This is a genomic window from Pseudomonas sp. NCIMB 10586, assembly GCF_023127895.1.
In the GTDB taxonomy this organism is placed as follows: Bacteria; Pseudomonadota; Gammaproteobacteria; order Pseudomonadales; family Pseudomonadaceae; genus Aquipseudomonas; species Aquipseudomonas synxantha_A.
In genome coordinates this window covers 1-57671 of record NZ_SPKQ01000001.1, presented here as the reverse complement: position 1 = coordinate 57671, position 57671 = coordinate 1, and the positions used below count along the sequence as shown (strand labels likewise).

Sequence of the window (57671 nt, the reverse complement as noted above, 5' to 3'; positions counted from 1 at the left end):
GGCGTCCAGTGCGCGGTTGAAGCCGGCGAAACTGGCCTGGCGGCTGCCGATCATGGCCTGGACTTCACCGGTTTCCGGGTTGGTCACGACCATGGCGGCTTCGACTTCATCCGAGCCTTTACGGCCGGTCAGGCGTTTGAAGGTGTCGTTGACGGACGCTTCGGCCTTCATCTGCAGGATCGGGTCGAAGCTGGTGAAAATCCGCAAGCCCTCTTCGGTCAAGTCTTCGTCGCGGTAGTCTTCACGCAACTGGCGCTTGACCAGATCGATAAAGCCGGGGAACGAGCTATCGGCCAACTTGCCGCGAGTGGTCACACCCAACGGCATTTTCTTCGCGGCGGCCACTTGTTCAGCCGTCGCGACACCCTGCTGCTCCAATACATCGAGTACCAGATTGCGACGTTCGAGCGCACGCTCCGGGTTGCGACGCGGATTGTAATAGGACGGCCCCTTGACCATGCCCACCAGCAGCGCGACCTGATGCAACTTCAACTCGGATAACGGTTGCCCAAAGAAAAACTGGCTGGCCAAACCGAAACCGTGCACCGCGCGCTGGCCATCCTGACCGACGAATACCTCGTTGAGGTACGCCTCAAGGATTTCCTGCTTGCTGTAATGCAGCTCCAGCAACATCGCCATCATGGCTTCGGTGAGTTTACGGGTGAGGCTGCGCTCGTTGGTCAGGTAGAAGTTCTTGACCAATTGTTGCGTGAGCGTACTGCCGCCCTGGGTCATCTTGCCACCGGAGGTGTTGACCCAGACAGCGCGGGCAATCGACTTCGGCGAGACGCCCCAATGGCTGTAGAAATCGCGGTCTTCGACCGCCACCAGGGTTTCCAGCAAATAAGGCGGTACCTGATCAAGCTTGATCAGGATGCGATCTTCTAGGTTTTTCGGATAAATACCGCCAATCATCAACGGTTCCAGGCGCACTACCGGCAGCTTGGAGCCATTGAGCGAGGACAGTTCAGCCACATAATCGCCGGAGAAACGCACGCGTACCGGCTGAGCTTTTTCCAGGCCTTCGTAGAACTGGAACCCACGGGTGTTCAGGTCGACGGTGTTGCCGCTGACGGCTGCGGCGCCGGGGCCATTGCTCACAGGTTCGCGGCGATAGCCCAGTGCGTCGAGCTCGGTAAGGAAGTCCTCCTTGCTCAGCTTCTGCCCGGAGAACAGTTCCAGCGGGCGTGCATACACCTTGGCCGGAATCGTCCAGCGCTTGCCAGAGAATTTTTCCTGCACCACGGCATCGAGGTACACCGCAAAGCCGGCGACCACCACAAGGCCAACCAGGCCCAGCTTGAGCGCCCAGCCCAACCAGGGGCGCAAGCTGCGGGAAGGAGGTTTTTTACGGGAACGGGGAGATCGGGTTCGAGTCATGGCGGCGGATTATACGCACTTTATTGATGATCAACATGAGCCGGACAGCGGTTTGCACGACTGGCATCAGCAGCCATAATGGCCACGATGATTTCTCCCAGACTTTGAAGGATCGCCCGTGAGCCAGTCCCTGATCGCTGCCCTGCAAAACCCGGCTTTATACCCTCATCCGGTTGAAGCATTTCAAGTCATCGAGACCCATATTTCCTGGGTGGTTCTGACAGGTCCCTATGCTTACAAATTGAAGAAACCGATGAACTTCGGATTTCTGGATTTCACCGATCTGGAAAAACGTGGCCACTTCTGCAATGAGGAGCTGCGTCTCAACCAGCGCTTGACCAAAGATTTGTATCTCGAAGTGTTGCCGATTACCGGCACGGCCGACGCGCCGCAGTTGGGCGGCGACGGCCCGGTCATCGAGTACGCACTGAAAATGCGCCAGTTCCCGCAAAGCCAGATGCTCAGCACCCTGCAAGCCAACAGCGAACTGACCAACGCCCACATCGACGAGATGGCCAGTCAGATTGCGCACTTTCACCTCACTGCCCCCAAGGTCCCGCAAGAGCACCCGGCCGGCACGCCGGATGAAGTCATGGCGCCGGTACGCCAGAACTTCGACCAGATTCGCCCGTTCCTGAGCGACAAAGCTGACCTGACTCAACTTGAGGCCCTGCAAGCCTGGGCCGAAAGCAGCTTCGAGCGCCTCAAGCCGCTGCTGGAACAACGCAAGCTCAATGGTTTCACTCGCGAATGCCACGGTGACATCCATCTGGGCAACGCCACCCTGATTGACGGCCACGTCGTGATCTTCGACTGCATCGAGTTCAACGAGCCTTTCCGCTTTACCGATGTGTACGCCGATACCGCCTTCCTCGCCATGGACCTTGAAGACCGTGGGCTCAAGTCTCTGGCGCGCCGCTTCATCAGCCAGTACCTGGAACTGACCGGCGACTATCAAGGCCTGGAAGTGCTGAATTTCTATAAAGCCTACCGTGCGCTGGTACGTGCAAAGGTTGCGCTGTTCAGCATGCCGAGCGAGGCAAGCCCGGTGCAGCGCGCCACTACCCTGCGCCAGTACCGCAACTACGCCAACCTGGCGGAAAGCTACAGCACCATTCCGTCGCGCTTTCTGGCAATCACCCATGGTGTTTCAGCGGTAGGCAAGAGCCATGTAGCCATGCGCCTGGTCGAGGCCCTGGGCGCCGTACGCCTGCGTTCGGATGTGGAGCGCAAGCGTCTGTTTGGCGAGCAGCAGGTCGAAAACGCGCCACAGGCCGGCATCTACAATCAGGACGCCAGCATTGCCACCTATACACGCTTGAACGAAATTGCCGAGACCGTACTACGCGCAGGTTACCCGGTGGTGCTGGATGCGACCTTCTTGAAACGCGCTCAACGTGATGCGGCAGCCCAGATCGCCGAAGCCACCGGCGCGCCATTCCTGATCCTCGATTGCAACGCACCTCAAGCGGTTATCAGCAGTTGGCTGGCACAACGTCAGGCGGATCAAAACGATCCGTCCGACGCAACGCTAAGCGTTATCCAAGAGCAGCAAGCCAGTCGTGAGCCGTTGACGGCGCAAGAGCTGTTGCTGAGCAAGCGCGTGGAAACCAATGAAAGCGGAACGCTGGATGCGTTGGTCGCGCATATTCGCCAGCGCCTCCCGGGCTTGTAAGCAATATTTCCTGGTCGTGTCGCCCACATGGCGCACGACCCGGCAATATAGCCACTATAATGACATCACCACCTAACAGGAGTCGCTATCGTGAGTCAGCCCAAGCTTCTTGATACCCCGCTCTATGCGCTCCTGCACAAGGATGACATCCGCGGCTTCAACCAGCAGCGCCCTCAAGACGGCACCATCGATATGCGCGGTGGCGACTTCCGAGGGCTGGACCTGCGAGATCTGAACGCCGCAGGCGTTGACTTCACCGACGCCTATTTTCGCTCTGCCGACTTGCGCGGCCTGGATTTACGCGACTGCTCGATGGAAGGCGCGAGCCTGGCCCACGCGCAGATTTCCGGCACTTACTTCCCACCCGAGCTCACGGCTGACGAGATCCTGATGTCAGTCAACTTCGGCACTCGCCTACGCTACCGCACCAAGTAATCCACCTTCTGAACCCCGGCTTCGCCTCAAGCGTGCCGGGCGTTTCACGCCTGCCCGTCAGCTAAAGCATCGCCACATTCTTATAAGCTTTTCAGCCGTTCCTGCCCAAAGAACTGCGTTTTTCCTACTGAGCGCTACACTCATTTTCAGGCTGCCTGGTCACGATACCCACCGCACCATTCGGCCGTCGCAAGGAGGCTTGATGAACGATGAGCTGCAACACCTGAAAAACCTCGGCAAGACATCAGCGCAGTGGCTGCATGCGGTGGGTATCCACAGCGCGTCTGACTTGCGCCGCCTGGGCGCGGTCGATGCTTACCGAGCCGTACGGACTCGCGGCTTCCGAGCCTCGAAAGTTCTGCTGTACGCCATTGAAGGCGCATTGATGGATGTGCACTGGAACGACCTCCCCTCTGAACGCAAGGAGGCGCTGAACCGCCAGTTGGATGCCCTGTCAGCGCGGCAGAAAAACTAGATCGGCCCTCAAGCCCAATGTTTACAGGCATTACAAACGAGCGTTTGAGAAAAACTGGATGAGCAGATAAAACAATAGTTGACTCTCAAATGAGAATCGTTATGATTATCACAACTGGTCGCGAGATCAGCCGATAACTGAAAGACCATTGGTTCGGACTCTCAGATTATCTCCTCATCAGGCTAATCACGGTTATTTGACCCGGCTCTTGCCGGGTCTTTTTTTGCCTGCAAATTACTGACTTCAGCGCGCAATGATCAGCGGATGTCCCCGCTCCGGATGCGGTTGTACCAGCACATCCAGACCAAATACAGCCTTGAGTGGCTCAGGTTGCAGGACTGTTGCGGGCCTATCCAGAGCATGGGGGCGCCCGCCTTCCAGCAGCAGGATCCGGTCGCAGTAACGCGCCGCCAGGTTCAAGTCATGCAGGATCACCAGCACCGCAGCCCCCTTGTCGGCAAAGCTGCGAATCGCCTGCAAGGTGGTGTGCTGGTGCAGGGGATCAAGCATCGACGTTGGCTCGTCCAACAACAACGTTTGCCCCGCCTCACCTGGCCATAACTGCGCCAACACCCGCGCCAAGTGCACCCTTTGTCGCTCGCCGCCCGACAAGGCCAGGTAACTGCGGCCACTCAGGTGGCCCACGTCGGCCGCGTGCAGCGCCGCGCGGACGATTTGATCGTCGCGCACTCGCCCGGTCTGATGAGGCAAGCGCCCCATGCCCACCACCTCTTCGACACGAAAGGCGAAGTCCAGGGTGGACGTCTGTGGCAACACCGCCAGACGCTGGGCACGTTGCGCCCCTCCCAGACTCTTCAATTCTTGCTGGTCCAACCAGATCTTGCCCTCATCAGGCGACAACTCCCCGCACAGCGCTCCGAGCAAGGTACTTTTGCCCGCACCATTGGGCCCCAGCACGCCCAGCACTTCGCCCGGCAGCAGGTCCAAGGTGACATCGGACAACACGGTTTTACCACCGCGCCGAATCTGCAACGCTTCTACCCGCAGCATCAGGCGCGCCCTCGTAACAATAAATAGAGGAAAAATGGCGCACCGATAAATGCAGTGACAATACCGATCGGCAGTTCCGCCGGCGCCAACGCCAAGCGCGCCACCAGGTCGGCAAACAACAGCAGGCTCGCGCCCGCCAGCACTGACGCCGGCAACAGCACCCGATGATCCGGCCCCGCCAGCAGCCGCACCAGATGTGGCACCACCAAACCGACAAAACCAATCATGCCCGCAGCCGCCACGGCTGCGCCAACGCCCAGGGCCGTGCAGAACACCAACTCGCGCTTGAGCCCCTCAACATCAATGCCCAGATGATTGGCCTCCGACTCACCCAGCAGCAATGCGTTCAGCGCTTTCGCCCGGCGCGGCAACCACAGCGCCACGCCCGCGCTTACCAACAGCAAGGGCCACAACCGCGAATAGCTCGCGCCATTGAGGCTGCCCAGGTTCCAGAACGTCAGGGTGCGCAAGGTGGCATCGTCGGCCAGATAGGTAAACAGCCCCACCGTTGAGCTGGCCAGTGCCGTCAGCGCGATACCGGCAAGCAGCATCGTTGCGACATTGGTCTGGCCATTGCGACGCCCCAATCGGTAGACCAGTGCGGTAACGCCCAGCCCCCCCAGAAATGCGCACAGCGACAACAAATAGGGACCGAACGCATCCGGCAGCCCACCGAAGAACGAACCGCCGACAATCGCCACCGCTGCCCCCAACGCCGCACCGCTGGACACACCCACCAACCCAGGATCGGCCAGCGGGTTGCGAAACAACCCCTGCATCGCCACGCCCGACAACGCAAGGACACCGCCGACGGCCAGCCCCAAAAGGGTCCGCGGCAGGCGAATCTGCCCCAGAATCAATTCAGCCTGCTCCAACCCCGCCGCCTCAATCGGCACGCCCAATAGCCTTAACGCGGCTCTGAGCGTATCAATCAACGGCAAGCTGACCGGTCCGAGGGCCAATGAAAGCCAGATCGCCAACACACACAGCAGCGACAGGCCAATAAACAGTGTCTTGGGCTTAAGCAGAGTGGTCATGGAGCCGATTTAGCCTGGGACGGATAAAAACCAGCGGACAGTTTCACCAGGTTTTCTGGCAATCGCGGCCCCAGGCCACCCACCAGCAAGGTCGGATCCAGTTCAAACACTCGCCCACGCTTGGCTGCCGGTGTCGACGCGAGAATCGGGTTTTCCTTGAACAAGGCAGCGCGCGCCGCATCACCGGTCAGCGCGCGATCGGCAAACACCAGCACATCAGGACTCAACCCCGCCAAAGACTCGACTGAAAAGGGCTTATAGCCCGAGTGCGTGGCCAGGTTACGTCCGCCCGCCTGCTGCAATATCCAATCGGCGGCCGTGTCCTTGCCCGCGATCAGCGGCTTGCCACCGGCATGGCCCAGCAACAACAGCACGCCCGGAGCCTTTTGCGCCGCCTGGGCCTTGGTCACCCAGCTTTTTTGCTGCTCCAGCGCCTGCCCGTATTTGGCAAACAGTGCGTCTGCCCGGGTCTCACTGCCCAGCAGTTTTCCCAAGTGTTCAAGGTTGCCCTTCAATGTCGGCAAATCCGGCTGGGCCGAAAACATCTCGACCTGCACGCCGGCATTGCGAATCTGCGCCAGTACCGGCGGCGGCCCCATTTCCTCAGTGCCCACAAGGATTTGCGGGCGCAGGCTGAGAATGCCTTCAGCGGACAGCTGCCGCTGGTAGCCAATGCTCGGCAACGCCTTGAGCGACTGCGGATGCTGGCTGGTGGTGTCGACCCCGACCAATTTCGATTCGCCGCCTAAAGCCGTCACCCATTCCGATAGCGCCCCTCCAGCACTGACCCAGCGTTGTGGCAGTTCAGAGGCGTGTGCCCCGTGGTTGACCAGTAATGAGGCAACAAGCGCAATAGCGCTGGTACTCAGGCGCATAACAGGGTTTCCTTCCTAGGGCAGGGCCATTCAGGCACTCATCAATGTGACAGAACATTGCTGCCGGACATCGTATTAAGCACCCAGTCAGCTGACGGGCGAAGCGGCCATTTGATAATTGTTTGCATTTGAACGTCAAGGCACTTAAGGATTGAAATGAAGTTTCTCTGCCCCTCAAGCGACCTCGCACCCGACAGCAGCCGCGGTTTTGATATCGATGGCCATAAACTGCTGGCCGTGCGCCGAGACGGCATTGCCTACTTTTATCGCAACCGCTGCCCCCATCGCGGCGTCCCGCTGGAATGGCAGCCCGACCGCTTCCTCGACGCCAGCGCCAGCCTGATCCAATGCGCCACCCATGGCGCCCTATTCCTGATCGAGAGCGGCGAGTGCATCGCCGGCCCGTGCGCAGGCCAGAGTCTCACCGCCCTGCCCGGCCATGAGGATGAACAAGGCTTGTGGGTAGAACTCTAGTCGCCCAACAACACCTTCAGTCGACGCTCGACATACATCTCTTGCGGTGTGACCCGTACGCCGTAAGCCAGCACCTCCACACCCGCGGCCTTGGCCTCGCGTAACGCCGCAGCGTAACCGGCGTCAATTTCCACCGCTGGGCGAACCGCATCGATGCCCGACAAATTCACGCAATACAACTGCACCGCCCGCACGCCTTCACGCGCCAGGTGAGCCAGTTCGCGCAAGTGCTTGGCACCGCGCTGCGTCACTGCATCAGGAAAAGCCGCCACCGAGGTTGCGTCAAAACCCAGGGTGACGCTTTTGACCTCCACGAAGGCGGCGCCCTGTGGGTAATCCAGGCGGAAGTCAATGCGGCTCTTCTCCTGACCGTACGGCACTTCACGCTTGAGCGCCGTAAAGCCATTGAGTTCAGTGATCACGCCAGCCAGCAGCGCCTCTTCAACCAGCTGATTGGCCCGCGCGGTGTTGACGCACGCCAGCCGGCCCTGAGGCGTTTCGGCAATTTCCCAGGTGCCTGGCAACTTGCGCTTGGGGTCCGAGGACCGGCTGAACCAGACCTGGCCACCTTCGACCATGCAATTGAGCATCGAGCCGGTGTTCGGGCAATGAATGGTAAGCAACTCGCCGGTAACGGTTTCGATATCGGTGAGAAAACGCTTGTAGCGGCGGATCAGCCGCCCTTCTTCAAGAGGAGGATAAAAGCGCATCAGCCTTGCCAGCTCCGCAGGCCACGAGCGATGCGCTCCACCGCTTCTTGCAGCCGGTCAATATTTTGCGTGTAGGCAAAACGCACATGGTGGCCCGCTTGATAACGACCGAAATCCAGCCCGGGTGTAAAAGCCACGTGCTCGGTCTCCAGAAAGTGACGGCAGAACGCGAAGGCATCGCCGCCGAACGCGCTGATATCGGCATACAAATAAAACGCCCCTTCCGGCTCCACGGCGATACCGAATCCAAGCTCGCGCAGCGCCGGCAGCAGAAAGTCACGACGCCGGCCGAATTCGGCGCGGCGTTCTTCAAGAATGCTCAGGGTCTGCGGGGTAAAACAGGCCAAGGCAGCGTACTGGGCCATGCTCGGCGCACTGATGTAGAGGTTCTGCGCCAGTTTTTCCAATTCGCTGATCGCAGCAGGAGGCGCTATCAGCCAACCGAGGCGCCATCCGGTCATGCCGAAATACTTCGAAAAACTATTCAAGACGAAGGCGTCATCGTCGACTTCCAGCACGCTGGCGGCATCGGTGCCGTAGGTAAGGCCGTGGTAGATCTCGTCCACTACCAAGTGGCCGTTACGCGCTTTGACTGCACTCGACAAGCCTGCCAGTTCGTCCCTTGTGAGGACTGTGCCGGTAGGATTGGCCGGGGACGCAACCAGCGCGCCCACGCTGTCCTGATCCCAATGCCTGGCGACCAGATCGGCGGTCAACTGATAGCGGACCTCAGGCCCCACCGGCACCAATTGCGCCGCGCCCTCTACCAGCCGCAGAAAGTGTCGATTGCAGGGGTAGCCTGGGTCAGCCAGCAGCCAGTGCTTGCCAGGGTCGACCAGCAAGCTGCTGGCCAACAGCAACGCGCCGGAGCCACCGGGCGTAATCAAGATACGCTCGGGATCGACACTCAAGCCGTAGCGCTGCTGGTAAAACCCGCTGATGGCCTCGCGCAACTCGGGCACCCCACGGGCCGCCGTGTAGCGCGTCTTGCCGTTGGCCAGCGCAGCCTGGCCGGCCTGGATGATCGGCTCGGCGGTGGTAAAGTCCGGTTCGCCGATTTCCAGATGGATCACGTCGTGGCCGGCAGCCTGCAGCTCATTGGCGCGTGCCAGCAACGCCATGACATGAAAAGGTTCGATGGCGCGACTGCGCGCACTGTAGGGCTGAGCCATTAGCCTTCCTTAACGGTGAGGACAAAATCAGGATTCTACCGAACCCTCGCGGTAAAACATGCTCTATTGCCTGATTGGGGCTGCAAGTGCACCCTGCGCACGCTCGTAAAACAGCTAAAATCAACATTCGAGGCGATACATACCCAGTCATGGCGGGCTGCTGCAGTTTGCAACCCCTTTGCCCTGGAGCTCGACAACCGGGAGTAGCGCACCCTGAATCTATCTGGTAAGTTCGCCCGCTTGCAGCCGCAGGGCCGGCAGGTGTCGGTGACGTTGCAATCCTGCGCAATGGATTAGAAGAGTGAGAGGCGGTCTATTCATGTCCACCCAAGCAAAGCAACAGAGCATCAGCGGTTTCCAGCCCTACGTTGAATCCAAGGGCGAGGAATACATGGGCAAGCCCATGCGCGAGCACTTCTCCAAAATCCTGAAGCAGTGGAAGCAGGACTTGATGCAGGAAGTCGACCGCACGGTTGACCATATGAAGGACGAAGCAGCCAACTTCCCGGACCCGGCAGACCGTGCCAGCCAGGAAGAGGAATTCGCCCTTGAACTGCGCGCTCGTGATCGCGAACGCAAGTTGATCAAGAAGATCGACAAGACCCTGCAATTGATCGAAGACGAAGAGTATGGCTGGTGCGAATCCTGCGGCGTCGAGATCGGTATTCGCCGCCTCGAAGCCCGCCCGACTGCGGACCTGTGCGTAGACTGCAAGACCTTGGCTGAAATCAAGGAAAAACAGGTCGGCAAGTAACCCTGCCGAACTGAACGAATGGGGCGTGCAAACGCCCCATTTTTGTTTCTGGCGTTTACCGGTTTTGCAGTAGTATCCGCCCATGACAGCCTCTACCTATATCGGGCGTTTCGCCCCCACGCCCAGCGGCCATTTGCACTTCGGCTCCCTGGTTGCTGCCCTCGCCTCCTACCTCGACGCACGCGCCCAACATGGCCGCTGGTTGATGCGCATGGAAGACCTTGACCCTCCCCGTGAAGAGCCCGGCGCCCAGGCAGCGATCCTGCATGCCCTGCAAAGCTACGGCTTTGAATGGGATGGCGAGCTGGTTCGGCAGAGCGAGCGGCATGACGCCTACGCCAAAGTGCTGAATGACCTGTTCAACCATGGCCTGGCCTATGCCTGCACATGCTCGCGCAAGCAACTGGAACCCTACAACGGGATTTACCCAGGCTTGTGCCGCAATGCCGGCCACGACCAGCAGGATGCTGCCATCCGTCTGCGTGTACCTGAACTGGAATACCACTTTACCGACCGCGTGCAGGGCGAGTTCCGACAGCATCTTGGCCGCGACGCCGGCGACTTCATCATCAGGCGCCGCGACGGCCTCTACGCCTATCAGTTGGCCGTGGTCCTCGACGATGCCTGGCAAGGGGTTACCGATATCGTGCGCGGCGCCGACCTGCTGGACTCCACGCCGCGCCAGCTTTACTTGCAAGAGCTGCTCGGCCTGCGCCAGCCACGTTACCTGCATGTACCACTGATTGTGCAGCCGGACGGCAACAAACTGGGAAAATCCTACCGCTCCCCACCGTTGACCGCCGACCAGGCCACGCCCTTGCTGCTTCGCGCACTGCGCGCCCTCGGCCAGCCAGCCGGTAACGAACTGCTTTACGCAAGCCCACGGGAACTGCTGGATTGGGGCATTACGCACTGGGACGCGACGCAGATCCCGCGCACACTCACGCTGGCCGAAGCGCAATTGAGTTGAAGGCGCTTGCAGGTTGCCCGCCATCCGTTACCATCGCCGCAGATTTTTAATCAGAGGCCAATATGTACATCTATCGATTGGTCCTGTTGCTGGTCGTCGGGATCTACCTGTTCTCCCCCGCCATCATGGATTGGTGGATCGACGCCACGGGCGCCTGGTATCGCCCTTATCTGCTATGGCTGATCCTGATCGTCGTGACCTTCATCCTGCAGAGCCAAAAAGATGCCGATGAGCTTTAGCCTCACCCAGATGCTGCTGATCAGCGCTGCCTATCTGGCTGCGTTGTTCGGCGTGGCCTGGATCAGTGAGCGCGGAATGATTCCGCGGGCGATCATTCGCCATCCGCTGACCTACACCTTGTCCCTGGGCGTGTACGCCAGCGCCTGGGCGTTCTACGGTACGGTGGGCCTGGCCTATCAGTACGGCTACGGCTTTCTGTCCAGTTACCTGGGGGTGTCCGGTGCATTCCTGCTGGCGCCGGTGTTGCTGTACCCGATCCTGAAAATCACTCGTACCTACCAGTTATCATCCCTGGCGGACCTGTTTGCCTTCCGCTTTCGCAGTACCTGGGCCGGTGCGCTGACCACGATTTTCATGCTGATCGGCGTACTGCCGTTGCTGGCCCTGCAGATTCAAGCAGTGGCAGACTCCATCAGCATCCTGACCCGCGAACCCGTGCAACACCGTGTTGCCCTGGCTTTCTGTGCACTGATCAGCCTGTTCACAATTTTCTTCGGCTCGCGCCATATTGCTACCCGCGAGAAACACGAAGGTTTGGTGTTCGCAATTGCCTTTGAGTCGGTCATCAAGCTGATCGCCATCGGCGGCGTCGGCCTGTATGCGCTCTACGGCGTGTTCGACGGCCCGCAACAGCTGGAGCTGTGGCTGCTGCAAAACCAGACTGCCCTCGCCGCCCTGCACACACCCTTGCAGGAAGGCCCATGGCGCACGCTGCTGTTGGTGTTCTTCGCCTCGGCGATCGTAATGCCGCACATGTACCACATGACCTTCACCGAAAACCTCAACCCACGCTCACTGGTGAGTGCGAGCTGGGGTTTGCCGCTGTTCCTGTTACTGATGAGCCTGGCGGTGCCGTTGATCCTGTGGGCCGGCCTGAAACTGGGGGCCACCACCAACCCTGAGTATTTCACCCTGGGCATCGGCATTGCCGCCAACAGCCCGGCGTTGGCACTGCTGGCGTATGTCGGCGGTTTGTCGGCGGCCAGTGGATTGATCATTGTCACCACGCTGGCGCTATCGGGCATGGCACTCAACCACTTGGTGCTGCCGCTGTACCAGCCGCCGGCTGAGGGCAATATCTACCGCTGGTTGAAATGGACCCGCCGCGCGCTGATCGTTGCGATCATTACCGCCGGCTACGGGTTCTACCTGCTGCTCGGCGCAGGGCAAGACCTGGCCAACCTTGGCATTGTCGCGTTTGTCGCCACCTTGCAGTTCCTGCCGGGGGTGTTGTCGGTGCTGTACTGGCCGACCGCCAACCGCCGTGGTTTTATCGCAGGGCTGCTGGCGGGGATCCTGGTGTGGATCGTCACCATGTTGCTACCACTGGTCGGCAACTTGCAGGGCTTCTACATCCCGTTGCTGAACATGATTTACGTGCTCGACGACACCAGTTGGCACATGGCGGCCATTGCCTCGCTGGCCGCCAACGTACTGATGTTTACCCTGATCTCATTGTTCACCAACGCCAGTGCCGAAGAAACCAGCGCCGCCGAAGCCTGCGCAGTGGACAACGTGCGTCGCCCGCAACGCCGCGAACTGCACGCAGCCTCGCCCCAGGAGTTTGCCACGCAACTGGCCAAGCCTCTGGGCGCCAAGGCGGCGCAAAAGGAGGTCGAGCAAGCGCTGCGTGACCTCTACCTGCCGTTCGACGAGCGTCGCCCCTATGCCCTGCGCCGTCTGCGTGACCGTATCGAGGCCAACCTCTCCGGCCTGATGGGCCCCAGCGTGTCCCAGGACATGGTCGAAACCTTCCTGCCCTACAAGGCGGGCGGCGAAAACTACGTGACCGAAGACATCCATTTCATCGAAAGCCGGCTGGAGGATTACCACTCACGCCTCACCGGCCTGGCCGCCGAACTCGATGCCTTGCGCCGTTACCACCGCCAGACCTTGCAGGAACTGCCGATGGGTGTCTGTTCCCTGGCCAAGGACCAGGAAATCCTGATGTGGAACAAGGCCATGGAAGAACTCACCGGCATCGCCGCGCAGCGGGTAGTGGGTTCGCGCCTCAATACCCTGGCCGATCCGTGGAAAGAACTGCTTCAGGGGTTTATCAACCTGCCCGACGAGCACTTGCACAAGCAGCACCTGGCCCTCGACGGCCAGACCCGCTGGCTCAACCTGCACAAAGCCGCCATTGATGAGCCCCTGGCCCCCGGTAACAGCGGCCTGGTTTTGCTGGTGGAAGACCTCACCGACACGCAGATGCTCGAAGACAAGCTGGTGCATTCCGAGCGCCTGGCCAGTATTGGTCGTCTCGCAGCCGGCGTGGCCCACGAAATCGGCAACCCGATCACCGGTATCGCCTGCCTGGCGCAGAACCTGCGCGAAGAGCGCGAGGAAGACGGTGAAATCACTGAAATCAGCGGGCAGATCCTTGAACAGACCAAGCGCGTTTCGCGCATCGTGCAGTCGCTGATGAGCTTCGCCCACTCCGGCGCGCATCAAAACCAGGACGAAGCGGTGTGCCTGGCCGAGGTCGCGCAGGACGCCATTGGGCTTCTGGCCTTGAATCGGCGCAATTTCGAAGTACAGTTCTTTAATCTGTGTGATCCGGAACATTGGGTCGATGGCGACTCGCAACGCCTGGCCCAAGTGCTGATCAACCTGCTGTCCAACGCACGCGATGCGTCGCCGGCCGGCAGCGCTGTACGCGTCAAGAGCGAGGCTTTCGAGCACACGGTCGACCTGATCGTGGAGGACGAAGGCAGCGGCATCCCACAGAACATCATGGACCGATTGTTCGAACCCTTCTTCACCACCAAGGACCCCGGTGAAGGTACCGGTCTGGGCCTTGCACTGGTCTATTCCATCGTTGAAGAGCATTATGGACAAATCACCATCGACAGCCCGGCTGACACCGAAAGCCAACGCGGCACCCGTATCCGGGTGACCTTGCCGCGTCATGTCGAAGCGACGTCCGCTGTGAACTGAGACCGTCGAGAGAATTGAATCAATGCCGCACATTTTGATCGTCGAAGACGAAACCATTATCCGCTCTGCCTTGCGTCGCCTGCTTGAACGAAATCAGTACCAGGTCAGCGAAGCCGGCTCGGTGCAGGAAGCCCAGGAGCGGTTCAGCATCCCCACGTTCGACCTGATTGTCAGCGACCTGCGCCTGCCTGGAGCTCCGGGCACCGAGCTGATCAAGCTGGGCCAAGGCACCCCGGTGCTGATCATGACCAGCTACGCCAGCCTGCGCTCGGCGGTCGACTCGATGAAGATGGGCGCGGTGGACTATATCGCCAAGCCTTTCGATCACGATGAGATGCTCCAAGCCGTGGCCCGCATCCTGCGTGACCGTCAGTCGGCCAGCAGCGCGCCTGCCGAACAGCGTCCAGTCGGCAAAGCGACCAACGGCGCCGACAAGCCCGGTGTGGACAACAGCAATGGCGAGATCGGCATCATCGGCTCCTGCCCGCCGATGCAGGATCTGTACAGCAAGATCCGCAAAGTGGCGCCGACCGATTCCAATGTATTGATCCAGGGCGAGTCGGGCACCGGCAAGGAGCTGGTTGCCCGCGCCCTGCACAACCTGTCCAAGCGCGCCAAGGCACCGATGATCTCGGTGAACTGCGCGGCAATCCCTGAATCGCTGATCGAGTCCGAACTGTTCGGTCACGAGAAAGGCGCGTTCACCGGCGCCAGCGCCGGGCGTGCTGGCCTGGTTGAAGCGGCGGACGGCGGAACCTTGTTCCTCGATGAAATCGGCGAACTGCCACTGGAAGCCCAGGCGCGCTTGTTGCGGGTGTTGCAGGAAGGCGAGATTCGCCGAGTCGGTTCGGTGCAATCGCAAAAGGTTGATGTGCGGCTTATTGCAGCGACGCACCGTGACCTCAAGAGCCTGGCCAAGATCGGCCAGTTCCGTGAAGACTTGTATTACCGCCTGCACGTGATCGCCCTCAAATTGCCAGCCCTGCGCGAGCGCGGCGCCGACGTCAACGAGATCGCCAGTGCGTTCCTGTTACGCCAGAGCGCACGCATCAACCGTACCGACCTGAAGTTTGCCGCGGACGCCGAGCAGGCAATCCGGCATTACTCGTGGCCGGGTAACGTGCGGGAATTGGAGAACGCCGTGGAGCGCGCGGTGATCCTGTCGGAAAGCCCGGAGATTTCCGCCGAGCTTTTGGGCATCGATATCGAGCTCAGTGACCTGGAAGACGATGACTTCATCGGCCTGGCCCCACAACAGGGCGGCGGTAGCAATACCAGTCATGAGCCGACGGAGGATTTGTCACTGGAAGACTACTTCCAGCATTTCGTCCTGGAACATCAGGACCATATGACCGAGACCGAACTGGCCCGCAAACTGGGTGTGAGTCGCAAGTGCCTGTGGGAGCGGCGCCAGCGCCTGGGCATTCCGCGGCGCAAGACCGGGGTTGCCAGCGAGAGCTGAGGGTGCGCCCCTATGGGTAACACCTGTTAATGTGAAAAAACTGTTACCGCTGACTTTTCACGTAACAAAAGCCGGGGCTTACGGTAACGAAGCCCCGGCTTTTTTTTGCCCTCGAAAACTGCAAAACCACCTCAACCCCCTGATTTTGCTGGCCGGCACAAAAGTTGGCACGCACCCTGCTATATGCTTAGTACAAAAACAATAACAAGCTATGTACAAGACAATAAAAATAAGACGAATCGACTCACGCATAACAAAAACAACACGGCGGAGGCGCAGCTAACTGATTCTTTTGGAGAGGCGTTGCATTTGGGGCTTGCCCCGCAACCAGGCCGAGAACAACAAAAACTGCCCTAAGGCAGAGCCTGAACTGGTTGGATCGTAGATCAGCAACACAGCGACCAAAGCAATCCGTTTGCTCTTGACTCTCGATTGGGAGTGTCATGAAGGTGAAGCTTCATGGAGAGGGCGATCAACAAAAACAAGAAGCCCGAAATCAATAATAAAAATAGAGCACGCAACTACTTCTGGGGGAGCTTCGGCTCCCCTTGTAGTTTCCGGGATTTGACTCCAAAACGCTTATGGCGCAATGCCTGTAGCTTGTTCCTACACCATCCCCTGACTAAATGCTAGAATCCCCGCCCATCATGCGGTCATTCTTCGTTATGGCCGAACATTCCTTCAAACAGTGCATCCCATGCTGAAGAAGTTGTTCCAGTCATTCCGTTCTCCCTTGCGTCGTACGCAACACAAACGCAGCACGCCTGAAGTGCTCAACAGCAGCCAGCATTCGTTGCAGCGCGCTCAATTCAGCCGTTATGCAGTGAACATCGTCGAACGTTTGCAGAACGCCGGCTACCAGGCTTACCTGGTGGGTGGTTGCGTACGCGACATGCTGCTCAATATCACGCCCAAGGATTTCGACGTAGCCACCAGTGCCACGCCTGAACAAGTGCGCGCCGAGTTTCGTAACGCACGAATCATCGGCCGGCGCTTCAAGCTGGTGCATATCCATTTTGGTCGCGAAATCATTGAGGTCGCGACCTTCCGCGCCGGTCACCCGCAAAACGATGAAGAGGAAGACACCAATCAGTCTTCCCGCAACGAGAGCGGGCGCATCCTGCGTGATAACGTCTACGGCACCCTGGAGGAGGACGCGCAACGTCGCGACTTCACCATCAATGCCCTTTATTACGATCCGGTCAGCGAGCGCATCCTCGATTACGCCAATGGCGTACACGACATTCGCAATAACCTGATCCGCCTGATCGGTGACCCGACCCAGCGCTATCAGGAAGATCCGGTGCGTATGCTGCGCGCCGTGCGGTTCGCGGCCAAACTCAACTTCGGTATCGAGAAGCACACTGCCGCGCCGATTCGCGAGCTGGCGCCCATGCTGCGGGAAATCCCCTCGGCACGCCTGTTCGAAGAGGTGCTCAAGTTGTTCCTCTCGGGGTATGCCGCCGACACCTTCGAAATGCTCGTCGACCTGCAGTTGTTCGACCCGCTGTTCCCGGCCAGTGCCGAGGCGCTGGAATACAACCCCACGTACACCCACACGCTGATCAGCGAAGCGTTGGTCAACACCGACCTGCGCATCAAGCAGAACAAACCGGTAACCCCGGCATTCCTGTTTGCCGCCCTGCTGTGGCCAGCGCTGCCCAAGCGCGTACTGCGCCTGCAGGACCGTGGCATGCCGCCGATCCCGGCCATGCAGGAAGCCGCTCACGAACTGATCGCCGAGCAGTGCCAACGCATCGCCATCCCGAAACGCTTCACCATGCCGATCCGCGAAATCTGGGACATGCAGGAACGTTTGCCGCGTCGCAGCGGTAAGCGTGCTGACCTGCTGCTGGACAACCCACGCTTCCGTGCCGGCTACGACTTCCTGCTGCTGCGCGAAAGCGCCGGTGAGCAGACCGATGGCCTGGGCGAATGGTGGACTGACTATCAGGACGCCAATGACAGCCAGCGTCGCGAAATGATTCGTGAGCTTGGCAGCAAAGGCGATGGTGCCGGTGAAGGGCCGAAAAAGCGTCGCCGCAGCGGCAGCAAGCGTAAACGCAGCAGTGCCGATGCCTCGGGCGCCGCGGGCGAATAAACGTGGAACGTATCTACATCGGCATGGGCAGCAACCTGGCTGCCCCGCAACAGCAATTGCGCAGCGCGATCGAGGCGCTGGCGCAACTGCCTGGCACCCACCTCGCTGGTGTGTCCGCCTTCTATCAAAGTGACTCCCTGCTCCCGGGCCAACCGCGCTACACCAACGCGGTTGCGGCACTGGACAGCAGCCTGGCGCCGCTGGACCTGCTCGACGCACTGCAAGCCATCGAGAATGACCAGGGCCGCGAACGTCTTGAGCGCTGGGGCCCACGCACACTGGATCTGGATATCTTGCTGTTCGGTGATCGCCTGATCGACGAACCGCGCCTCAAGGTGCCGCACTACCAGATGCATCTGCGCGCCTTTGTGCTGTATCCACTGGCTGAATTGGCGTCAACCGACCTGCAACTGCCTGACGGCCAACGCTTGAGCGCCCTGCTCACAGCCTGCCCATTCGTCGGCCTGGAACGCTTACCGCAAGAATGACTCGGTCAATGTGGGAGCTGGCTTGCCTGCGATACAAGCACTCGGTGTATCAGCCACACCGCGTGGATGCCATCGCAGGCAAGCCAGCTTCCACATCTGATCTGCGCTGCCGTAAACCGCGCACAAGTTGCGCAATGGCGTCAGTAACAGCGGTAACACCGCCATCGTAACAATGCGGTAACACATCCAATTGACTTCCCGTGTCCTCCTCACGACTATAGGCGTCCCGCTGCCGCCAACCCGGCGCTACAGGGCGCAATCCAGGCCTTATAAGCACTGCTTTCAAGACAGTGCGCCTGTATAAACGAAGACTCACGCGCGTTACTCGCTGTTTCCAAGCGCCTGAACGAGGACCCTTTTCATGCCAGACATTACCCTGACCACCTTGCAGAGCCTCAAGCTCAAGGGTGAAAAAATCACCATGCTGACCTGCTATGACGCCACCTTCGCCAACGCCTGTTGCCAGGCCGGGGTTGAAGTGTTGTTAGTGGGCGACTCCCTGGGCATGGTTCTTCAAGGGAATGACAGCACGCTGCCCGTGACCACGGATGAACTGGCCTACCACACCGCCAGCGTCAAGCGTGGCAACGACGGTGCGCTGATCATCGCCGACCTGCCGTTCATGGGTTATGCCACGCTTGAGCAGACCTTCCAGAACGCCGGCAAACTGATGCAGGCCGGCGCCCATATGGTCAAAGTCGAAGGCGCCGTGTGGCTGGCCGAGTCGATCCGGCTGCTGGCTGAACGCGGTGTACCGGTATGTGCACACATGGGCCTGACCCCGCAGTCGGTGAACATCCTCGGCGGCTACAAGGTACAGGGTCGCAATGAAGCCCAGGCGCGCCAGATGCGCGCCGATGCCATCGCCCTGGAACAAGCCGGTGCCGCGATGATTGTGCTGGAGTGCGTCCCCAGCGAACTGGCCGCAGAAATCACCCAGGCCGTCAAAGTGCCGGTAATCGGCATTGGCGCCGGCTCCGCCACCGATGGTCAGGTGCTGGTCCTGCACGACATGCTCGGCCTGTCGATTAGCGGTCACGTACCCAAGTTCGTGAAGAACTTCATGGCCGGCCAGGACAGCATCCACGCAGCCCTGAGCGCTTACGTCAGCGCAGTCAAGAATGTGACTTTCCCAGGCGCTGAACACGGATTCTCGGCATGAACACCGTTAAAACCGTCCGCGAACTGCGGGCTGCCGTGACCCACGCCCGCAGCGCCGGCAAACGCATCGGCTTTGTGCCTACCATGGGCAACCTGCATAGCGGCCATGCCACCCTGGTGACCAAGGCCGCGCAGCAGGCGGATTTCGTGGTGGCGAGCATCTTCGTCAACCCACTGCAATTCGGTGCCGGCGAAGATCTGGATAAATACCCGCGCACCTTGGCCGCCGACCAGGAAAAACTCCTGCAGGCGGGCTGCAACCTGCTGTTCGCCCCCACTGTCGAGGAAATGTACCCCGATGGCATGAACGGCCAGACCCGCGTCAGCGTGCCACAACTGTCCGAAGGCTTGTGCGGCGCCAGCCGCCCAGGGCATTTCGAAGGCGTGGCCACGGTGGTCAGCAAGTTGTTCAACATGGTCCAGCCCGACATGGCCGTATTTGGCCAGAAGGACTACCAGCAGTTGGCGGTCATTCGCGCCATGGTCCGCGATCTGAACATGCCGATCCAGATCATCGGCGAACCCACCGTGCGTGCAGCGGACGGCCTCGCGCTGTCATCACGCAACGGTTACCTCACCGAGGAGCAACGTGCGGTCGCGCCGGTGCTGTACCGCGCCCTCAGCCAGATCGCCACGGCCATCCAAGACGGTGATCATGATTTCGCCAAGCTTCGCGCCGAGCAAATCCGGCAGATTGAAGCCGCAGGGCTACGCATGGACTACCTGGAAGTGCGCCAGGGCGTACATCTGCGCCCGGCCACGGCTGAAGATCGGGATGTGGTGATCCTGGTCGCCGCTTATCTGGGCGCCACACGTCTGATCGATAACCTGCACCTGAACCTCGCCTGACCCTACTTTACCCTCCACCTGTTGCCCCGACGGCTGTGCCGGTATAAAAAAGTACCGGCCACAGCGCAGACAAAGCCAAGACATATCCACACGCTAGGTTTAATGTAATCGCCCTGCGCTATGGTTAGCGCTGTCTGGAACCCAGTCGTTGAGACAAGAATGGATGTTCCGGGCTTTTAAGTGTCCTAAAGGCAGTCCCTGTAATAAAAGGAAACCCGCAGCGATGGCGTACTACCGCACCCCTCATGACGTTACCGCTCTGCCCGCCTGGCAAGCGCTTGTTCAACATCGCCAAGCCATGCAGGATTTCAGCATGCGCGAAGCGTTCAATGCCGACCCTCAGCGCTTTTCCCAATTTACCTTGAGCAGCTGCGGACTTTTCCTCGATTACTCGAAAAACCTGATCACCAGCGAAACCCGCGACCTGCTGGTGGACCTGGCCAAGGAAGTGAACCTTAAAGGCGCGATTGATGCGCTGTACGCGGGCGAGCCCGTCAACTCTTCCGAAGGCCGCCCGGCGCTGCATACCGCCCTGCGCCGCCCGGTGGGTGACAAGCTGTCGGTCAACGGCGTGAACATCATGCCGGACGTGCACAAGGTGCTGAACCAGATCACTGACCTGGTCGGTCGCATCCACGACGGCCTGTGGCGTGGCTACACCGAAAAGCCGATCACCGACGTGGTGAACATCGGCATCGGTGGTTCGTTCCTCGGTCCGGAACTGGTCTCCGAAGCGCTGTTGTCCTACGCCCACAAAGGCGTGCGTTGCCACTACCTGGCGAATATCGACGGCAGCGAGTTCCACGAGCTGACCATGAAGCTGCGCGCCGAGACCACGCTGTTCATTGTGTCGTCCAAATCCTTCAACACCCTTGAAACCCTGAAGAACGCCCAGGCCGCCCGCGCCTGGTACCTGGCCCAGGGTGGTTCGGAAGCTGAGCTGTATCGCCACTTCATCGCCGTTTCGAGCAACAACGCGGCGGCCGTAGCCTTTGGTATTCGTGAAGAGAACATCTTCCCGATGTGGGATTGGGTAGGTGGGCGTTACTCGCTGTGGTCGGCGATTGGCTTGCCAATCGCCCTGGCCATCGGCATGTCCAACTTCAAGGAACTGCTGTCGGGTGCCTACACCATGGACCAGCACTTCCTGAACGCGCCGTTCGAAGCCAACATGCCTGTGCTGCTGGGTTTGCTGGGCGTGTGGTACGGCAACTTCTGGGGCGCGCAGAGCCATGCGATCCTGCCGTACGACCATTACCTGCGTAACATCACCAAGCATTTGCAACAGCTGGACATGGAATCCAACGGCAAGAGCGTCCGCCAGGACGGCACGCCAGTGTCCACCGATACCGGCCCGGTGATCTGGGGTGGCGTAGGCTGCAACGGGCAGCACGCTTACCACCAGTTGCTGCACCAAGGGACGCAACTGATCCCGGCCGACTTCATCGTGCCGATCGTCAGCTTCAACCCGGTCTCCGATCACCACCAGTGGCTATACGCCAACTGCCTGTCCCAGAGCCAGGCACTGATGCTCGGCAAGACCCGCGGCGAAGCCGAAGCCGAGCTGCGTGAGAAGGGCCTGCCGGAAGCGGAAGTGCAGAAGCTGGCACCGCACAAGGTGATCCCGGGCAACCGTCCGAGCAACACCCTCGTGGTCGAACGCATCAGCCCTCGTCGCCTCGGCGCGTTGGTGGCGATGTATGAGCACAAGGTGTTCGTGCAGAGCGTGGTCTGGGGCATCAACGCTTTTGACCAATGGGGCGTTGAACTGGGCAAGGAACTGGGCAAAGGCGTTTACAACCGCCTGACGGGCGCCGAAGAAACCTCAGCCGAGGACGCTTCGACCCAGGGCCTGATCAACTACTTCCGCGGTCGTCACCGCGGCTGATGCTGATCACTCAAGGCCAACGTCTGTTTGGACGTTGGCCTTGAACCCTCCCACCACAGGGTGCATCTTTATCACTTGTCGCAAAAACAAGAATAAGGATCGCTCATGTTCGATATCAGCACGTTTCCCACCGCCGATGCCGTCCGCCGGGCTGCGCAACTCAGTCAAGAAGACTATCAGCGCCTCTATCGCCAATCCATCGAGCAGCCAGAGACCTTCTGGGCCGAACAGGCCAAGGGCTTTCTGGACTGGATAACACCGTGGCACACCGTCCAGCAGTCAGACATCAATACCGGTGCCGCCCAATGGTTTGCCGGCGGCCAAGTGAACGTCAGCCACAACTGCATTGACCGTCACCTGGCGCAACGCGCCGATCAGCCGGCCTTCATCTGGGAGGGCGACGATCCGTCAAAATCCTCCACGATCACTTACCGCCAACTGCATCAAAACGTCAGCCGCCTGGCCAATGTGCTGAAAAACCGTGGCGTGAAAAAAGGCGACCGCGTGTGCATCTACATGCCGATGATCCCGGAAGCGGCCTACGCCATGCTGGCCTGCACGCGAATTGGCGCGGTGCACTCAGTGGTGTTTGGCGGGTTTTCGCCTGACGCCCTGCGTGACCGTATTCTCGATGCCGACTGCCGCACCGTGATCACCGCCGACGAAGGCGTGCGCGGCGGCAAGCCCGTGGCGCTGAAACAGAATGTCGATAAAGCCCTGGCCAGTTGCCCGAACGTCAGCACGGTGCTGGTGGTCGAGCGCACCGGAGCCAGCGTGAACTGGAACGAGGGCCGCGACCTCAAGTATCAAGCGGCCCTGGACGCCGCCAGCGACAACTGCCCACCCGAGCCGATGGACGCCGAGGATCCGCTGTTCATCCTCTACACCTCCGGCAGCACCGGCAAACCCAAGGGCGTGCTGCACACCACTGGCGGCTACCTGCTGCAAGCGGCGATGACCTTCAAGTACGTACTCGACTACCAAGAGGGCGAAGTGTTCTGGTGCACCGCCGATGTGGGCTGGGTCACCGGGCATAGCTACATCGTCTACGGTCCGCTGGCCAATGGCGCCACTTCGCTGATGTTCGAGGGCGTGCCGAGTTATCCGGACAGCTCGCGCTTCTGGCAGGTGATCGATAAACATCAGGTGAATATTTTCTACACCGCGCCCACCGCTTTGCGCGCCCTGATGCGTGAAGGCCACGGCCCATTGGAGAGCACCTCCCGCGCCAGCCTGCGCCTGCTGGGCAGTGTCGGTGAGCCGATCAACCCGGAGGCCTGGGACTGGTACTTCAATGCGGTGGGCGAACAGCGCTGCCCCATCGTCGATACCTGGTGGCAAACCGAAACCGGCGGCATCATGCTCAGCCCGCTGGTCAGCGCCCAGCGCATCAAGCCGGGCTGCGCGACACAGCCGATGTTCGGCGTACAACCGGTGCTGCTCGATGAGCAGGGCAAGGAAATCAGCGGCGCCGGCAGTGGCGTGCTGGCGATCAAGGCCAGCTGGCCGGGGCAGATTCGCAGCGTCTACGGCGACCCGCAGCGCATGATCGACACTTACTTCAAGCCCTATCCCGGCTACTACTTCACCGGCGACGGCGCACGCCGCGATGAAGACGGCGACTACTGGATCACCGGTCGCATCGATGATGTGATCAACGTGTCCGGCCATCGCATCGGCACCGCCGAGGTCGAAAGCGCCCTGGTGCTGCATGACCAGGTCGCTGAAGCCGCTGTGGTCGGCTATCCCCATGACGTCAAGGGCCAGGGCATCTATGCCTTTGTAACGCCAATGAACGGCGTCGAGCCCAGCGATACGCTGAAAAAGCACTTGCTGGACCTGGTCAGCAAGGAAATTGGCAGCTTTGCCAAACCGGAACTGATCCAGTGGGCGCCTGCCTTGCCGAAAACCCGCTCCGGAAAGATCATGCGGCGCATCTTGCGCAAGATCGCCTGCAACGAACTGGACAGCCTGGGCGATACCTCAACCCTGGCTGACCCAAGCGTCGTAGACGGGTTGATCGACAAACGCCTGAACCGATAGCGCTCAGGATAATCCCCGGCCTGTGCAGGCCGGGGTTAACTGTTAAACTCCGCGCCCCGATTTTCTTATTTTTCTGCAAGCAAGGCGCGCTTCATGACCCCCCTGAATCAGGCGCTGCGCGCCGCCCTCGATCACCGCCAAGACCTGATCAACGAACTGCACGCCCAGGGTACAGACTGCTACCGGCTGTTCCACGGCAGCCAGGAAGGCGCCGGCGGCTTGACCATCGACCGCTACGGCCCGCAATTGCTGGTGCAGAGCTTCCATCAGTCGCTGGACAGCGCAGACCTTCTGGACCTGCATCAACTGATCAACCAATACATGGGCCTGGAATTGCTGCTGGTGTACAACGACCGTGCCCGAGGCAACTCGCGTATCGATCGTGAAGACACGGTATACCGCGCAGAGCCTGCGGCGCTCGAAGACCTGGTCGGCCACGAGTGGGGCCTCAGCTACCGTGTGCGGGGGCGCCATGCCGGGCAGGACCCGTTGCTGTTCCTCGACCTGCGTAACACCCGTGGCTGGGTGAAGGATCACAGCGCCGGCAAAAGCGTGCTGAACCTGTTCGCCTACACCTGCGGCGTGGGCTTGAGCGCGGCCGCCGGCGGCGCACGCGAAGTGTGCAACCTGGATTTTGCCGAGGGCAACCTGGCGGTCGGGCGTGAAAACGGCCTGCTCAACCCACAATTGCCGAGCATGGAGTTCGTACAGTCCGATTACTTCCCGGCCATTCGCCAACTGGCGGGCCTGCCGATCACCCAGCGTCGCGGCCAAAAGCTGCCGAGCTATCCGCGCCTGGAGCAGCGCCAGTACGACCTGGTTCTGCTTGATCCGCCCGCCTGGGCCAAGAGCGCGTTCGGCACCGTCGACCTGCTGCGCGACTATCAGAGCTTGCTCAAGCCCGCGCTGCTGACCACCGCTGACAATGGGGTACTGATCTGTTGTAACAACCTGGCGAAAGTCAGCATGGATGACTGGCGTGAACAGGTGCTGCGTTGCGCAGAAAAAGCCGGCCGCCCAGTGCGCGACTGGCAGGTCATGACACCCGGGGCAGACTTTCCTTCCACAGATCAGCAGCCTCCGTTAAAGACCTTGATCCTGCATTTGTAGGAAGTTTCCCAGCATCCACTGTTCTTCGGAACCGAATTACCGTGCCATACTCCAAGGCACTCTCGTTCGACACAGATGGCGTCACCCATGCCCAAAGGATTGATCCGCGCCGCAGGCGCCTTGTTGACCGCCCTGGCTTTGTACAGCTTGCTGGGCTTTTTGATTTTACCCGGCATCGCTCTTCGCATTGCCAACCAACAGTTGGCGAATTACGCCACGGTGCCGGCGCGAATCGAGCGCATCGAGCTCAACCCGTTCAGCCTGGAACTCACGCTGTGGGGCCTGAAGATCGGTGAGCCGGGCAAAGAACAAGTGGGCTTCCAGCGCTTTTACGCCAACCTGCAGGCCGACAGTCTCTGGACCCGCGCCCTGCACCTGGCTGATGTGCAACTGGACCAGCCCAAGACCGAACTGTTGTTCGACAAATCCGGCCAGTTGAACCTGGCGCAGTTGTTCAAACTGCCGCCGAGCGAACCGACTCCCGCAGATCCCGATGCCAAACCGTTCCCGCTGCGTATCGACAGCATCAAACTGGCGGGCGGCAATCTGCATTTCCGAGACCTGCGCCCCAGCGAACCTATCGAATTCCTCTACGACAAACTCGACTTCGAGCTGAAAAACCTCAGCACCTTGCCCGAAGACAACGCCGACATGACCCTGGTGGCCGCTGGCCCTGACGGCGGGCAGATCGACTGGAAAGGTAATGTCAGCCTGGTACCGATCACCTCCGAAGGTACCTTGAAGGTCACCGACGGCAAGATGAAAGCTTGGTGGCCGTATGTACGTGACGCCTTGCCGCTGGTGCTGGAAGACGGCGTGCTTAACTTCAGCACCGACTATAAGTTCAGCCTGGCCAAAGAGACCGAGCTGAACCTGACCAACACCGCCGCCAGCATTGCGCCCTTCGCGATCAAGGCGCCGGATGGCCGGCCATTGGTACGCCTGGAACGCCTGGATGTCAGCGAAACTACGGTAGACCTGGCCAAGCAGCAGGTAGTCGTCGGCAAAATCCGCAGCAACAAGCTGGAAACCTGGGCCGCTCTTGAAGCCGATGGCCAACTCGACTGGCAGAAACTGTTCGCCAGCCAGCCAAGCAAGCCAACACCGGCACCGGCCAACGCCGACGCCGACGCCGACGCACCTGAAGCCCAACCGGCAGCGCCAAGCAAACCCTGGCAAGTGATGCTCAAGGATGTGCAACTGCGTAACTATCAGGTACACCTGGCCGACCGCCAGGCCAAACCTGCGGTGGCGCTGGAACTGGGCCCGTTGAATGTCGACATGCAGAACTTCGACAGCCTCAACCAAAGCCCCTTCACCTTGAAGGTCGATAGTGGCGTGGGCAAGCAAGGCAAGATCCAGGCAACCGGCGAGGTTAACCTCAACCCGGTCAGCGCCAAGCTGAAAGTGAATACCCAGGACATCGACCTGCGGGTGGCCCAGTCGTATATCAGCCCGTTTATTCGCCTGGAACTGCGCAGCGGCATGTTGGGCGGCAACCTGGATGTGAACCTCAAGAGCACCGAGCCGTTGGCCCTGCAAATCACCGGCCGCGCTCAGGTCGATCAGTTGCATACCCTGGACACCCTCAAGACCCGCGACTTCCTCAAGTGGCAGCGCCTGGTACTGGAGGGTGTGAACTATCAGCACGGTCAGAGCCTGTCGATCGACAAGGTCAACCTGCTGCAGCCGTATGCGCGCTTCATGATCAACGACGATCGCACCACCAACATCGATGACTTGCTGATTCCCCAGCCTGCCGACAGTGGTGCCAAATCAGCCGCCAAGCCGGCGGCCAGCAAAGACAAGCCCTTGGGCATCCACATCGGGCAGATCGCAATTAACGATGGTTCGGCCAACTTTGCCGACTTCAGCCTCACGCCCAACTTCGCCACCGCGATTCAACAGCTCAACGGCCAGATTGGCACCATCGATAGTCGCCAGGCCAAACCGGCCAGCGTCGATATCAAGGGTAAGGTAGACCGTTACGCCCCAGTGACCATCAAGGGCAGCGTGAACCCGTTTGATCCGATGGCAGCCCTGGATATCGCGACCAGCTTCAAACGTGTCGAGTTGACCAACTTGACACCTTACTCGGGCAAGTTCGCAGGCTTCCGTATCCGCAAGGGCCGGCTGAATCTCGACTTGCACTACGTGATCACCAAGGGCCAGTTGAAGGCCGAAAACAAAGTGGTGGTCGAACAGTTGCAACTGGGTGAGAAAGTCGACAGCTCCGATGCGGTGGACTTGCCGATTCGCCTGGCCATCGCCCTGCTCAAGGACAGCGACGGCAAGATCTCGATCGAACTGCCGGTCAGTGGCGACCTGAACAACCCGCAATTCAGCGTGATGCCGATTGTGTGGCAGACCCTGCGTAACCTCGTCGTCCGCGCAGCGACCGCGCCCTTCAAGTTTATTGGCGGGCTGGTGACGGGTGGCGGCTCTGAAGACCTGGGTAATGTTTCGTTCGCCGCCGGCTCCAGTGAGCTGAACAAAGATGCCGAGGGCGCGCTGAACACCTTGGCCAAGGCACTGAAAGAGCGCCCTACCCTGCGCCTGGAAATCGAAGGCACGGCTGCTGCCAGCAGCGATGGGCCGTTCCTGGCGGCGCAGCGGCTGGAACGTGAATACCAGTACAACTACTACAAGATCCTCCAGCGCCGTGGCGACAAAGTCCCGGCCCAAGCTTCGTTGCTTGAAGTGCCCGAGAAAGAAAAAGCACCGTTGCTGGAAGGTATCTACCGCACCCGTCTTAAACAGCAACCTCCCGCCGAATGGAAAAACCTTGGCAGCGATGAGCGCTCGGCGAAGCTCAAAGAGGGTGTGATCAAGTTCTGGAGCGGCAGTGATGTGCTGCTGCGCCAACTGGGCCAGGAGCGCGCCAGTACCATCAAGGATTACTTGGTGGACAAGGGCCAGTTGGAAGATGAGCGGGTGTACTTCATTGATGCGCAACTGGGGCAGGCGGAGAAAGATGGTCGGGTCATCACCCCAATGCATCTGGATGCCGAGTAACTTCTGAGCAACGCCTATCCTAATGTGGGAGCTGGCTTGCCTGCGATAGCATCACCTCGGTGCAACTGAATGACTGAGGTGCCAACATCGCTGGCAAGCCAGCTCCCACATTTTTTTGGGGGGTTGGCTGGCAGTTTTGTTTCAACCCCAAAATAGAACAGGCCCCGACACAAGTGCCGGGGCCTGTAATGACCACATCCGTGTGGTCGGTCGCATGAACTCCAGAGGTGCATCGGGTGGATAACTAGCTCACCCTAAGCCGCCGCTATATCGTTCAAACGAAACCTTTAACGTTACTCTGCTTTCAGGCCGTCGGCCGATACAGCTTTAACGCCTTTGATTTTCTTGGTGATGGCAACCGCAGTTTCTTTCTGCGATGCAGTCACGGCAGTCGGAGACGACAGGGACACTACGCCCTTGTTGGTCTCAACCTTGATGTCAGTGCCAGGAATGCCCTTCTCGGTAACCAGGTCAGCCTTCACTTTGGTAGTGATCCAAGTGTCGCTGGTGGTTTCTTTGGCGTCGTGTGCCGCACCTTTGGTTTTGTCGATGCCGTCAGCTTTGACAGCGCCGCCAGCCAGCAGACCGTCAGCCGAAACAGCATTCACACCTTTGATTTTCTTGGTGATGGCTACAGCAGTGGCTTTCTGCGAATCCGAGACTGCTACGTCGGAGGACAGGGAAACCACACCTTTGTTGGTCTCAACCTTGATGTCCGAACCCGGAATGCCTTTTTCGGTCAGCAGGTCGGCTTTGACTTTGGTGGTGATCCAAGTATCCGAAACGCTTTCCTTAGCCTTGGTCGCTTCACCGGCCGCCAAAGTCATAGGGGCTTGGGAAGTCTGAGCAAAGGCTACGTTAGCACCCATCGCCAGGGTCAGAGCGGTAGCAGTAGCGAGAGCGAACTTCTTCATACGAATAACTCCTGTTTTATTAAAAGTCTGCAGACGTAAACCTTCATGCTGCAGCGCTAACAGGGATAGTGCAGGCGGCGTGCCAAGTGGGATAACAGGACAAAATCTTTATAAAACAACAAGTTAAAAAACAGAGCGATTTTCGAAATCGTGCAAGTTGCATGAAGCAGGTCGTGCCTGCGTGCAAGTTGCGGTTTTTTGCAGGCGACTAAATAACTGATTTTAGGGGAATTTCCTTCTCCCACAAAAAAGGGACTCCGAAGAGTCCCTTTTTTTCAGCTAGAACGCGGGGTGATTAAACGCCCGAAGCCTTGGCTGCTGCTACGTCCTTGATGGACAGCTTGATACGGCCGCGGTTGTCCACGTCCAGTACCAGCACTTCCACTTCCTGGCCTTCTTTGAGAATGTCGGTCACTTTCTCAACACGAGCGTCGCTCAGCATGGAGATGTGAACCAGACCGTCTTTGCCCGGCAGGATGTTGACGAATGCGCCGAAGTCGACGATGCGCTCAACCTTGCCGACGTAGATCTTGCCGATCTCGGCCTCAGCGGTGATGCCCAGGACGCGTTGGCGTGCAGCTTCAGCCGCTTCCTTGGTTTCGCCGAAGATCTTGATCGAGCCGTCGTCTTCGATGTCGATCGAAGCCTTGGTTTCTTCACAGATCGCACGGATGGTCGCGCCGCCTTTACCGATAACATCACGGATTTTGTCGGTGTCGATTTTCATCGCGATCATGGTCGGAGCGTTTTCCGACAGTTCGGTACGCGACTGGCCAATGATCTGGTTCATCTGGCCGAGGATGTTCAGGCGCGCTTCCAGGGCTTGGCCCAGAGCGATTTCCATGATCTCTTCAGTGATGCCCTTGATCTTGATGTCCATCTGCAGCGCGGTTACGCCTTTAGCGGTACCGGCTACTTTGAAGTCCATGTCGCCCAGGTGGTCTTCGTCGCCCAGGATGTCGGTCAGGATGGCGAACTTCTCGCCTTCTTTAACCAGGCCCATGGCGATACCGGCAACCGGCGCCTTCATCGGCACACCAGCGTCCATCAGCGCCAGGGAAGCACCGCAAACGGAAGCCATCGAGCTGGAACCGTTGGACTCAGTGATTTCCGATACGACACGGATGGTGTACGGGAACACATCGGCAGCCGGCAGCATCGCTGCAATCGAACGACGGGCCAAACGGCCGTGACCGATTTCACGACGACCAGCACCACCCATGCGGCCACACTCGCCCACCGAGAACGGAGGGAAGTTGTAGTGCAGCATGAACGGGTCTTTTTTCTCGCCTTCCAGGGTGTCCAGCAGTTGTGCGTCACGGGCAGTACCCAGAGTCGCGACTACCAGGGCCTGGGTTTCACCACGGGTGAACAGCGCCGAACCGTGAGTCTTGGGCAGCACGCCGACTTCGATGTTCAGCGGGCGCACGGTGCGAGTGTCGCGACCGTCGATACGTGGCTTGCCGTTAACGATGTTTTCGCGAACGGTGCGGTATTCGATTTCGCCGAATGCAGCCTTGACGTCGCTGGCAGAAGGCTGGCCTTCTTCACCGGACAACTTGGCGACAACCTGGTCCTTCAACTCGCCCAGGCGAGCGTAACGGTCGGCCTTGACGGTGATGGTGTAGGCGTCGGAGATGGCAGCGCCGAACTCGGAGCGGATAGCGCCCAGCAGGTCGGTGGCCTCCGGGGCAGCAGCCCAGGTCCAGGTTGGCTTGGCAGCTTCGGCAGCCAATTCCTTGACCGCGTTGATTACCACCTGGAACTCGTCGTGAGCAAACAGTACGGCGCCCAGCATCTGGTCTTCGGTCAGCTCTTTGGCTTCCGACTCAACCATCAATACGGCTTCGGAGGTACCGGCAACGACCATGTCCAGGCTCGAAGCTTTCTGCTGCTCGTAAGATGGGTTCAGCAGGTAACCGGTGCTTTCATGGAAAGCAACGCGAGCGGCACCGATAGGACCATCGAACGGAATGCCCGAGATCGCCAGCGCAGCCGAAGTACCGATCATCGCAGCGATGTCCGGATCGGTCTTTTTGCTGGTGGAAACGACGGTGCAGACAACCTGCACTTCGTTCATGAAGCCTTCTGGGAACAGCGGACGGATCGGACGGTCGATCAGTCGGGATGTCAGGGTTTCTTTCTCGGAAGGACGGCCTTCGCGCTTGAAGAAACCGCCAGGGATCTTACCGGCAGCGTAAGTCTTTTCCTGGTAGTGAACGGACAGAGGGAAGAAGCCCTTGCTCGGGTCAGCGGTCTTGGCGCCAACCACGGTCACCAGTACGGTAACGTCGTCGTCAACGGTAACCAGCACTGCGCCGGAGGCTTGACGGGCGATACGGCCTGTCTCGAGGGTAACGGTCGACTGACCGAACTGGAATTTTTTGATAACCGGGTTCACGGTGTCCTACCTTCTTTGTGGCTCTTGGGGGAACTTGTCTTCTTGCGAAATTCTTGGGCAATGTCGGGAATCGGCCCGACCCTCGTCCAGGGTAAAACGTGTATCCAGATAAAACTTGAGGCTGGGAGCCTACCATGGGCCAGCGGGAATCCCACTGGCACACGGCAGACAACCAACCTCTAGCGCAATCGCTGATTAGCGACGCAGACCCAGGCGACCGATCAGAGTCTGATAACGACCCAGATCCTTGCCTTTCAGGTAGTCCAGCAGCTTACGGCGCTGGTTTACCATGCGGATCAGACCACGACGGGAGTGGTGGTCTTTACCGTTGGCCTTGAAGTGACCTTGCAGTTTGTTGATGTTGTGGGTCAGCAGTGCAACTTGCACTTCTGGCGAACCAGTGTCACCAACAGCTTGCTGATAGTCAGCTACGATTTGTGCTTTTTCTTGAACGTCGAGAGCCATGAGGCAATCCTTTTTTCAGGAAACCACCCAAGGGGTGATCTCAATAGGCCGAGGGCATACCCCCGTATCTATAAATGAGAAGTGACCATGCCTATTAACAGCCACCCTCGTTCGGTCATTCTGACCGAATCAGTCGACGCGGCGCGATGCGCCCGTCTTCGCTCACTTCACCGATACCGATAAAGCGACCGTTATGATCCTGTACTCGCACCATGCCGAACTTCGGGGCATCCGGGGCGCGTACCGGCTGGCCGTTGAGCCAGTAGAACGCGCTGTGCTCCGAGAAGTGCAGCAATGGCCAATCCAGCAAACCACTGTCCGAGGGCATCAGGAAGCGATCAACCGCTTCGTTGCCGCCTTCGGCGTGCACCGCTTCCAGCTCTTCCAGCGTGACCGTCTGGGCCAGGGTGAAAGGGCCTGCCTGGGTACGTCGCAGTTCAGCTACATAAGCACCGCAGCCCAGCTTCTCACCAATATCTTCCACGAGGGTACGGATATAGGTGCCTTTGCTGCAGTCCACCGCCAATCGAGCAGTGTCACCTTCACAGGCGAGCAGTTCCAGCCGGGCAATAGTAACAGAACGCGGTTCGCGCTCCACCACTTCGCCCGCACGTGCCAGCTTATAAAGAGGTTGCCCATCCCGCTTGAGCGCCGAGTACATCGGCGGTATCTGACTGATTTGCCCACGAAAAGCAGGTAATGCAGCTTCGATATCCGCACGACCAACGGTCACGTCGCGAACCTGCAAAACATCACCTTCGGCGTCTGCCGTGGTGGTTGTCTTGCCCAGTTGCATGAGGGTTTCATAACCCTTGTCCGAATCAAGCAGGTACTGCGAGAACTTGGTGGCCTCACCAAAGCACAACGGCAGAACGCCGGTGGCCAGTGGATCCAGGCTGCCGGTGTGTCCCGCCTTCTCGGCGTTAAGCAGCCAGCGGACCTTCTGCAGCGCCGCATTGGAGGTAAAACCAATGGGTTTGTCGAGCAGAATGATGCCACTGACGTTGCGACGGATACGTTTGACCTGAGCCACCGCTTACTCCTTGGCGTCTTCAGGTGTGGACGGATGCTGACTGTCTTCAGCCACGGCGCGCTCGATCAAGGCCGAGAGGTGCGCGCCACGCACGACGCTTTCGTCGTAATGGAAGTGCAACTGCGGAACGCTGCGCAGCTTCATTTCGCGGGCCAACTGCATCCGCAGGAAACCTGCGGCGGAGTTGAGCACCTTGATGCTTTGCGCGATTTCTTCGCTGTTGTCCTGCCCCATCACGGTGATGAAGATTTTGGCATGACCCACGTCACGGCTCACTTCAACGGCGGTGATGGTGACCAGGCCAACGCGGGGGTCTTTGACTTCGCGACGGATCAGTTGAGCCAGCTCACGCTGCATCTGATCACCGATACGCTGGGTACGGCTGTATTCTTTTGCCATGTCTTGTTACCTGTTACTGCCACACGGTGAAACCCGTGGGGTCTGAAAGCGGCAAACGCCCGGCCTGACAAAAGCCAGACCGGGCGTTGCGTTTAGAGTCCGGACACGGCGCGGGGCAAGTACATGCCCACGCGCTGTGTGGCTCCTGAAGTGCGCGAGTTAGAGGCTGCGAGCAACCTGAACCTTCTCGAAGACTTCGATCTTGTCGCCAACCTTGACGTCGTTGTAGCTCTTGACGCCGATACCGCATTCCATGCCGGCACGTACTTCGGCAGCGTCATCCTTGAAGCGGCGCAGGGATTCCAGCTCGCCTTCGAAGATAACGATGTCTTCACGCAGTACACGGATCGGACGGTTACGGTACACGGTGCCTTCGACAACCATGCAACCGGCGATCGCGCCGAATTTCGGCGAGCGGAACACGTCACGCACCTCGGCGATACCCAGGATGTTCTCCCGGACATCGCTGCCAAGCATACCGGTAAGGGCTTTCTTGACGTCTTCGATGATGTCGTAGATGACGTTGTAGTAACGCATGTCCAGGCCTTCCTGCTCGACGATCTTGCGAGCGCCAGCATCGGCACGCACGTTGAAGCCGAACAGTACAGCGTTGGAAGCCAGTGCCAGGTTGGCGTCGGACTCGGTGATACCACCGACACCGCCACCGACAACACGCACTTGCACTTCGTCGTTACCCAGGCCGTTCAAGGCGCCGTTCAACGCTTCGAGGGAACCACGGACGTCGGATTTGAGGACGATGTTAAGCGTCTTCTTCTCTTCCTGGCCCATGTTCTCGAAGATGTTTTCCAGCTTGCCGGCGTGAGCACGGGCCAGCTTGACTTCGCGGAACTTGCCTTGACGGAACAGAGCCACTTCACGGGCTTTCTTCTCGTCGGCAACTACGCTCATCTCGTCGCCAGCGTCCGGCGTACCGTCCAGGCCGAGAATCTCGACCGGGATAGCAGGACCTGCTTCCTTGATTGGCTTGCCGTTCTCGTCGAGCATGGCACGTACACGGCCGTAGTTCGAACCGACCAGCACCATGTCGCCTTGGCGCAGGGTACCGTCTTGAACCAGCACGGTCGCGACCGGGCCACGGCCCTTGTCGAGGCGCGATTCAACTACCACACCACGGCCAGGAGCCGAAGGCGTAGCAGTCAATTCCAGGACTTCAGCTTGCAACAGGACCGCTTCGAGCAGTTCGTCAACGCCGGTACCCATTTTCGCCGAGACCGATACGAATGGCGTCTCGCCACCCCATTCCTCGGATGTCACGCCGTGAACCGACAGTTCGCTACGGATGCGATCGAGATCGGCGCCGGGCTTGTCGATTTTGTTCACGGCTACAACCAGAGGAACACCGGCAGCCTTGGCGTGCTGGACAGCTTCAATGGTCTGCGGCATTACGCCGTCGTCCGCTGCAACCACCAGGATCACGATGTCGGTCGCCTTGGCACCACGGGCACGCATTGCGGTAAACGCGGCGTGACCTGGAGTGTCGAGGAAGGTGACCATGCCGCGTTCGGTTTCAACGTGGTATGCACCGATGTGCTGGGTAATACCACCGGCTTCGCCTGCGGCAACCTTGGCACGACGGATGTAGTCGAGCAGGGAAGTTTTACCGTGGTCAACGTGGCCCATTACGGTCACAACCGGTGCACGGGAAACTGCCTCGCCTTCAAACTTCAGGGACTCGGCCAGGGAATCTTCCAGGGCGGTGTCGCTGACCAGGGTCACTTTGTGGCCCAGCTCTTCAGCAACCAACTGGGCAGTTTCCTGATCCAGTACCTGGTTGATGGTGGCCGGGGTGCCCAGCTTGAACATGAACTTGATGATTTCAGCAGCCTTGACCGACATCTGCTGGGCCAGATCGCCCACAGTGATGGTCTCGCCGATCTTCACTTCACGCACGACAGGGCCGGTTGGGCTCTGGAAACCGTGAGCGTTGCGTTTTTTCAGCTTGGCCTTGCCGCGACCACCGCGACGGAAGCCATCGCTTTCTTCGTCGGTAGTACGTGGGGCAACGCGTGGAGCAGGCGCTTTCTCTTTGACCGAGGCACGATGCGGAGCGTTTTTGCGCTCGCCATCGCCACCACCACCGCGACGATTGTTATCGTCGGCACGTGGTTTGTCCGGACGACGAGGTTCGTCGCGCTTGCGGGCGTCAGCTGCAGGAGCAGGCGCAGCAGCAACCGGGGCGGCCTCACGCACAGCTTCAACAGGAGCGGCAACCGCTTCAGTGTTGGCAGGTTGCGCAGCAGCAGGCTGGCGACGCGCTTCTTCTTCGGCGCGACGCTTGGCTTCTTCTTCAGCCTTCTGGCGAGCAGCATTTTCTACTGCGCGACGTTCATCCAGCTCGCGTTTGCGCTCGGCTTCGATTTCTTCCGGGCTGCGCTGTACGAAGACTTTCTTCTTGCGTACTTCTACGCTGATGCTCTTGCTACCCGCAACACGCAGGGTGCTGGTGGTTTTGCGCTGCAATGTAATCTTGCGCGGTTCTTCCACTTTCGCCTTGTGGCTGCTCTTCAAGTGAGTCAGCAAAGACTGCTTCTCACTATCGCTCACACCTTCATCGGCGGCGGTGTGCGGCAGACCTGCCTCACGCATCTGCTGCAACAGGCGCTCTACCGGTGTTTTGACCTCATCGGCCAGTTGTTTCACCGTGACTTGCGTCATGCACTTCTCTCCTCAGGCCGCGCCTAATTACTCGAACCAATGGGCTCGGGCGGCCATGATCAACTTGCCGGCACGATCTTCGTCAATGCCGTCGATGTCGAGCAGATCGTCAATAGACTGCTCGGCCAGGTCTTCGCGGGTAATTACGCCGCGCACCGCCAGTTCCATCGCCAAATCCTTGTCCATACCCTCAAGCGAGAGCAGGTCTTCGGCCGGATGGGCGTCTGCCAGCTTTTCCTCAGTAGCGATGGCTTTAGTCAACAAACGATCCTTGGCCCGAGCGCGAAGCTCGTTGACGGTGTCTTCGTCAAAGCCGTCGATGTTGAGCATTTCTTCCAACGGTACGTAGGCAATCTCTTCCAGGCTGGTGAAGCCTTCATCTACCAGTACCTGTGCCAGGTCTTCATCGACTTCCAACTCTTCGATGAAGTTGCGCAGGATGTCACCGGTTTCAGCTTGCTGCTTAGCCTGGATGTCCGATTCGGTCATCACGTTCAGGGTCCAGCCGGTCAGTTGGCTGGCCAGACGCACGTTCTGACCACCACGACCAATGGCCTGAGCCAGATTGTCTGCGCCAACGGCGATGTCCATTGCATGGGCATCTTCGTCAACGATAATTGCCGCCACTTCAGCCGGCGACATGGCGTTGATCACGAACTGCGCCGGGTTATCGTCCCACAGGACGATATCCACACGCTCACCGCCCAATTCGCCCGACACTGCCTGGACGCGCGAACCGCGCATACCGATGCAAGCGCCTTGCGGGTCGATGCGTTTGTCCTTGGAGCGAACCGCGATCTTGGCACGCGAACCCGGATCGCGGGACGCAGCCATGACTTCGATCAGACCTTCGGCAATTTCCGGCACTTCGATGCGGAACAGCTCGATCAGCATTTCCGGCGCGGTACGCGACAGGATCAGCTGAGGACCGCGGTTCTCGGTGCGGATTTCCTTGAGCAGCGCACGCAGACGCACGCCGACACGGAAGGTTTCGCGAGAGATGATGTCTTCGCGGGCCAGCAACGCTTCGGCGTTGTTGCCCAGGTCGACGATCACATTGTCGCGGGTAACTTTTTTCACGGTGCCGGAGATGATTTCACCCAGGCGCTCGCGATAAGCGTCAACGACTTGAGCGCGCTCGGCTTCACGAACCTTCTGCACGATGACCTGCTTGGCGGTCTGTGCAGCAATACGGCCGAATTCGATCGATTCGATCTTTTCTTCGACGACATCACCGACCTGGGCGCCCGGGTGCGTTTGCGCAACCTTGCTCGGCCAGGTTTCGATGGCCGGATCATCAAGATCGGCTTCTTCGACGACCGTCCAGCGACGGAAAGTCTCATAGGCACCGGTGTGGCGGTTGATTTCCACACGCAGATCAACTTCGTCTTCAAAACGCTTTTTGGTAGCAGTGGCCAGGGCCAGCTCCAGCGCTTCAAAAATCACGTTTGCCGGTACGCCCTTTTCATTGGATACCGACTCAACAACCAGCAGTACTTCTTTGCTCATCGTACGCCTCGCCTTTCGCAAGCCATTGGATCCGCGGGATCCGCGTCTCAGTCAAAACTGGGAATAATGTTGGCCTTGTCGATCATATCGATCGGCAACAGGAACTCATGGTCTTCTACCTGCACCACGACATCCTGTTCTTCTACACCGCGCAGAAGGCCCTGAAAGTTGCGTCGCCCTTCGAAGGGCGAACGCAGCTTGATCTTCACTTGTTCACCGGCAAATTTTGCAAACTGATCAATAGTGAACAGTGGGCGTTCCATGCCTGGCGAGGAAACTTCAAGGGTGTACTCAACGGAAATCGGATCTTCAACATCCAGCACACCGCTGATCTGACGGCTGACAATGGCACAATCGTCCACCAGCACGCCGCCCTCTTTATCGATATAAACGCGCAACATTGAGTGGCGACCTTGAGCCGAAAACTCAATACCCCAGCATTCATAGCCTAGGGCCACGACCACCGGGGCCAGCAAGGCCTGCAACTCTTCTAGCTTGCTCGACACCTGAACCCCCTCGTGCATGTATGTGCATGCTGTGCAAAATAAAAAAATGGGCGAAACGCCCATCCTTGAAACGCCGTCGAACAGCGGCGTTGAAAGTGTCCAGCTAACAAAAAGCCCCTTAAAAGGGGCTCCGCTAAAACTGGTTGCGGGGGCCGGATTTGAACCGACGACCTTCGGGTTATGAGCCCGACGAGCTACCAGACTGCTCCACCCCGCGACAAAGCTGGGGCGGAAGTATACGACCGATCCCTTACAGGGTCAATGTAACCTTCCACCTACAAGAAAGCCCGCAACAGCGGGCTCTCCTGATAATTGGTACCGAGAAGGGGACTCGAACCCCTACACCCTATGGGCACAACCACCTCAAGGTTGCGTGTCTACCAATTCCACCACCTCGGCAATACAGCGCTTACAACCCTTCTTACTTCTGCTCTTGAGCTGGAGGTACGTCAGTCGCTGGAGTAGCCGACTTTTGCTCTTGAAGCACCGGGACATCATCAGAAGCCGGTTTTGCTTTTGGAACTTCCAACACTGCTGGGTTTGGCAAACCTACCTGAGTCAGCACATGAGCTTTCTCTTTAGCAAAGTAACCTAACCCTAAGCTGGTTATGAAGAAACCTGCGGCAAGTATAGCAGTAAACTTACTAAGAAAGGTAGAGGAACCTTGGCTTCCGAACACAGTATTTGAAGCACCTGCACCGAAAGACGCACCAGCATCCGCACCTTTACCCTGTTGCAACAAAACCAGAGCAACTACGCTCAGGGCAGCCAACAGATGAAAAACGACTACGACTGTTTCCAGCATTTTTTCAGTTTCCCGCGGCGCGACAGATCGCACCGAACTCATCTGCATTCAGGGAAGCTCCACCAATGAGCCCCCCATCGATATCCGGCATGCCGAACAGTTCGACCGCATTGGCCGCCTTCACGCTGCCGCCGTATAGAAGCCGCACACCTTGCGCGACTTCAGAATTCTCTGCCGCCAACTGCGCGCGGATGGCTGCATGCACATCCTGCGCCTGTTGCGGTGTAGCAGTCAGTCCGGTGCCAATGGCCCAGACCGGCTCGTAAGCAATAACCGCCTTTGCAAACGCACCAACACCCAGCTCCTCGATGATGCTGCCCAGCTGACGCGAGACAACTTCAAGAGTCTTGCCCGATTCGCGCTGCTCAAGGGTCTCCCCTATGCACAACACCGGAACCAAGCCACAAGCCTGTGCCGCGGCGAACTTGCGATTGAGCGTCGCATCCCGCTCGCCCATCATCTGACGGCGCTCGGAGTGCCCAACGAGTACATAGGCACAACCCGCATCAACCAACTGACTCGGCGAAATCTCACCGGTCAATGCGCCTTGCATAGGCTCCACCGCAGAATTCTGCGCGCCGACCTGGATCGACTTGCCCTTCAAGCCATCAACCACTTGGTTGATATGCAAGCAAGGTGGGAAAACCGCGACATCAACACCGCTAGGCAAGGCCAAGTGACGAAGGCCATTGATCAGCTCAGCGACACTGGCGCGGGTACCGTGCATCTTCCAGTTACCAGCTACCATAGTGCGACGCATGCTGTACCCCGTCGGTCAAAGTGGGCGCAGATGTTACCCAACCACACCATCACTGGCAAGCCGAATTCAGGCGCAAACTTCAGTTACCAGTTTTGCCAGGTCTTCGGCATGGCCGCGAACCTGGGTTTCGTCCTCGCCTTCGACCATGACACGCACCAGAGGCTCAGTGCCCGACTTGCGCAACAACACACGCCCACGCCCAGCCATTGCCTGGGTAACACGCTCACAAGCCTCTTTGACGGCAGGGTGCTCGATCGGATTTTCACCACCGGCAAAACGCACATTGAGCAGCACCTGCGGACACTTGCGCAGGGCCTGACGCGCCTGCGCCAGGCTCTCGTCACGACGACGCAAGGCCAGAAGCACCTGCAGCGCAGCGATGATGGCGTCGCCCGTAGTCGTATGCTGGAAGCATACGACGTGTCCCGAGTTCTCGCCGCCTACCAGCCAGTTACGCTCCAGAAGCTCGGCGATCACATAACGGTCGCCGACATTGGCGCGGATAAACGGAATACCCAACTCCGCCAATGCCAACTCAAGCCCCAGGTTGCTCATGAGGGTACCCACGACGCCGCCCTGCAGCTTGTTACGCTCATGCAGATCACGGGCAATGATGAACAGCAAATCATCACCATCCACAATCATGCCGGTGTGATCCACCATCAGCACACGATCACCGTCGCCATCGAACGCGATACCCAGGTCCGCATGTTCGGCCAGAACCGCCGCCTGCAGTTGCTCCATATGCGTGGAGCCGCAGTTGTCGTTGATGTTCAAGCCGTTAGGCTGAGCCGATAGTACAGTGACCTGCGCTCCCAGCTCCTTGAAAACACTTGGCGCTACCTTGTAGGTCGCACCATGGGCGCAATCGACAACGATCTTCAGCCCGGCAAAATTGGTACTGCTCGGCACGCTGCTTTTGCAGAATTCGATATAACGGCCGGACGCATCATTGATACGCGACACCTTGCCCAGCTTGCTGGATTCGACCACCGTCATCGGCGCATCCAGCAGCTCTTCGATCATCAACTCGATCTCGTCAGGCAACTTGGTGCCCTGCCCCGAGAAGAACTTGATGCCATTGTCGTCATGCGGGTTGTGCGACGCACTGATCACAATACCGGCTTCAGCGTGAAAGGTACGCGTCAGGTAAGCGATCGCTGGCGTCGGCATGGGCCCCAACAGCATTACGTCGGCGCCGGCAGCAGATAAGCCTGCCTCAAGCGCGGATTCAAACATATAACCCGAAATACGGGTGTCCTTGCCAACCAGGATCCGGCACGCCCCCATGCTGCGGAACGCCATGCCTGCCGCCCAACCCAACTTGAGCATGAAATCAGGGGTAATCGGAAACTCGCCAACCCGACCACGGATGCCGTCGGTGCCAAAGTATTTTTTAGTCATAAGTGCTCCATCATTCTTATTCGGCTGATTCTACAGCGGCAATCATGCGCACCACATCCACCGTCTCGGCGACATCATGCACACGCAAAATACGAGCGCCCTTGGTCACGGCAAGCGCTGCAAGGGCGAGGCCGCCGTACAAGCGCTCACCCACCGGGCGATTCAAGGCCAGCCCTATCATGCTCTTGCGCGACACACCGACCAGCAGCGGCCGACCAAGGGCATGCAGCGCCTCCATATGCTTGAACAGGCTTAAATTATGTTGCAGGGTCTTGGCAAAGCCAAACCCCGGGTCAAGGATGATCTTTTCGCACGCGATGCCCACCTCGACACACTGAGCGATCCTGTCTGCCAGGAACCCAGTGACCTCACCGACCAGGTTGTCGTAGTGAGGACTGTCCTGCATGTTACCGGGCTCACCCAGCATGTGCATCAGGCACACCGGCAGGCCGGTCGCTGCAGCTGCATCGAGAGCACCGTCACGCCGCAACGAACGCACATCATTGATGAGCCCCGCCCCCAGACGCGCGGTTTCACGCATTACCGCGGGAGTTGAAGTGTCCACAGAAATGATCACATCCAGCTCACGGGCGATACGCTCGACAATGGGCGCTACCCGCTCAAGCTCTTCCAACGGGGATACCACACGAGCCCCAGGCCGAGTGGACTCGCCGCCCACATCAATCAAGGTCGCGCCGGCAGCCACCATCGCCTCGGCATGACGCAACGCGGCATCCAGCTGGCTGAAACGGCCACCATCGGAAAAGGAATCAGGAGTTACATTGAGAATACCCATGACATGCGTATGGGCCAAATCAAGAACCCGGTTGCCGCAAGGCAACCGGGTAGAGGACAAAGCAGAAGTCATTTCAAACCTTAGTGGTCAGCTGCCGGGCCGCCGATCGGGGTCTCAGGGCGTTCGTTCTGAACGACGGGTGGGGTACCCGAAGTACCTGAACCACCTTCCCAATCGCGAGGCTCACGCGGTGTGCGACCGGCCATGATGTCGTCGATCTGATCGGCATCAATGGTCTCGTACTTCATCAGCGCATCAGCCATGGCATCAAGCTTGTCGCGGTTATCGGTGAGGATCTGCTTGGCCGTGCCATAACACTGGTCAATGATGCTGCGAACTTCGGAGTCGATCAGCTTGGCAGTCTCACCGGAGAAGCTGGCACTTTGACCGCCACCACCACGACCGAGGAACACCTCACCCTCTTCCTCTGCATACATCAAAGGACCGAGTTTTTCCGACAAGCCCCACTTGGTCACCATATTTCGTGCAATCTGGCTGGCACGCATGATGTCATTGGAAGCACCTGTGGTGACGCCATCGAAGCCCAGGGTCATCTCCTCGGCAATCCGCCCGCCATAAAGCGAACAGATCTGGCTGATCAATGCACGCTTGGAGAGGCTGTAACGATCCTCTTCCGGCAGGAACATGGTCACACCCAGCGCACGGCCACGAGGAATGATCGACACCTTGTAGACCGGGTCATGCTCAGGCACAACGCGACCAACAATGGCGTGACCGGCTTCGTGATAAGCCGTGTTCTGCTTCTCTTTCTCGGACATGACCATGGATTTGCGCTCAGCGCCCATCATGATCTTGTCTTTTGCCAATTCGAACTCTTTCATTTCAACAATGCGCTTGCCGGTACGGGCAGCAAACAACGAAGCCTCGTTGACCAAGTTGGCCAGGTCGGCACCGGAGAAGCCAGGCGTACCACGGGCAATCACAGCCGGAGCCACGTCGTCACCCATTGGCACCTTGCGCATGTGTACTTTCAAAATCTGTTCACGACCGCGGATATCCGGCAGGCCAACCACGACCTGACGGTCGAAACGGCCCGGGCGCAGCAACGCCGGGTCCAGTACGTCCGGACGGTTGGTCGCGGCGATGACGATAATGCCGTCATTCATCTCGAAACCATCCATCTCTACCAGCAACTGGTTGAGGGTCTGCTCACGTTCATCATGACCACCACCCATGCCAGCGCCACGATGGCGACCAACGGCATCGATCTCATCGATGAAGATGATGCACGGCGCATGCTTCTTGGCCTGTTCGAACATATCGCGAACACGGCTGGCGCCCACACCGACGAACATCTCGACGAAGTCAGAACCGGAAATAGTGAAGAAAGGCACCTTGGCTTCGCCGGCAATCGCCTTGGCCAGCAAGGTTTTACCGGTACCTGGTGGACCTACCATCAACACGCCGCGAGGAATACGACCACCCAGGCGCTGGAACTTGCCCGGATCACGCAGAAACTCGACCAACTCACCCACTTCTTCCTTGGCTTCGTCGCAACCTGCAACGTCAGCCAGGGTAGTCTTGACCTGGTCCTCGGAGAGCAGACGTGCCTTGCTCTTGCCAAAGCTCATCGGCCCGCCCTTGCCTCCCGCACCACCTTGCATCTGGCGCATGAAGAACATGAACACGGCGATAATCACCAGGATCGGGAAGCTTGCCACCAGGAGCTGAGTCCAGATGCTTTGCTGTTCAGGCTGCTTGCCTTCGACAACCACGTGGTTATCCACCAGGTCACCGATCAGACCGTTGTCCTGGATTGCCGGACGAATGGTCTTGAAGCTGTCGCCGTCGTTGCGCTTACCGGTAATCACGTAGCCATCAACCGCTACGCGCTCGACCTTGCCATCCTTAACTTGCTGGATGAAGTCGGAATAGTTGAGGGTCTGCGGCTCGTTAGGGCTGGAGAAGTTGTTCATCACCGTCACCAGGACAGCCGCGATGATCAACCACAGGATCAGATTCTTTGCCATATCGTTCAATTAACTACCCTCTGAAGCAAGCTCCGCTACTGGCGCGCGCTTCGCATGATATTCACCGGCCTAACTTACTACATTACCTACAACTCTGGCAGGCGCCGTCTGTAACCCTTTGTGAAACTTTGACTACACAATATTCGTAAAGCTTCGTGACGAAAGCGATATAAAAAAACCTATCGCCCTCCTCGAATTTCTCAAAAACGCTCTTCGCTCGCTGCGCCTTCAACACCGCGGTAGCCACGGCACAGCAGATACTGCTCCCTGGACCGGTCACGGGAAGAGTCCGGTTTACGGGTCTGCACCTTGTCGAACAACTTGCGAATGTTCTTGTGGTACTCGTCGAAACCTTCGCCCTGGAAGACCTTCACCAGGAAATCGCCACCCGGACGCAATACCCGACCTGCCAAATCCAGCGCCAGCTCACACAGGAACATGGCACGCGGCATATCAACAGCCGGTAATCCACTCATATTGGGGGCCATGTCGGAAATCACAAGGTCTACCTGCGAATTTCCCACAGCCTCCAGGATCTCGGCCAATACCTTGTCTTCGGTAAAGTCGCCGTGAACAAAGGTCACGTCCGGGATGCTGTCCATCTCGAGGATGTCGGAAGCGATCAATCGGCCTTGCCCACCAATCAGACGACTGGTCACCTGGGACCAGCCACCGGGGGCCGCGCCGAGATCGATAACGCTCATGCCCGGACGGATCAGTTTATCCTTGTCCTGGATCTCCAGCAGCTTGTAGCTGGCCCGGGAACGGTAGCCGTCCTTTTGCGCCTTTTTGACGTAAGGATCATTGAAATGTTCTTGTAGCCACTTAAGGCTGGTTTTGGAACGGGCCACGGGCCACCTCGAAAAATAAAACGGGTCGTGATTAACTGGGCGGTCCCGGACTCGCTCGGGTAAACTGGCCGCCGCTTTTTACAAGATCAGACGCAGGGGTCAGATTATGCCGCTCACTCAAGAGCAGAAGAAACAGTACAAATCCATTGGCCACCATCTGAAACCAGTTCTGATTGTGGCAGACAACGGGTTGACTGAAGGTGTTTTAGCCGAATTTGAACGCGCACTGAACGATCACGAACTGATCAAGATCAAGGTCAATATCCTTGATCGCGAAGCGCGTTTGGCCGCCGTTGCAGAACTGTGCAAGGTGGGCAAAGCGGACCTGGTTCAGGTCATCGGCAAGATGGCGCTGCTGTATCGCAAGAACTTCAGCGTCAACAAGCAACTGTCGAACGTTCATCGCTTCAAATGATGAAAAGGGTCACGGGCGTGCTTCGCGCGCCCTGCCACTCCACCCCGGCGCCGGCTGCATGACCAGCACCAAACCGGAAAACCCTAGCACAAGATAGCTGAATAACTGCCAGCGCAACGCTTGCGGCAGCCAAATATACACCACGCAAAACATCGCGCACGCATACAGCGCCATCAACAGCAGTTGCCCGCGAATGTCCCGCCACAAACTCTCAAAGCCCTCAGCCTTGACCAGCACTAACGCCTGGAGCAACACACACGCCGCCGCAAAACCCACCAGCAGCGCGCTCAGCAATTTGTCGATCTCATCGATCAGCAACGGTGCCAGACCAATAAGGCCCAGCACCGGCAATACACCCATATGCAACAGCCACAGGCCGCCCACCCAAAGCATTTGAGAGAGCTGCCAAAGCATGGCGCCCGCACGTAGCGGGCGCCGTCTTTCAGATGTGGCGGACTTCGACAATCTCGTACTCAATGACGCCGCTCGGCGTTTTCACGGCAACGACGTCGCCCTCTTCCTTGGCAATCAAGGCGCGAGCGATCGGCGAGCCGACAGAGATCTTGCCTTGCTTGAAATCAGCCTCATCCTCACCCACGATCTGGTAAGTCACGCTTTCGTCAGTCTCGACGTTGGCGATTTCCACGGTCGTGCCGAAAATCACCTTGCCGGTATGCGGGATGGTCGTGACGTCGATGATCACCGCATTCTGCATGCGGCCCTCGATATCACGAATCCGCGCCTCGACCATACCCTGCTGCTCGCGAGCAGCGTGGTATTCGGCGTTTTCCTTCAAGTCACCCAGCTCGCGGGCCGTACCGATGTCCTGGCTCAGCTTCGGACGTACGACCTTGGTCAGATGGGCGTGTTCCTCTTCCAGGGCCTTGGCGCCCTGGACGGTCATTGGGTATTTGATCATGCCTTCAATCCTGCGTGTAGATCCTGCAAGCGACGCACGGTCTTTTCCGGACCGAACTTGAGCGCTTCGCAGATAGCTTCGCCAGCAGCAATAGTGGTGGTGCAGTAGATCTTGTGCTGCAAGGCATTACGACGAATGGAGTAGGAATCCGCGATCGACTGACGACCTTCGGTGGTGTTGATGATCAGCGTGACTTCGTCATTCTTGATCATGTCGACCACATGCGGACGGCCTTCCGTCACCTTGTTCACGCGACGTACTTTCAGGCCCGCAGCCTCGATCAGCTTGGCGGTCCCGGCAGTCGCGACAACTTCAAAGCCCAAGTTGATCAGATCACGGGCCACGCCCGCAACCAGTGGCTTGTCGTCATCACGCACGCTGATAAATGCAGTACCGCCGGTCGGCAGCACTTCGCTGGCACCCATCTGGGCCTTGGCGAACGCTTCACCGAAAGTATCGCCCACGCCCATCACTTCACCGGTGGACTTCATCTCTGGGCCCAGGATCGGGTCCACACCAGGGAATTTGGCGAATGGGAACACCGCCTCTTTCACGCTGTAGAAGTTGGGAATGATTTCCTTGGTAAAGCCGATTTCCTTCAAGGTCTTACCGGCCATCACACGGGCAGCGATCATGGCCAGGGACACACCGATGCACTTGGATACAAACGGCACGGTACGCGAGGCACGCGGGTTGACTTCAATGACGTAAATGTCTTCGCCTTGCAGCGCCAACTGAACGTTCATCAGGCCGACCACACCCAGTTCCAGGGCCATTTTCTTGACCTGTTCGCGCATCTCGTCCTGGATGTGCGCCGGCAGCGAGTACGGCGGCAGCGAGCACGCGGAGTCACCGGAGTGAACGCCGGCCTGCTCGATGTGCTGCATGATCGCGCCGATCACTACGTCAGTACCGTCGCATACCGCATCCACGTCCATTTCGATGGCGCAGTTGAGGAAGTGGTCCAGCAGCACCGGGCTGTCGTTGGACACTTTCACCGCATCACGCAGGTAGCGCTTGAGTTCGTCTTCTTCATAGACGATTTCCATCGCGCGACCGCCCAGTACGTAGGACGGGCGCACCACCAGCGGGTAGCCGATCTTGCTGGCTGCACGGATGGCTTCGTCTTCGCTGCGCACAGTAGCGTTTGGCGGCTGACGCAGGTTCAGGCGCTCAACCATCTGCTGGAAGCGCTCACGGTCTTCGGCACGGTCGATAGCGTCCGGGCTGGTACCGATGATCGGCACGCCGGCAGCTTCCAGGGCACGCGCCAGTTTCAGCGGGGTCTGGCCGCCGTATTGGACGATCACGCCCTTAGGCTTCTCGACGCGGCAGATTTCCAATACGTCTTCCAGCGTTACCGGCTCGAAGTACAGACGGTCGGAAGTGTCGTAGTCGGTGGAAACGGTTTCCGGGTTGCAGTTGACCATGATGGTCTCGTACCCGTCTTCGCGCAGGGCGAGGGCGGCGTGTACGCAGCAATAGTCGAACTCGATACCCTGGCCGATACGGTTCGGACCGCCGCCCAGGATGATGATCTTGTCGCGATCCGACGGCGCGGCTTCGCACTCTTCCTCATAGGTGGAGTACATGTAGGCAGTGTCGGTGGCGAACTCTGCGGCGCAGGTGTCAACGCGCTTGTAGACCGGAAAGATATCCAACTTGTGGCGATGAGTACGCAGGTTCTTCTCGGTCACACCCAGCAGCTTGGCCAGGCGCTGGTCGGAGAAGCCTTTGCGCTTGAGGCGGAACATCAGGTCGCGGTCGATAGACGACAGGCCCAGAGTCTTGACCTTCTCTTCTTCCTTGATCAGATCTTCGATCTGCACCAGGAACCACGGATCGATCATGTTCATGCCGAAGATATCTTCGACGCTCAGGCCGGCACGGAAGGCGTCAGCCACGTACCAGATACGCTCGGCACCCGGCACGGTCAGCTCGCGCTTGAGGATGCTCATGCTTTCCGGATTGCTCAGGTCGAGCTTCTCGTCCAGGCCGCAAACACCGACTTCCAGGCCGCGCAGGGCTTTCTGCAGGGATTCCTGGAACGTACGGCCGATCGCCATGACCTCGCCGACCGACTTCATCTGGGTGGTCAGGCGCGCATCAGCCTTGGCGAACTTCTCGAAGGCAAAGCGTGGCAGCTTGGTCACAACGTAGTCGATAGACGGCTCGAAAGACGCCGGCATAGCGCCGCCGGTGATTTCGTTTTGCAACTCGTCCAAGGTGTAGCCGATAGCCAGCTTGGCAGCGATACGCGCAATCGGGAAGCCGGTAGCTTTCGAGGCCAGCGCAGAAGAACGCGATACACGTGGGTTCATCTCGATTACGACCATGCGGCCGGTGTCCGGGCAGATGCCGAACTGAACGTTGGAACCGCCGGTTTCAACGCCGATCTCGCGCAGTACCGCCAGGGAGGCGTTACGCAGGATCTGGTATTCCTTGTCGGTCAGGGTCTGCGCCGGAGCTACGGTGATCGAGTCACCGGTGTGCACGCCCATCGGATCGAAGTTTTCGATGGAGCAGACGATGATGCAGTTGTCCTTTTTATCGCGGACCACCTCCATCTCGTATTCTTTCCAACCGATCAGCGATTCGTCGATCAGCAGCTCTTTGGTCGGCGACAGGTCCAGGCCACGCGCGCAGATTTCTTCGAACTCTTCACGGTTGTAGGCAATGCCGCCACCGGTGCCGCCCATGGTGAAGGACGGACGGATAATGCACGGGAAGCCCAGGGTCTCAAGGACCGCATTGGCTTCTTCCATGCTGTGGGCGATACCGGAACGCGGGCACGCCAGGCCGATGGACTTCATGGCCTTGTCGAAACGCGAACGGTCTTCAGCCTTGTCGATGGTGTCGGCATTGGCGCCGATCATCTCTACGCCGAACTTTTCCAGGACGCCTTCGCGCTCCAGGTCCAGGGCGCAGTTCAATGCAGTCTGGCCGCCCATAGTTGGCAGCAGCGCGTCCGGACGCTCTTTCTCGATGATCTTGGCAACGGTCTGCCATTTGATCGGCTCGATGTACGTCGCGTCGGCCATGGCCGGGTCGGTCATGATGGTGGCCGGGTTGGAGTTCACCAGGATGACGCGGTAGCCCTCCTCACGCAGGGCCTTACAGGCCTGGGCGCCGGAGTAGTCGAATTCGCAGGCCTGGCCGATCACGATCGGGCCAGCGCCGAGAATCAGGATGCTTTTTATGTCTGTACGTTTTGGCATGGGTTTGTCACTCAAATCCGCAGGTCAGTCGGCAAGCCGTCTAGAACAATCCTTGAAGAGCCTGCGGGGGCCACCGTGGTTCGGGGCCGCCCGCAGAGCACTCAGTCAGCGTCGCTTGGCCATCTCATTGATGAAACGGTCGAACAGCGGCGCTACGTCGTTCGGGCCCGGGCTGGCTTCAGGGTGGCCCTGGAAGCTGAACGCGCTCTTGTCGGTGCGCTCGATGCCCTGCAGGGAACCGTCGAACAGCGACTTGTGAATGGCGCGCACATTACTCGGCAAGCTGGCTTCATCCACCGCAAAACCGTGGTTCTGGCTGGTGATCATCACAACGCCGGTGTCCAGGTCTTGTACCGGGTGGTTGGCACCGTGGTGGCCATGGCCCATTTTCAGGGTCTTGGCGCCGGAGGCCAAAGCCAGCAGCTGGTGGCCAAGGCAGATACCAAACACCGGAATGTCGGTTTCCAGCACGTCCTTGATGGCCTGGATAGCGTAGTCGCATGGCTCTGGGTCACCCGGGCCGTTGGACAGGAACACGCCGTCCGGCTGCATCGCGAGCACATCGCTGGCAGGTGTTTGCGCGGGCACCACGGTCACGCGGCAGCCACGCTCGACCAACATGCGCAGGATGTTGTACTTGACGCCGTAGTCATAGGCGACCACGTGGTAAGGCAGATCGGCAGCCTCGATAGTCGCGTGGCTGTCGGTTTTCAGATCCCACACAGTGGAACGCCACTCGTACTTCTCTTTGACGCTGACGACTTTCGCCAGGTCCATGCCTTTCAGGCCAGGGAAGCCTTGTGCTGCGGCAATCGCCGCCTCGTCGGAAATATTGTCACCGACCATGATGCAGCCATTCTGCGAGCCTTTTTCACGCAGGATGCGCGTGAGGCGGCGCGTATCGATACCGGCGATCGCCACAACATTGTTGGCTTTCAGGTAATCGGACAGCGACATCGTGTTACGCCAGTTGCTCGCAACCAGTGGCAGGTCACGAATCACCAGACCGGCCGACCAGACACGATCAGACTCGACATCTTCCGGTGTAGTACCGGTGTTGCCGATGTGCGGATAGGTCAGGGTAACGATCTGTTGGGCGTAGGAAGGATCGGTAAGGATTTCCTGATAGCCGGTCATGGCGGTGTTGAACACCACCTCTCCAACGGTTTGACCGTCGGCTCCAATGGCTTCGCCGCGAAAAATGCTGCCATCAGCAAGGGCGAGTATGGCTGGCTTAGTCAAGAAGACCTCCCGTAAATAAAGCCTGAAAGGGCGATCGCAGGTTGTAAAAAAGCGGAGTGACGTATGGACACGTCACCCCGCTTCTTCATCGAATTATTCTGCGCGCTTTTAGTGGACACACTAAAGCTGTAGCTTACAGAAAAAGGCTTTTTGGGTCCACCGCTAATGAGCCTTAAAGGCAGGAGAATGCGACAGGACGTCGCTTAGCGGGTAAAAACGGGGCCTCAGGATAATCCCGAGGCCCCATTTAAGCTACTGATTAGTGCAGATCCAACACGTCGCGCATGTCATACAGGCCCGGCTCGCGGCCTTCCAACCAGAGTGCAGCTCGCACTGCGCCCTTGGCGAACGTCATGCGGCTTGAAGCCTTGTGCGTGATCTCCAGGCGCTCGCCTTCGGTGGCGAACAACACCGTGTGATCGCCAACCACATCACCACCGCGCACGGTTGCAAAGCCGATGGTGTCGCGTGCGCGCTCACCGGTATGGCCTTCACGCCCGTATACCGCCACTTTCGATAGATCGCGGCCCAGCGCATCAGCGATAGCTTCACCCATGCGCAACGCAGTGCCCGACGGCGCATCGATCTTGTGGCGGTGATGAGTCTCGATAATCTCGATATCGGCTTCGTCACCCAGCACACGCGCTGCCAGGTCCAACAATTTCAGCGACAGATTCACGCCAACGCTGAAGTTGGCAGCAAAGACGATCGGAATATCCTTGCCCGCCTCCACCAGCAACTGCTTCTGCTCAGCACTCAAACCAGTCGTACCGATCACCATGGCCTTGCCTGCCTTGCGGCAGAAGGCCAGGTTTTTCAGCATCACGTCAGGCAAGGTGAAATCGATGAGCACGTCAAACTCGTCAGCCACCTGCTCAAGGCTGCCCGTCAACGAGACACCGATGCGGCCCAACGACGCCAACTCACCGGCATCCGCACCGATCAACGTGCTGCCGGGGCGAACAATCGCCGCCGTCAGCCCGGAGGCCGGCGAGCGTTGCTGCACCGCCTCGACCAGCGTCTTGCCCATGCGCCCGGCAGCGCCCATTACGGCTATACGTCGCATATTCACGTCCTTACAGGTCGCCGAAGAAGCGTTTCACGCCATCGAAGAAGCCAGTGGTTTTCGGCGAATGGGAGTCATCGCCTTCCAGCGAGCTGCGGAACTCTTCGAGCAGTTCGCGCTGACGACGGCCCAGGTTGACCGGGGTTTCCACCGCCACACGACACATCAGGTCGCCCGCACCGCCACCGCGCACTGGCGCAACGCCTTTGCCACGGATGCGGAACTGCTTGCCAGTCTGTGTCCCCTCGGGAATCTTGAGTTTGACTCGACCATCAAGGGTCGGAATCTCCAACTCACCGCCCAGGGCCGCATCGACAAAGCTGATCGGCACTTCGCAGAACAGGTGTTTGCCATCGCGCTGGAAGATCGAGTGCTCACGCACATTGATCACCACGTACAGGTCGCCAGTCGGACCACCCTGGGTACCCGCCTCGCCTTCGCCCGACAGGCGAATACGATCGCCGGTATCCACACCCGCCGGCACTTTCACCGAGAGGGTCTTGTACTCTTCAACACGACCTTCGCCGTGGCAGGAATCGCACGGGTCGGAAATGATCTTGCCCTGGCCATGGCAACGCGGGCAGGTTTGCTGCACCGAGAAGAAGCCCTGCTGCATGCGCACCTGACCGATGCCACCACAGGTCGGGCACGTGATCGGCGAGGAGCCTTTCTTGGCACCCGAACCGTCGCACGGCTTGCAGTTAACCAGCGTCGGCACACGAATATTGACGCTGGTGCCGCGCACGGCTTCTTCCAGATTCAACTCCAGCGTGTAGCGCAAGTCACTGCCACGCTGCGCGCCGCCACGTTGACCGCCACGACCACCGCCGAAGAAATCGCTGAACACGTCGCCGAAAATATCGGAGAAGTTCTGACCGCCGAAACCGGCGCCGCCGCCACCCATGCTCGGGTCGACGCCGGCATGACCGTACTGGTCGTAGGCCGCACGCTTATTGGGATCACACAGGCATTCGTAGGCCTCATTGGCCTCTTTGAACATCTCTTCGGATTCTTTGTTATCCGGATTACGGTCGGGGTGGTGCTTCATCGCCAGGCGACGGTAGGCCTTCTTCAGGTCCGCCTCGCTGGCCCCGCGCTCCACACCCAATACTTCGTAATAGTCACGCTTTGCCATAAGTCTTTGCACTCTTAAGGACGTTCGGCCTGGCCCTCCTGAACCCTGCCAAACTCGTTGAGCCCCAATACAGGCCCGGACCCAACTCACGTCAATTCAACGATCCTGGTCATTACTGCTTTCAGCCAGGGACCCGGCCAAAAACGCGGTGAATGCCATTCGGAAAGCAGGAGCATTCCCGATCACACCGCCAGCATCCGAGCGTTGTCGCATGCTGTAAAAATTCGCATACCCCAGACACGCCAACGCGGGAGCAAGCTCCCGCGCGGCGACATCCTACCAGTCACCGCTTGTGAGCGGTCAACCGGGCGACCAAGTTACTTCTTCTGGTCTTCTTTGACTTCTTCGAACTCGGCATCGACAACATCGTCGTGCTTGGCTTCTGGCTCTGCCTGCTGCGCAGCACCGTCAGCCGGCTGGCCTTGTTCGGCGTACATTTTCTGAGCGACCGGTGCGGAGACTTTCGACAGCTCCTCGATCTTGGCTTCGATGGCAGCCTTGTCGTCACCTTTGATGGCGGCTTCCAGGGCAACCAAGGCCGCTTCGATTGCGGTTTTCTCTTCTTCGGTCACTTTGTCGCCAGCATCAGCGATCATCTTGCGAGTCGAGTGAACCAGCGCATCACCCTGGTTACGGGCGCCAGCCAGTTCAGCAAACTTGGCATCCGCATCAGCGTTGGCTTCTGCATCACGAATCATCTGTTGAATTTCTTCATCAGACAGACCGGAGTTGGCCTTGATGGTGATCTTCTGCTCTTTGCCGGTTGCCTTGTCTTTCGCGCCGACGTGCAGGATGCCGTTGGCGTCGATGTCGAAGGTCACTTCGATTTGTGGCACGCCACGTGGTGCTGGTGGAATCTCAGCCAGGTCGAACTTGCCCAGGGACTTGTTCTGCGCGGCTTGCTTGCGCTCACCTTGCAGCACGTGAATGGTCACGGCGCCCTGGTTGTCATCGGCAGTCGAGAACACCTGGGATTTCTTGGTAGGAATCGTGGTGTTTTTCTCGATCAGCGCAGTCATCACGCCACCCATGGTTTCGATACCCAGGGTCAGCGGGCTCACGTCCAGCAGCAATACGTCTTTTACGTCACCGGCCAATACCGCACCCTGGATGGCAGCACCCATGGCAACAGCTTCGTCCGGGTTCACGTCTTTACGTGCTTCTTTGCCGAAGAACTCGGTTACCAGCTTCTGCACCAGCGGCATACGGGTCTGACCGCCGACCAGGATCACGTCGTTGATCGAGCCAACGTCGATACCGGAGTCTTTCAGTGCAATACGGCAAGGCTCGATGGTGCGCTGAACCAGGTCTTCAACCAGAGCTTCGAGCTTGGAGCGCGAGATTTTCACGTTCAAGTGCTTAGGACCGGTAGCGTCTGCAGTGATGTACGGCAGGTTGACGTCGGTCGACTGAGCGGAAGACAGCTCGATCTTGGCTTTTTCAGCGGCTTCTTTCAGGCGCTGCATGGCCAGCGGGTCACCCTTGAGGTTCATGCCGCTTTCTTTCTTGAATTCGTCTACCAGGTAGTCGATCAGACGGATGTCAAAGTCTTCACCACCCAGGAAGGTGTCGCCGTTGGTGGCCAACACTTCGAACTGGTGCTCGCCGTCAACTTCTGCGATCTCGATCACGGACACGTCAAAAGTACCGCCACCCAGGTCGTAGACGATCACAGTGTGGTCGCCCTTGGCCTTGTCCATGCCGTAAGCCAGAGCGGCTGCGGTTGGCTCGTTGATGATACGTTTTACGTCCAGACCCGCGATGCGGCCGGCGTCTTTGGTTGCCTGGCGCTGGCTGTCGTTGAAGTAGGCCGGAACGGTGATCACCGCTTCAGTCACTGCTTCACCGAGGTAGTCTTCGGCGGTTTTCTTCATCTTTTTCAAGATTTCAGCCGAAATTTGCGGCGGCGACATTTTCTGGCCGTTTACTTCAACCCAGGCGTCACCGTTGTCGGCCTTGGCGATTTTGTAAGGGACCATCTTGATGTCTTTCTGTACGACTTCTTCGTCGAACTTACGACCGATCAAACGCTTTACCGCATACAGGGTGTTATGCGGGTTGGTCACAGCCTGACGCTTGGCCGACTGACCGACGAGGATTTCACCGTCGTTGGCGTAAGCGATGATCGACGGAGTGGTACGTGCGCCTTCGGCGTTTTCGATAACTTTTGCAACGCCGTTTTCCAGCACGGAGACGCAGGAGTTGGTGGTCCCCAGGTCAATACCGATAATTTTGCCCATGATTTACTCTCCCGAACTTTGAATTTGGTTGCCGCAGCAGTTGTGGCTAACTGCGGTAGCACTTAAACGCTTGACTTATAGATGGGGGCCTTGCGGCGGATTTCAAGCCTGCTCATCAATAGAAGGTGCAGCGGGTGCAGGAGCCTTGCTCACCACCACCATTGCCGGGCGCATCAAGCGACCATTGAGCTGGTAACCCTTCTGGAACACCTTCATCACGCTGTTAGGCTCCAGATCGTGGCTTTCCTGCATGGCCATGGCCTGGTGATGCTCAGCATTGAACGGCTCGCCGCCTTGCGGATCGATCGCTTCCAGCTGATAACGCTTCAGGGTGTCCTGGAACATTTTCAGCGTCAGCTCGATACCTTCACGCATTGGGCGGATGTTTTCGTCGGCCGGGTCAGACAACTCAAGACCACGTTCAAGACTGTCGATGATCGGCAGCAGATCGCCAGCGAATTTTTCCAGCGCGAATTTGTGAGCCTTTTCTACGTCCTGCTCGGCACGGCGGCGGACGTTCTGCAGATCGGCGGCAACACGCAACGATTGATCCTGCGCAGCGGACAATTGCTCTTCGAGCACTTGCACGCGGGTGGCCAGCTCATCACCGGCAGCCGCATTGGCGTCTGGAGTTTGCGTATCCTGCGTCTGTTCGTCAGCCATAGATTTCTCCTTTCAAAATCATGCGCGATCTCGACTCGCGCTTCTGTTCCGGTATATGGGGCCACAATTTCCAGGTTCAAGGGCGCGGGCGTTACCAAAAGTCTTTCGCATGACTCGGATCATTTCCTGCCCCTACATTCCTCATCGCGCTAAAAAAAGCTATTGATCAAGCAAATCGAGCTAAGCGCCAGGATTGTCAGCCACAAACAAAACACTGTATAAATAACCAGACCTCAAGCCTGGGAGCGGCCGTCATGCTCGTGCACCTGTCTGTACATAACTACGCAATCGTTGAACATCTGGATCTCGAACTGGATCGCGGGATGAGCGTAATCACAGGCGAAACCGGCGCCGGCAAGTCGATCATGCTCGACGCCCTCGGCCTGACCCTCGGCGACCGCGCCGACAGTGGCGTGGTACGCCCAGGCTCCGACAAAGCCGATATCCTGGCCACCTTTGACCTGGCCGACATTCCCGAGGCCGAAGCATGGCTGGTCGAGCGCGACCTGAACAATGAAGGCCCGTGCATTCTGCGCCGGGTGATCACTGCCGAAGGTCGCTCCCGCGGCTATATCAACGGCACGCCGTGCCCACTTGGCGACTTGAAAGCCCTGGGTGAGCTGCTGATCGATATCCACAGCCAGCATGAACACCAGTCCCTGCTCAAAACCGATACTCACCGCCGACTGCTCGACGAATACGCCGGCGCCACCGACCTTGCCCGCCAGGTTCAACTGGCCGCCCAACGCTGGCGCCAGACACGCCAGGAACTGGAACGCCTCTCCAACTCCGGCGATGAACAACGCGCCCGCCACCAACTGCTCAGCTATCAACTCGAAGAGCTTGAAAGCCTGGGCCTGGGCGAGACCGAACTGGAGCAGCTTGAGCAGGAACACAAGAACCTGACCAATGCAGAGACCTTGCTGGGTATCTGCCGCCAGGTCGTCGAGCAATGCAGCGAGAGCGACTCGGGTAATGTGCTCAACGCACTGACAGCCAGCCTCAATCGCCTGTCCAGCGTGAACAATGCTTCCGGCTCGTTGAATGAGGCCACTACCCTGCTCACCAGCGCACAGATCCAGGTTGAGGAAGCCGTCGGCGAACTCAACCGCTTCCTGGACCACTTCGATGCCGATCCGGCACGCCTGCAGGAAATAGAAGAACGCCTGGACACCATCTACACCCTGGCGCGCAAGCATCGCATCCAGCCCACTGAACTGGCTGCCATGCAACAGAAGCTGCTGGATGAAATCGACACACTGAATGCCAACGACGAGTCCATCGAGCGACTGGGCGAGGAGCTCGCTTCGTTTGCCCGCCATTATCAGGAAAAGGCCCAGGAGCTGAGCGACCTGCGCCAACAGGCCGCCACCAGCCTGGCCAGCGCCGTCGAGCAGGAAATCCAGCGCCTGGGTATGCCGGGCGGGCGCTTCACCATCGAACTGCGCGCCAACGCCAGCCACGAACTGCAGCCCCATGGGCTGGAGCAGGTAGAACTGCTGGTCAGCGCCAACCCCGGTCAGCCACTCAAGGCCCTGGCCAAAGTGGCCTCAGGCGGCGAGTTGTCGCGGATCAGCCTGGCGATCCAGGTGATCACCGCGCAGACCTCACGGGTACCAACGCTGGTATTCGATGAAGTAGACGTTGGCATCGGCGGGCCAACCGCAGAAATTGTTGGCCAATTGTTGCGTCGCCTGGGGGATCGCGGCCAGGTACTTACGGTGACTCACTTGCCGCAAGTGGCGGCTCAAGGGCATCAACATCTATTTGTGCACAAGGTGCGCGGCAGCGATGCGACACACACGGCCGTCTCCAAGCTGAACAAGTCGGAACGGGTAGAAGAAGTTGCGCGGATGCTCGGCGGTATCGACCTGACCAAGGAGTCGTTGGCTCACGCGAAAAAAATGGTCGTGGCCGCGAAGGCTTGAACGGGTACTTTTCCTCTTTATTGTACGGACCGGACACATGGTTGACGGGTGTGCGGGGACATGGTGGACACTT

The 57671-nt window shown here is 58.9% G+C and carries 47 protein-coding genes and 2 tRNA genes (1 of these 49 running past the window's edge); 19 read left to right on the top strand and 30 right to left on the bottom strand.

All coding sequences use genetic code 11. The annotated features are described in order from the left end of the window. Positions 1-1380, bottom strand: the 5' portion of a protein-coding gene (mrcB, locus tag E4P01_RS00245) for a penicillin-binding protein 1B (protein WP_005791412.1). The gene continues 945 nt to the left of window position 1, outside the view; 1380 of the gene's 2325 nt are visible here — the first part of the coding sequence; it begins with the start codon at positions 1378-1380; its stop codon lies off the left edge, out of view. A 118-nt stretch (positions 1381-1498) separates the two neighbouring features. Here mrcB and E4P01_RS00240 point away from each other — a divergent pair, with 118 nt between their 5' ends. From E4P01_RS00240 to E4P01_RS00230, 3 genes are all read left to right on the top strand, one after another. Continuing rightward, the gene (locus tag E4P01_RS00240; protein ID WP_078822314.1) at positions 1499-3055 is read left to right on the top strand and encodes a bifunctional aminoglycoside phosphotransferase/ATP-binding protein; all 1557 of its coding nucleotides are present in this window, start codon (positions 1499-1501) and stop codon (positions 3053-3055) included. A gap of 90 nt (positions 3056-3145) precedes the next feature. Further along, positions 3146-3490, top strand: coding sequence for a pentapeptide repeat-containing protein (locus E4P01_RS00235; RefSeq protein WP_032879466.1), 345 nt, complete (start codon positions 3146-3148; stop codon positions 3488-3490). Between the two features lie 202 nt (positions 3491-3692). Continuing rightward, positions 3693-3965 (top strand): TfoX/Sxy family protein, encoded by a 273-nt coding sequence (locus E4P01_RS00230; RefSeq protein WP_005791418.1) that lies wholly within the window; start codon positions 3693-3695, stop codon positions 3963-3965. 243 nt (positions 3966-4208) lie between these two features. On the opposite strand, the gene E4P01_RS00225 is transcribed toward E4P01_RS00230, so the two are convergent. The 3 genes from E4P01_RS00225 to E4P01_RS00215 are packed head-to-tail and all read right to left on the bottom strand — an operon-like array spanning position 4209 to position 6888. Further along, a complete protein-coding gene (locus E4P01_RS00225; protein ID WP_078822315.1) occupies positions 4209-4976 on the bottom strand; it encodes a heme ABC transporter ATP-binding protein in 768 nt (255 codons plus the stop codon). Further along, positions 4976-5959 (bottom strand): iron ABC transporter permease, encoded by a 984-nt coding sequence (locus E4P01_RS00220; RefSeq protein WP_177327434.1) that lies wholly within the window; start codon positions 5957-5959, stop codon positions 4976-4978. The genes E4P01_RS00225 and E4P01_RS00220 overlap by 1 nt, the downstream gene beginning before the upstream one ends. Before the next feature lie 50 nt (positions 5960-6009). After that, the gene (locus tag E4P01_RS00215) at positions 6010-6888 is read right to left on the bottom strand and encodes an ABC transporter substrate-binding protein (RefSeq protein ID WP_103734794.1); all 879 of its coding nucleotides are present in this window, start codon (positions 6886-6888) and stop codon (positions 6010-6012) included. A gap of 156 nt (positions 6889-7044) precedes the next feature. Between E4P01_RS00215 and E4P01_RS00210 the strand changes: the two genes are divergently transcribed. Continuing rightward, complete coding sequence (locus tag E4P01_RS00210; RefSeq protein WP_032879462.1) at positions 7045-7362, top strand: Rieske (2Fe-2S) protein; 318 nt, start codon at positions 7045-7047, stop codon at positions 7360-7362. Here E4P01_RS00210 and sfsA read toward each other — a convergent pair. Beyond that, entirely contained in the window at positions 7359-8072 is a 714-nt protein-coding gene (gene sfsA, locus E4P01_RS00205) for a DNA/RNA nuclease SfsA (protein ID WP_005791427.1), read from the bottom strand. The two genes, E4P01_RS00210 and sfsA, sit on opposite strands and share 4 nt — an antisense overlap. Continuing rightward, positions 8072-9244 (bottom strand): pyridoxal phosphate-dependent aminotransferase, encoded by a 1173-nt coding sequence (locus tag E4P01_RS00200; protein ID WP_005791428.1) that lies wholly within the window; start codon positions 9242-9244, stop codon positions 8072-8074. The genes sfsA and E4P01_RS00200 overlap by 1 nt, the downstream gene beginning before the upstream one ends. A gap of 319 nt (positions 9245-9563) precedes the next feature. Between E4P01_RS00200 and dksA the strand changes: the two genes are divergently transcribed. The 13 genes from dksA to E4P01_RS00135 all read left to right on the top strand — a co-directional run bounded on the left by dksA (position 9564) and on the right by E4P01_RS00135 (position 28262). After that, positions 9564-9998 carry an RNA polymerase-binding protein DksA gene (dksA, locus tag E4P01_RS00195; protein WP_005791430.1) on the top strand — a complete coding sequence of 145 codons (435 nt, stop codon included), beginning with the start codon at positions 9564-9566 and terminating at the stop codon, positions 9996-9998. Between the two features lie 82 nt (positions 9999-10080). Then, positions 10081-10968: a tRNA glutamyl-Q(34) synthetase GluQRS gene (gene gluQRS, locus E4P01_RS00190; RefSeq protein WP_032879458.1), complete on the top strand. Its 888-nt coding sequence runs from the start codon at positions 10081-10083 to the stop codon at positions 10966-10968. Positions 10969-11030: 62 nt separating this feature from the next. Next, positions 11031-11207 carry a hypothetical protein gene (locus E4P01_RS00185; protein ID WP_003176118.1) on the top strand — a complete coding sequence of 59 codons (177 nt, stop codon included), beginning with the start codon at positions 11031-11033 and terminating at the stop codon, positions 11205-11207. Next, complete coding sequence (locus E4P01_RS00180; RefSeq protein WP_005791453.1) at positions 11191-14145, top strand: sensor histidine kinase; 2955 nt, start codon at positions 11191-11193, stop codon at positions 14143-14145. The genes E4P01_RS00185 and E4P01_RS00180 overlap by 17 nt, the downstream gene beginning before the upstream one ends. A gap of 22 nt (positions 14146-14167) precedes the next feature. Then, positions 14168-15607, top strand: coding sequence for a sigma-54 dependent transcriptional regulator (locus E4P01_RS00175; protein ID WP_032879456.1), 1440 nt, complete (start codon positions 14168-14170; stop codon positions 15605-15607). A 697-nt stretch (positions 15608-16304) separates the two neighbouring features. After that, positions 16305-17708: a polynucleotide adenylyltransferase PcnB gene (locus E4P01_RS00170; protein ID WP_032879455.1), complete on the top strand. Its 1404-nt coding sequence runs from the start codon at positions 16305-16307 to the stop codon at positions 17706-17708. A gap of 2 nt (positions 17709-17710) precedes the next feature. After that, positions 17711-18196 (top strand): 2-amino-4-hydroxy-6-hydroxymethyldihydropteridine diphosphokinase, encoded by a 486-nt coding sequence (gene folK, locus E4P01_RS00165; RefSeq protein WP_216092106.1) that lies wholly within the window; start codon positions 17711-17713, stop codon positions 18194-18196. A 361-nt stretch (positions 18197-18557) separates the two neighbouring features. Then, on the top strand, positions 18558-19358 hold the full coding sequence (gene panB, locus E4P01_RS00160) for a 3-methyl-2-oxobutanoate hydroxymethyltransferase (RefSeq protein WP_032879452.1): 801 nt from the start codon (positions 18558-18560) through the stop codon (positions 19356-19358). Continuing rightward, positions 19355-20206: a pantoate--beta-alanine ligase gene (gene panC / locus E4P01_RS00155; RefSeq protein WP_032879451.1), complete on the top strand. Its 852-nt coding sequence runs from the start codon at positions 19355-19357 to the stop codon at positions 20204-20206. Before panB ends, panC begins: the two co-directional genes overlap by 4 nt. A 223-nt stretch (positions 20207-20429) precedes the next feature. Continuing rightward, positions 20430-22094 (top strand): glucose-6-phosphate isomerase, encoded by a 1665-nt coding sequence (pgi, locus tag E4P01_RS00150; protein ID WP_032879450.1) that lies wholly within the window; start codon positions 20430-20432, stop codon positions 22092-22094. 105 nt (positions 22095-22199) lie between these two features. Further along, on the top strand, positions 22200-24137 hold the full coding sequence (gene acs, locus E4P01_RS00145; RefSeq protein WP_216092107.1) for an acetate--CoA ligase: 1938 nt from the start codon (positions 22200-22202) through the stop codon (positions 24135-24137). Between the two features lie 93 nt (positions 24138-24230). Further along, on the top strand, positions 24231-25247 hold the full coding sequence (locus tag E4P01_RS00140) for a class I SAM-dependent methyltransferase (protein WP_078822319.1): 1017 nt from the start codon (positions 24231-24233) through the stop codon (positions 25245-25247). 87 nt (positions 25248-25334) lie between these two features. Then, the gene (locus E4P01_RS00135; RefSeq protein WP_216092108.1) at positions 25335-28262 is read left to right on the top strand and encodes a DUF748 domain-containing protein; all 2928 of its coding nucleotides are present in this window, start codon (positions 25335-25337) and stop codon (positions 28260-28262) included. A 293-nt stretch (positions 28263-28555) separates the two neighbouring features. On the opposite strand, the gene E4P01_RS00130 is transcribed toward E4P01_RS00135, so the two are convergent. From E4P01_RS00130 to rlmE, 16 genes are all read right to left on the bottom strand, one after another. Then, complete coding sequence (locus tag E4P01_RS00130; protein WP_032879445.1) at positions 28556-29176, bottom strand: BON domain-containing protein; 621 nt, start codon at positions 29174-29176, stop codon at positions 28556-28558. A gap of 295 nt (positions 29177-29471) precedes the next feature. Then, entirely contained in the window at positions 29472-31577 is a 2106-nt protein-coding gene (gene pnp, locus E4P01_RS00125; protein ID WP_005791474.1) for a polyribonucleotide nucleotidyltransferase, read from the bottom strand. Positions 31578-31772: 195 nt separating this feature from the next. Further along, positions 31773-32042: a 30S ribosomal protein S15 gene (rpsO, locus tag E4P01_RS00120; RefSeq protein ID WP_003177875.1), complete on the bottom strand. Its 270-nt coding sequence runs from the start codon at positions 32040-32042 to the stop codon at positions 31773-31775. Positions 32043-32157: 115 nt separating this feature from the next. Further along, a complete protein-coding gene (gene truB, locus E4P01_RS00115; protein ID WP_005791476.1) occupies positions 32158-33075 on the bottom strand; it encodes a tRNA pseudouridine(55) synthase TruB in 918 nt (305 codons plus the stop codon). Between the two features lie 3 nt (positions 33076-33078). After that, entirely contained in the window at positions 33079-33474 is a 396-nt protein-coding gene (gene rbfA / locus E4P01_RS00110; protein ID WP_003176137.1) for a 30S ribosome-binding factor RbfA, read from the bottom strand. Between the two features lie 159 nt (positions 33475-33633). Next, positions 33634-36150 carry a translation initiation factor IF-2 gene (gene infB, locus E4P01_RS00105; RefSeq protein WP_005791478.1) on the bottom strand — a complete coding sequence of 839 codons (2517 nt, stop codon included), beginning with the start codon at positions 36148-36150 and terminating at the stop codon, positions 33634-33636. A gap of 27 nt (positions 36151-36177) precedes the next feature. Continuing rightward, on the bottom strand, positions 36178-37659 hold the full coding sequence (nusA, locus tag E4P01_RS00100; RefSeq protein WP_005791481.1) for a transcription termination factor NusA: 1482 nt from the start codon (positions 37657-37659) through the stop codon (positions 36178-36180). Between the two features lie 47 nt (positions 37660-37706). Next, on the bottom strand, positions 37707-38165 hold the full coding sequence (rimP, locus tag E4P01_RS00095; RefSeq protein WP_003235029.1) for a ribosome maturation factor RimP: 459 nt from the start codon (positions 38163-38165) through the stop codon (positions 37707-37709). 140 nt (positions 38166-38305) lie between these two features. After that, positions 38306-38382 (bottom strand) — tRNA-Met (locus E4P01_RS00090). 96 nt (positions 38383-38478) lie between these two features. After that, a tRNA-Leu gene (locus E4P01_RS00085) sits at positions 38479-38564 on the bottom strand. A gap of 22 nt (positions 38565-38586) precedes the next feature. Next, positions 38587-38970 carry a preprotein translocase subunit SecG gene (gene secG / locus E4P01_RS00080; protein ID WP_003194191.1) on the bottom strand — a complete coding sequence of 128 codons (384 nt, stop codon included), beginning with the start codon at positions 38968-38970 and terminating at the stop codon, positions 38587-38589. Between the two features lie 4 nt (positions 38971-38974). Further along, positions 38975-39730 carry a triose-phosphate isomerase gene (gene tpiA / locus E4P01_RS00075; protein ID WP_005791483.1) on the bottom strand — a complete coding sequence of 252 codons (756 nt, stop codon included), beginning with the start codon at positions 39728-39730 and terminating at the stop codon, positions 38975-38977. Between the two features lie 66 nt (positions 39731-39796). Further along, positions 39797-41134 carry a phosphoglucosamine mutase gene (glmM, locus tag E4P01_RS00070; RefSeq protein ID WP_005791485.1) on the bottom strand — a complete coding sequence of 446 codons (1338 nt, stop codon included), beginning with the start codon at positions 41132-41134 and terminating at the stop codon, positions 39797-39799. A 16-nt stretch (positions 41135-41150) separates the two neighbouring features. Next, complete coding sequence (gene folP / locus E4P01_RS00065) at positions 41151-42002, bottom strand: dihydropteroate synthase (RefSeq protein ID WP_032879443.1); 852 nt, start codon at positions 42000-42002, stop codon at positions 41151-41153. Positions 42003-42010: 8 nt separating this feature from the next. After that, positions 42011-43921 carry an ATP-dependent zinc metalloprotease FtsH gene (gene ftsH, locus E4P01_RS00060; RefSeq protein ID WP_032803717.1) on the bottom strand — a complete coding sequence of 637 codons (1911 nt, stop codon included), beginning with the start codon at positions 43919-43921 and terminating at the stop codon, positions 42011-42013. Between the two features lie 200 nt (positions 43922-44121). Continuing rightward, positions 44122-44772 (bottom strand): 23S rRNA (uridine(2552)-2'-O)-methyltransferase RlmE, encoded by a 651-nt coding sequence (gene rlmE / locus E4P01_RS00055; RefSeq protein ID WP_003194199.1) that lies wholly within the window; start codon positions 44770-44772, stop codon positions 44122-44124. Positions 44773-44878: 106 nt separating this feature from the next. Here rlmE and E4P01_RS00050 point away from each other — a divergent pair, with 106 nt between their 5' ends. Then, positions 44879-45187 carry a YhbY family RNA-binding protein gene (locus tag E4P01_RS00050; protein WP_003176146.1) on the top strand — a complete coding sequence of 103 codons (309 nt, stop codon included), beginning with the start codon at positions 44879-44881 and terminating at the stop codon, positions 45185-45187. A 9-nt stretch (positions 45188-45196) separates the two neighbouring features. On the opposite strand, the gene E4P01_RS00045 is transcribed toward E4P01_RS00050, so the two are convergent. The 8 genes from E4P01_RS00045 to grpE form a co-directional block, all read right to left on the bottom strand. Then, positions 45197-45601, bottom strand: a complete 405-nt coding sequence (locus E4P01_RS00045) for a hypothetical protein (protein ID WP_032879441.1) — start codon at positions 45599-45601, stop codon at positions 45197-45199. A gap of 28 nt (positions 45602-45629) precedes the next feature. Then, positions 45630-46106 (bottom strand): transcription elongation factor GreA, encoded by a 477-nt coding sequence (gene greA / locus E4P01_RS00040; RefSeq protein ID WP_005791494.1) that lies wholly within the window; start codon positions 46104-46106, stop codon positions 45630-45632. Then, positions 46103-49324, bottom strand: a complete 3222-nt coding sequence (gene carB, locus E4P01_RS00035; protein ID WP_005791497.1) for a carbamoyl-phosphate synthase large subunit — start codon at positions 49322-49324, stop codon at positions 46103-46105. The genes greA and carB overlap by 4 nt, the downstream gene beginning before the upstream one ends. A gap of 105 nt (positions 49325-49429) precedes the next feature. Next, positions 49430-50566 carry a glutamine-hydrolyzing carbamoyl-phosphate synthase small subunit gene (carA, locus tag E4P01_RS00030; protein WP_005791498.1) on the bottom strand — a complete coding sequence of 379 codons (1137 nt, stop codon included), beginning with the start codon at positions 50564-50566 and terminating at the stop codon, positions 49430-49432. A 259-nt stretch (positions 50567-50825) separates the two neighbouring features. Continuing rightward, positions 50826-51632: a 4-hydroxy-tetrahydrodipicolinate reductase gene (gene dapB / locus E4P01_RS00025; protein ID WP_005791500.1), complete on the bottom strand. Its 807-nt coding sequence runs from the start codon at positions 51630-51632 to the stop codon at positions 50826-50828. Positions 51633-51642: 10 nt separating this feature from the next. Next, a complete protein-coding gene (gene dnaJ / locus E4P01_RS00020) occupies positions 51643-52767 on the bottom strand; it encodes a molecular chaperone DnaJ (RefSeq protein ID WP_005791501.1) in 1125 nt (374 codons plus the stop codon). 317 nt (positions 52768-53084) lie between these two features. After that, entirely contained in the window at positions 53085-55007 is a 1923-nt protein-coding gene (gene dnaK / locus E4P01_RS00015; protein ID WP_005791503.1) for a molecular chaperone DnaK, read from the bottom strand. Between the two features lie 102 nt (positions 55008-55109). Further along, positions 55110-55670, bottom strand: coding sequence for a nucleotide exchange factor GrpE (gene grpE / locus E4P01_RS00010; protein WP_005791505.1), 561 nt, complete (start codon positions 55668-55670; stop codon positions 55110-55112). A 254-nt stretch (positions 55671-55924) separates the two neighbouring features. Between grpE and recN the strand changes: the two genes are divergently transcribed. Next, complete coding sequence (gene recN / locus E4P01_RS00005) at positions 55925-57598, top strand: DNA repair protein RecN (protein ID WP_032879439.1); 1674 nt, start codon at positions 55925-55927, stop codon at positions 57596-57598. Positions 57599-57671: the final 73 nt, after the last annotated feature.

Bases quoted from the DNA above. Each gene is read 5' to 3' on its own strand.
- E4P01_RS00230 (WP_005791418.1), top strand. From the start codon at position 3,693: ATGAACGATGAGCTGCAACACCTGAAAAACCTCGGCAAGACATCAGCG.
- E4P01_RS00225 (WP_078822315.1), bottom strand. From the start codon at position 4,976: ATGCTGCGGGTAGAAGCGTTGCAGATTCGGCGCGGTGGTAAAACCGTG.
- E4P01_RS00215 (WP_103734794.1), bottom strand. From the start codon at position 6,888: ATGCGCCTGAGTACCAGCGCTATTGCGCTTGTTGCCTCATTACTGGTC.
- E4P01_RS00210 (WP_032879462.1), top strand. From the start codon at position 7,045: ATGAAGTTTCTCTGCCCCTCAAGCGACCTCGCACCCGACAGCAGCCGC.
- sfsA (WP_005791427.1), bottom strand. From the start codon at position 8,072: ATGCGCTTTTATCCTCCTCTTGAAGAAGGGCGGCTGATCCGCCGCTAC.
- E4P01_RS00200 (WP_005791428.1), bottom strand. From the start codon at position 9,244: ATGGCTCAGCCCTACAGTGCGCGCAGTCGCGCCATCGAACCTTTTCAT.
- dksA (WP_005791430.1), top strand. From the start codon at position 9,564: ATGTCCACCCAAGCAAAGCAACAGAGCATCAGCGGTTTCCAGCCCTAC.
- gluQRS (WP_032879458.1), top strand. From the start codon at position 10,081: ATGACAGCCTCTACCTATATCGGGCGTTTCGCCCCCACGCCCAGCGGC.
- E4P01_RS00185 (WP_003176118.1), top strand. From the start codon at position 11,031: ATGTACATCTATCGATTGGTCCTGTTGCTGGTCGTCGGGATCTACCTG.
- E4P01_RS00180 (WP_005791453.1), top strand. From the start codon at position 11,191: ATGCCGATGAGCTTTAGCCTCACCCAGATGCTGCTGATCAGCGCTGCC.
- E4P01_RS00175 (WP_032879456.1), top strand. From the start codon at position 14,168: ATGCCGCACATTTTGATCGTCGAAGACGAAACCATTATCCGCTCTGCC.
- E4P01_RS00170 (WP_032879455.1), top strand. From the start codon at position 16,305: ATGCTGAAGAAGTTGTTCCAGTCATTCCGTTCTCCCTTGCGTCGTACG.
- panB (WP_032879452.1), top strand. From the start codon at position 18,558: ATGCCAGACATTACCCTGACCACCTTGCAGAGCCTCAAGCTCAAGGGT.
- panC (WP_032879451.1), top strand. From the start codon at position 19,355: ATGAACACCGTTAAAACCGTCCGCGAACTGCGGGCTGCCGTGACCCAC.
- pgi (WP_032879450.1), top strand. From the start codon at position 20,430: ATGGCGTACTACCGCACCCCTCATGACGTTACCGCTCTGCCCGCCTGG.
- acs (WP_216092107.1), top strand. From the start codon at position 22,200: ATGTTCGATATCAGCACGTTTCCCACCGCCGATGCCGTCCGCCGGGCT.
- E4P01_RS00140 (WP_078822319.1), top strand. From the start codon at position 24,231: ATGACCCCCCTGAATCAGGCGCTGCGCGCCGCCCTCGATCACCGCCAA.
- E4P01_RS00135 (WP_216092108.1), top strand. From the start codon at position 25,335: ATGCCCAAAGGATTGATCCGCGCCGCAGGCGCCTTGTTGACCGCCCTG.
- E4P01_RS00130 (WP_032879445.1), bottom strand. From the start codon at position 29,176: ATGAAGAAGTTCGCTCTCGCTACTGCTACCGCTCTGACCCTGGCGATG.
- rpsO (WP_003177875.1), bottom strand. From the start codon at position 32,042: ATGGCTCTCGACGTTCAAGAAAAAGCACAAATCGTAGCTGACTATCAG.
- rbfA (WP_003176137.1), bottom strand. From the start codon at position 33,474: ATGGCAAAAGAATACAGCCGTACCCAGCGTATCGGTGATCAGATGCAG.
- infB (WP_005791478.1), bottom strand. From the start codon at position 36,150: ATGACGCAAGTCACGGTGAAACAACTGGCCGATGAGGTCAAAACACCG.
- nusA (WP_005791481.1), bottom strand. From the start codon at position 37,659: ATGAGCAAAGAAGTACTGCTGGTTGTTGAGTCGGTATCCAATGAAAAG.
- secG (WP_003194191.1), bottom strand. From the start codon at position 38,970: ATGCTGGAAACAGTCGTAGTCGTTTTTCATCTGTTGGCTGCCCTGAGC.
- tpiA (WP_005791483.1), bottom strand. From the start codon at position 39,730: ATGCGTCGCACTATGGTAGCTGGTAACTGGAAGATGCACGGTACCCGC.
- glmM (WP_005791485.1), bottom strand. From the start codon at position 41,134: ATGACTAAAAAATACTTTGGCACCGACGGCATCCGTGGTCGGGTTGGC.
- folP (WP_032879443.1), bottom strand. From the start codon at position 42,002: ATGACTTCTGCTTTGTCCTCTACCCGGTTGCCTTGCGGCAACCGGGTT.
- ftsH (WP_032803717.1), bottom strand. From the start codon at position 43,921: ATGGCAAAGAATCTGATCCTGTGGTTGATCATCGCGGCTGTCCTGGTG.
- E4P01_RS00050 (WP_003176146.1), top strand. From the start codon at position 44,879: ATGCCGCTCACTCAAGAGCAGAAGAAACAGTACAAATCCATTGGCCAC.
- E4P01_RS00045 (WP_032879441.1), bottom strand. From the start codon at position 45,601: ATGCTTTGGCAGCTCTCTCAAATGCTTTGGGTGGGCGGCCTGTGGCTG.
- greA (WP_005791494.1), bottom strand. From the start codon at position 46,106: ATGATCAAATACCCAATGACCGTCCAGGGCGCCAAGGCCCTGGAAGAG.
- carB (WP_005791497.1), bottom strand. From the start codon at position 49,324: ATGCCAAAACGTACAGACATAAAAAGCATCCTGATTCTCGGCGCTGGC.
- dapB (WP_005791500.1), bottom strand. From the start codon at position 51,632: ATGCGACGTATAGCCGTAATGGGCGCTGCCGGGCGCATGGGCAAGACG.
- dnaJ (WP_005791501.1), bottom strand. From the start codon at position 52,767: ATGGCAAAGCGTGACTATTACGAAGTATTGGGTGTGGAGCGCGGGGCC.
- dnaK (WP_005791503.1), bottom strand. From the start codon at position 55,007: ATGGGCAAAATTATCGGTATTGACCTGGGGACCACCAACTCCTGCGTC.
- grpE (WP_005791505.1), bottom strand. From the start codon at position 55,670: ATGGCTGACGAACAGACGCAGGATACGCAAACTCCAGACGCCAATGCG.
- recN (WP_032879439.1), top strand. From the start codon at position 55,925: ATGCTCGTGCACCTGTCTGTACATAACTACGCAATCGTTGAACATCTG.